Below are 48232 nucleotides of genomic sequence, written 5' to 3' on the forward strand. Positions count from 1 at the left end.
TCATTAAAGTGGCTAGTAAATTAGTGAAATCAGGACGATCCCTTCATTTTAAATTGTCCTCTAGTTTTGTATACCAAGATTTTTTCTGGAAAGTACTTCAGCGGATTCAACAGCTAAAGCTAGGATAAAATCAAAAAATCCTGTTTTTTAAAACACGATTTAAGACCAAGGGAGAAGTATGCCCACAAACAGGCATTTTTCCGCTCCTCATTCTAGAAAGATGCTTTTCAGAAGAAAAATAACCATGATTCTTTCAAAGGGATCGGGAATCTAATCGTTTTTGGCCTAAAACCCTGATTTATGTTCGAGGTATGAATAATTCAGGATCAATTATCCTTTTTTTCATTTATCTTTCGCCTTTTTACCTTTTTTCGTTTTCCACGTATCCATTTCACCATATCCTTTGCGGTACGATCCTTCTCAAGGACCGAAGGATAGTGACCAAACTCCGGGGCTACCTCTTCTTGAAACCATCTACTCTCTCTTGCTTGGAGACGATACCGTTTTTTCACGTAGTTCCCTCCTTTCAGTTAGGTCGATCACTTAGAAAACCTCGCCTGTCGACCAGTTTTTATTGACTAGAGACGATCGTTTCCTTTCGTGTAAAATATAAAAAAGCTAGCCATCGTTAGTATGCACACGAACAATGGCTAGCATGTTTAAGACTTATCAGAATGCTGATCGATTTGATAAATGAACGCAAACAGCTCCGCTACTACCTCATATAGCTCCTCAGGTATCGTTTCGTTAATTTCTAGCTGGCCTAGTAGCTCCACAAGAGAAGGATCTTTTTGGATCGGGACTTTCGCTTCTTCTGCTCGTTTAATCAGTTCATCTGCTACAAGTCCTTTCCCCTTTCCAATGATGCGGGGGGCTTTTTCCTTTTCTCGGTTATAGCGAACAGCCATTGCTTGCCTTCGTTCCTCATGTTGCCTCATATGCGTACGTCCACCCCTTGATAGCCTATTTTCTCCGGAGATTGCCACGAAATGGCGTTCTTTTTTTCAGTCTCAATCTCTTTCCAGACGAGGGAGGACAAGCTATAGTCTTGCCGTTCTAATCCGCTTTTTAAGACAGGTAATAACCCGCTCATTAACAAGGTAGGCTTCGGGTGTTCATTAAAAATCGTAACAGCTAAAATCCGATGCTGGATTTGTACATCGACGATTGTTTCCTTCAAATGCGCTAACGATAAATAAAACAATATTCGACAATGGTCGGGACTTAGCTGACCGTCCGCCTGCCGTTTTCCTTCCCATTGAATCGTCAAATCGGTCTGGAAACTGCCAAGCATAAGCGGAAGCTGAATCGCCGTTTGCGTGATCGGCCCCGACGTTTCACTCGCTACAAGCTGATGCCCCGTTACTCGGTTTAATACCGCTTCGAGCCGTTCTTTCATTTTTGGCGAAAGTTCTTGCTGCATGAGCTGGAGCAGCAAGCCTTTCATCCGATCGTTGGCGAGTGGATCTGTTCCTTGTTGAAAGCTTTGTCCTACTTCTCGCTCATATTGCAAACCGAGCGCTTGTAAAAGACGAATGAGTTGGGCTGCGATTGGCGAGCTCGTCCCTGTCCCTCCTATCTGCTGCTGAGGGGAGGAAAGCTGAAAGGAAGTGGTCCACGCAAGCTGCTCCTCTCGAGATAGATTCACTCCGTTTCCCGATAAGAAGGAGGTGATCATAGCTGGAGTCACCTTTGAGCCCAAAAGCTGAACTAACGCGATCAGTTGTTGGCTACCTTTTTCTCCAGGTGGGATGCTCCCTTCTGCCATTAGTCGCTGAAATAACTCCCTCGGTGCCAACTCCCGAACCATTTCATTCGTTAATGTCGGCCATAGTTGCTGCACGATTTCACGGTTTTCCGGTCGCATGAGCGCTTGCTGGAACCGTGAGAAGAACGACTCTCTCGTTTCTCCTTGATTCATGATACCGAGACGGTTAAGAAGTTGAACAGCTCCTTCACGAACGGACGGCTCAAGTCGATCATTTGCTACCATAGACAAAAGCTCAATGACCGGTGAACGTCCTTGAGGAATCTTCCCGTCTTGCATTAACGCCTCCATTCGTGCACCGTATGATTCAAGCTGGGGGTGAGCGCGAAGTTGCTGGATGAGCTCTGTTAGCTGAGATGATAACGGAGGGCCTTCTTGAAGGGCACGGTAGGCAGAAAATGTTTCAGAGGTTATCGGCAGCTGTCGCAAGAGCATTCCTTGTAATAACCGAACACCTTCCTCATTTAACATTCCAGCAGTCGTTAAGATTGGAGCTCCTGCTTCAATCGTCCCTTTCGTAAACGGCATTCGCATCCCCGTTAGCTGACTAGCCAACCATTCATTCGTTTTCGTCTGGGCTAGGCCTAGCTGTTGAAGCAGTTCCTTGATCATTCCCGCCTGATCTCCCTGTACGGGGAATGGTTGCTGTGACAATACTTTTAGCCGCGGAACACCACTGCTTTCTTCTTGCACTTGAAAAAAATAGTCCTTTCCAGCAGATAGGGCTGCTTCTAATCTTGCCGTTAACGTCATTCGTCCGAGCTGCAAAGCGACGAGGTTATTCGGAAACAGCTTAACGATCTTTCCTTTGACAACTTGCCCCTGTGAGAGCTGAATCGTTCTTGGTGCTTGTGTTCGTTCGGTTTGAGAAAACGCCGATCCTTGAACGAGCATTCCCCGACCCCCCTATAAAAAAATTACGATGTTTGTCTAGTAGCCGCTGTTTCCTGGACAGGCCTGAAAGAACGGCGGTGCTCCGGTGTAATTCCGTGTGCGTTCAAGGCCGCAAGATGTTCTTCTGTCCCGTAGCCGACGTGGCGCTCGAATCCGTATTCAGGATAACGGTTGGCCAAATCGGCCATGTAACGATCGCGCGTCACTTTCGCTAGTACCGAGCTTGCAGCGATGGACAAGCTTTTTTGGTCCCCTTTTATTAACGATTGTTGCGGGAGGGAGAGGGGCAAGTTCATCGCATCAAGCAGGAGCGCGTCTGGATTGACAGATAGCTGGTCGATGGCGCTCATCATCCCTTGTTTCGTCGCCTGATAAATACTCACCTCATCTATTACAGTAACAGGTACAATCGCCACACTCCACGCGAGCGCCACTTCCTTTATCCGATCATAAAAAGACTCCCTTGTCTCTTTTGCTAGCTTTTTAGAATCGGTCAAACCTGGAAGCTGGACGTCTTTTGGCAAAATAACAGCTGCGGTCACAACCGGCCCAGCCAACGGCCCCCTCCCAACTTCGTCCAAGCCTGCTACATGCTCATATCCTTTGGCCCAAAGATCTTTCTCGTACGCGAGCATCTCTTCATGCTCCATCCAAAGGGCCTTCTCCTTTTCTAATTGACGTTCATAGCGTTTCAGGGCACTTTGCACCCCTTTTCGTTCATCAGCCTTTAGCATCGCTAAAAAGGTTTCATCGATTGACGCATCCCCTTGACGTAACAGTGCGTCAATTTCTTTTATCGATAACCGTTTGCTCACGGGTAGCCACTCTCCTTATGTATGGTATCGGCGTATTTTATGTCTGTTTTTACCCACCGACGTAAGGTTTTAATTGATCGAGAAAAAACCGTCTAGTGACTTGCCACTAAACGGTCTTTCCCGGCACTTCAAGTGTGATTCTTCCGAGCGTCCCTGCCCGTAATTCCCGTAAAATCATTTCTGCTGTTTTATCGTAGTCGATGTAACCACCAGACAATAAATGGCCTCGTTTTTTCCCGATCGCATCAAACAATGTGACACCGTCTTTCGGAAGCTCATTTAGTTTGTAACGATCCATTAGGCGATCTGGATACATCTCCCGCATGTAACGAAGGACAAATAATGCCACATCCTGAAAGTCTAACAGCTCGTCCTTGATCGCACCAGTCGCAGCTAACCGAAAGCCTGTTGCTTGATCATCGAACTTCGGCCATAAAATTCCCGGAGTATCTAGAAGTTCAAGCTCTTTTCCGACCTTGATCCATTGCTGCTGTTTCGTAATACCTGGACGATCGCCGACTTTGGCGATTCGTTTCGATGCGAGCCGATTAATAAGCGTTGATTTCCCTACATTCGGAATTCCTAAAATCATCGCACGAATGGCGCGTGGCTTCATTCCTTTTGCTCGCTGCTTTTCGATCAAGGCTTGGGCCAATGTTTGACATGCTGAAGAGATTCGGGAAACCCCTTGTCCGGTCTGGGCATTGATTGGAAGGACGGTCGCTCCGCCTTCTTCAAAAAAGCGGGTCCATTCCTTTGTTTTGCTCGGATCGGCTAAATCGTCTTTATTTAACAAGACGAGGCGCGGCTTATGAGCAACAATTTCGTCCATCATCGGGTTGCGTGACGATAACGGTACCCTTGCATCCAATAGCTCAATCACGACGTCGATGAGCTTTAGCTTTTCCGTTACTTCCCGGCGCGCCTTTGCCATATGTCCTGGAAACCATTGAATGGTCATAGATTACGCTCCCTCAATAAAGTTTAATTTTCTCGCTAATACTCGTGTATTCTCCAAATTTCACTAACACCAAATAGTAATCTCACCAGTACTACTGGATAGAAGTAGAACGAATTAAAATTTCTTACAGGGGATAATCCATCCTAACGTCCAAACTGGTATAGTTTGGTAATTGAGTAGTATGACCGTGCCTATAAATCTCCACGCTACTCACGGTCGCTAACCCTCCCATGTCTCTCCGGATTGGTATCCATACCTTCCTTCGTCCTGCGTATCCATGAGGTGGAGGTCGGATAAGCTCCTTTGCTGGGTCATAAGCCCGTATGGTGAAAATAAACTCCGACTCTGCACTATTGGTGTTTGTTATTTGTAAGTATACAGATGATGCACGGCTTTACATGGAGTGGCGGGCATGGTAGGCTTCCTTAGCCATGGGCGAATCATTGGATGACTCGCCGCTTCGCCAAGGAGCCATGCCCGCAGAGGCTCCGTGTCAAGCCACTTTGGGTGATCTGCTTTCTAAGGTTACACTGCCTGTAATCCATCCATTTGAGGAATATCTTTTATTAATCTTGAACCATCAAATTCACACTGTTTTTGACCAATGACAAACAACACACGTAGTAACTTACAACACAAGGCAATCAAAGATTGTTGCTTTTTCAAAGGGCGTTCAGGGCGTTTGGTGTAATAGTGATGCAGGGCTTTAAATGTTGAATTATGGGCGACAAGGGGACGAATCGCTAAATATAAGGCTCGGCGTAATCGTTTCCTTCCTCGCTTTGTAATCCTTGTTTGCCCTTTAAATTTACCTGAACTGTGCTCACGTAATGATAGCCCTGCTAAGTTCACTAATTGTTGAGGATGAGAGTACTTTGAAATGTCCCCAACTTCCGCAAAGAATAATCCAACAGTCACCGCCCCTAAGCCTGGAATTTTCATCATTTGTTGGGCACCAGGTAATGTTTCAACGATGGCTTCTAATTCCTGATCCAACTCTTCTAATTGCCGCTTAAAAAGCTCATACTGCTCAATAAGATTCTTCAGTTCACACTTGGCAAATTTCAAGCCTACTTCAATTCCAATGCTCTTTTTGGCTGTTTCTACAAGCTTCGTTGCGCGCTTAATGCCAACTCCTCGTTGGACATACGGTTTCCATTCTTGAAGAACCCTCTCTGGTGTCTTTTTATGAATATCAGAGGGGAACGGAAACAGCTTTAGGGTACAGAGAGCGGCTTTGCCTTCCCAATCTCCAAACACATCGAAAAACTCTGGAAAGTAGCGTTGAATCACATTTTGAATGCGACCTTCTGTGATCATTAATTGTTCAGTAAGCTGATCTCGAATTTTTACGCATTCTCTTAGTTCCGCATATATGCCATCTAAGAGGTTTGGTACAGAGTATCGCCCATCTTTGATTAACTGGGCGATCACTTTTGCGTCTTTCGTATCGTTTTTCGTTGGAGAATTGTCATCAAGTTCTTTACTTTTCTTAACGTGCATTGGGTTCACGACGACAAAGTCGTAACCTTTTGCCGTTAGATAGTAAGCAAGACTCTTCCAATAATGTCCTGTTGGTTCTACGCCAAAAATGACGTGATTCTTCTTGTGTTTTTCTTGGTGTTGCTTTACCCACTCAACGAGGGCTTCAAAGCCAAAGATTCGATTTTCAAAGATCAAACGCTTTCCAAAGTCTAATCCACGATCATCTTGAGCACGTGCGACATGTTTGTCTTTGGCAATATCAATGCCAATAATGAGTGTTGATGGTGTGATTTGCGAGATTTTGTGATTTTGAGTATAATTCATTACGAGTCCTCCTTGGTTACTAATTTAAGGGTCCATTTTTGCTTCGAAGCTTTGGACACCTCGTATAATACCAAGAGGGCTCTTTTTTGTTCAATCCTCAAATTTCTTCATTACAGGAATGCTCCTTTCTATAGAACAATGTCGTATGTATTCATTATGAGAAAAAGGAGCTTTTTTACACTTTAAAAAGGTTCACTTTTGCATGGACTAAAGTATAAGAAAAAATCGCTTTCGCTAAAGAACTTGGCGATAAGCCAAGCTTTTCTCATAAGCTCCTGCTTTCAGATCTATGTACATGGGATGCTTTATAAAAAGTCCGTGCACCTTAAAAAGGATACCACTGGCGAAAAATGGTGTCAACGGGCGGCAGATCCGATCGTTTCGAAGCTCTGTTTAGTTCAATCATAGGTAAGTACCAACGGTTGCGGAATGAAAGGACCTCTGTATGAGGCTCTAATATCAATGTGGAAGAATAACGCCAAAATAATAGATCATAAAGGCTGCTGAGAAAAGGTCTTCCCCGAGTAAAACATAGAAATCAATTACTGAACCCTTTAATTCTGAATGGCTATGAAAAATAACATAGATTGTAGCTATTCTTTTGGATTGGTAGCTTTAGTATACTATACTTTATCCCTATTATCCGAAAAGCAACAAGTCCCACGGCAGCTTAACGGAATATTTTTTATTAAGTTGGCTCATAAAGTCCAAGATGATGAAAGCCCACCTAATTAAAAAGACGGCTCTCACGTTTGAGAACCGCCCTTTTTGATCGTTGATTTACCGCTGGTTTGCGCGATTATCGAATTTCTTTAATACGAGCCGCTTTTCCGCGTAGGTTACGCAAGTAGTAAAGTTTTGCACGACGTACTTTACCGCGACGCTTCACTTCAATCTTATCGATTTTCGGTGAATGTAATGGGAATGTACGTTCAACACCTACACCGTAAGAAATTTTACGAACAGTAAACGTCTCACTTACGCCAGTCCCACGGCGTTTGATCACAACACCTTCGAACACCTGAATACGCTCACGAGAGCCCTCGATAACCTTCACGTGCACACGCAATGTGTCTCCAGGACGGAATGAAGGAAGATCTGTGCGAAGTTGTTCGTTTGTTATTTCACGGATAATGTTGTTCATCGTAGAATTCCCCTCCTTCCCTACAGATGCTCATGACAGCTTCTACCCCTGCAGCGGAACATCGTAATACTGGCAATTGCCACAAAGAAGATAATACCATATTCTCTCGAACAAAACAAGAGATTTCGGAGCAACGTTATTTTTCCTGTTGCTTACGGATGGAGTCAAGGAGTTCCTGCTCTTCCTCCGTTAGCTTTCGTCCCTCTAGTAAATCGGGTCTCCGCTCAAGCGTTCGTTTTAACGACTGTTCCTTTCGCCATCTCTCAATGTTTTGATGGTGTCCTGATAGCAGAACGTCTGGAACCTTCCAGCCGCGGAAATCAGCAGGCCGGGTGTACTGAGGATGCTCCAGAAGTCCTGTGGAAAACGAATCGGTTTGCGCCGATGTCTCATTGCCCAGGACAGCTGGAAGAAGCCGAGTTACACTGTCGGCAATCACCATCGCCCCAAGCTCTCCCCCTGTTAAAACGTAATCACCGATCGAAAGCTCGTCGGTGACGAGGTAAGAGCGAATCCGCTCGTCATAGCCTTCGTAGTGTCCACAAAGCAAAATAAGGTGCTCTGCCTGTGCTAGCTCCTCTGCTTTCCGCTGGGTAAATGTCTCCCCTTGAGGGCACATTAAAATGACGCGCGGCGTCGACTCGCTTTTCTTTGTCAGGTCCTCAACTGCATGGAATAACGGCTGGGGGCTCAACACCATGCCAGCCCCACCACCATATGGATAGTCATCTACTTTCTTATGTTTGTTTTCCGAATACTCACGAAAATTAACGACGCGAAAGGACACCGCGCCTCTCTCTTGCGCCTGTTTCAAAATTGAAGAGTGAAGCACGCCCTGAAACATTTCGGGAAACAATGTGAGAAAATCGATCTTCATTCCAACAGCCCTTCCATTGGTTCAATCGTAATCTGCTGTTTCTCGAGATCAACTTGCTTCACCACCTGTTCAATATAGGGGATGAGCAAGTCCTTACCTCCTCTGCGGCATTGAACGACCCAAACGTCATTCGCGCCAGGGGATAAAATTTCCTTTACCTTTCCTAGCTCTTCCCCAGCTATCGTGACAACGGAGCAACCGATGATCTCATGGTAAAAAAATTCTCCTTCCCCTAGCTCAGGCCGGTCCTCGATCGGCACTTGCAACCGGCCGCCCTTAAAAGCTTCCACATCGTTAATGGAAGGATAGCCTTCAAAGCAGAGTAAATCAAAATTTTTATGCTTGCGATGGGATGCGACCGTCACCGCCACTCGTTCATTCTGATTTGGGCGCATCACATATAGTGTCTTACCGCTGGAAAAACGGTCGTCTTCAAAGTCGGTTGTCGAGAGAACGCGCACCTCTCCGCGCACACCGTGGGTATTAACGATTTTACCTACATTCAGCCATTTACTCATCTCTTTTCCTTCCTTCTCGTACTTCATGAATTACGCCATCTTTTACGATGATCTCCGGTTCTGTCATTAATTGTTCCCAGCGATCGCCTTCCTGAACCTCACAAATCGATTCTACGGTCCCGGCCTTCAGCTCCGATCCGAGCGGAAGCTTCTCCATTTGATGCCGTTTGAAGGCAACCGTTTTCAGACGTTCTTCTCGTTGATTCATCTCTTGACGGTACGTTTCTTTTAACTGCCTTTCCCGCTCGAGATTTCCTTGATATTGCCGGAGCGCTTTGCGCAGCTGGAACGAGAGTTGCTTCAACTCGTTCTCGATCTGTACCTCTTCTGCACGAAACCCTTCCAATAGCTCCTGCTTCTTTTTTTCCGTTAACACTTCTTTTACTTGAACTGTTCGCAAAATTTTCATCGCTCACCTCAAGAGCTTCTCTAGATCGAGAGAATAGACAAAAAGGGAGAGGTTTCCCCTCACCCTTTCTGCCGTCATGTTTAGGATTAATCGATGATGTCTAACCGAACTCGCCTCTTTTGCTTTGTCGCTGCTGCATAGACGACAGAACGTAACGCCTTCGCTGTGCGACCTTGCTTCCCTATCACTTTTCCCATATCATCCGGATGAACCGACAGCTCGATGTGCAAAGAATGGCCATCATCGTGCTCAGAAACACGAACATCATCAGGATGATCCACAAGCGCCATTGCGATATGTTCTACTAACGTTTTCATCATCGGCCCCTTTACATTTTATCGATTACTTTTCGTTTTTTGCGTTGTGTAACTTTTCCATTAAACCAGCTTTTGAGAAAAGGTTACGAACCGTGTCAGAAGGCTTAGCACCTTTTAACATCCAGTCAAGCGCACGGTCTTCTTTCAACTCAACCTTCGCTGGTTGCGTGAGTGGATTGTATGTTCCAATTTCCTCAATGAAACGTCCATCACGCGGAGAACGAGAGTCTGCTACAACAACACGATAGAATGGGGCTTTTTTAGAACCCATACGTTTTAAACGAATTTTTACTGCCATTCGTTTGACACCTCCAAAATCATTTCACACAATTTTTTATAATAACATCTTTTTCGCTAGCATTCAAGAAAAACTAGAGAAAAGGATATGTTACCTACATTAAAACGGCATTTTAAAGCCTCCAAAGCCTTTCCCTTTCTTCTTGGCTTTGCCTGCCATGTTCGTCATTTGCTTCATCATCTTTTTCATCTCTTCAAACTGCTTTAACAGCCGGTTGACATCTTGAATCGCCGTCCCGCTTCCTTTCGCGATCCGTCGACGACGACTCGCATTAATGATGCTAGGATCTTGTTTCTCTTGCTTCGTCATGGAACGGACAATCGCCTCAACGCGGCTAATTTGCTTCTCGTCCACTTGCAAGTTTTTCAAGCCTTTCGCTTTGTTCATCCCTGGCATCATTCCGAGCAGTTCATCGAGCGGTCCCATGCTCCGCACTTGGTCGAGTTGCTCCAAGAAATCATCGAACGTAAAGTCCATTGTGCGCATTTTTTTCTCAAGTTCACGCGCTTTTTCTTCATCGACAGTGGATTGCGCTTTTTCAATGAGTGTCAGCACATCCCCCATCCCAAGAATCCGCGAAGCCATTCGCTCTGGGTGGAACGGTTCGAGCTGGTCAATCTTTTCACCCATCCCGGCAAATTTGATCGGCGTGTTCGTAACCGCCTTAACCGAGAGGGCAGCTCCGCCTCGAGTATCCCCATCCAGCTTCGTCAAAACGACGCCGGAAACATCGAGCTGCTCATGGAAGCTTTCCGCCACATTAACCGCATCTTGCCCTGTCATCGCATCAACGACGAGCAAGATTTCATCTGGCTTGGCCACTTCCTTTACTTGTTGCAGTTCATCCATCAGCTCTTCATCGATGTGAAGACGTCCAGCTGTATCGATGAGCACATAGTCGTGATGCGCTTCTTTCGCCCGCTCGATCGCCTGTTTCGCAATTTCAACAGGGCTTACTTGATCACCGAGGCTAAACACAGGCATGTTTAATTGTTTACCTAATGTCTCAAGCTGTTTAATCGCAGCCGGACGATAAATATCGGCAGCGACGAGAATCGGGTTCCGGTTGTGCTTTTTCCGCAAATGGTTGGCAAGTTTCGCCGTCGTCGTCGTTTTCCCAGCCCCTTGAAGACCGACCATCATCACGACCGTTGGCGGCTTGCTCGCAACTGCAATTTTGCTTTGCTCACCTCCCATCAACGCCGTCAGCTCTTCATTGACGACTTTGATGACCTGTTGTCCAGGTGTCAAGCTTTTCATGACTTCTTGACCGAGGGCTTTTTCCTTCACATTGGCGATGAATTGCTTCACCACTTTAAAGTTTACATCCGCTTCTAGGAGAGCCAGACGAACTTCACGCATCATTTCTTTTACGTCTTGTTCACTTACTTTCCCTTTTCCGCGAATTTTCTTCAACGTATCTTGCAGCCGCTCGGCTAAACTTTCAAACGCCATACATGTCGCCTCCTACTCTAACGTATCAAGAGATTCAAGCAACGCCATCAACTCTTCAGAAGTCGCTTGCTTGTCAACAGCTTCTTTCAATTGCTGCAATATCTCGGAACGTTTCTCGAATTTGGCAAGTAGCGAAAGCTTTTCTTCATATTCTTCTAGCATTGCTTCCGTCCGCTTGATGTTATCGTAAACAGCTTGGCGGCTCACATCAAACTCTTCGGCAATTTCACCGAGAGAAAAATCATCGAGATAATAGAGTGACATGTACTTTCGTTGCTTTTCCGTTAACAGCGACTGATAAAAATCAAATAGATAATTCATTCGCAACGTTTTATCAAGCACACCCTCACCCCTTCACGAAGCTTCGACGAACACGCTCGAAATTCACATTGTTAAGTGAAATTCCTTTACGAGTTCTCATCTTACCGTAATCAGATTTACGTGTCAAGTTTTTTTCTTAACAATTGAATAAAGGCCTCACTCTCTGCCCTCTTCTTCATCCACCATGTCTTTAAAGAGGCCATAGACGAATTGCTCGCTATCAAATGGCTGGAGGTCGTCTATTTTTTCGCCAAGGCCGACAAACTTAACCGGAATGTCAAGCTCGTGACGGATTGCTAAGACGATCCCCCCCTTCGCTGTTCCATCTAATTTTGTTAAGATGATTCCTGTCACGTCGGTCGTTTCTTTGAACGTTTTGGCTTGCGACATGGCGTTCTGTCCTGTCGTTGCATCAAGGGCGATCAACACCTCGTGCGGTGCACCAGGGATTTCACGGGAGATGACCCGTTTCACCTTTTCCAATTCTTTCATTAAATTCACTTTGTTTTGCAATCGTCCGGCTGTATCGCATATGAGGATGTCCGCTTCCCGCGATTTTGCTGCTTGAATCGCGTCAAACATTACAGCTGCAGGGTCAGAGCCTTCAGATTGTTTTATGACATCAACGCCTGCCCGTTCTCCCCACACTTCGAGCTGTTCAATCGCACCCGCTCGGAACGTATCGCCAGCGGCTAAGATTACTTTTTTTCCTTGTTGCTTATACATATGGGCCAGCTTACCGATTGAGGTCGTTTTTCCGACACCGTTCACCCCGACCACAAGGATAACCGATAATCCAGCTGGTTGAAGATTTACCTCGGTCTCGCCTCCCTCTTTTTCAAGAAGCTCGGCTAATTTTTCGGAAATGATCGGCTGGATGTCTTTCGAGTCTTTAATGTTCTGTCTGCGCACCTCATCCTTCAATTCTTCCACTAAATCCATAACCGTTGTCACACCTACATCGGCACCGATTAATATTTCCTCTAGTTCTTCAAAAAAGTCTTCATCCACACTGCGATATTTATAGACGAGGTCATTCATTTTCCCCGCAAAGGAATCCCGTGTTTTTTCTAACCCTGCCTTAAATTTCTCCGTTACTTCTGTTGTTTGTGTTGAGATTTTTTCTTTTAGCTTTTTAAAGAAGCTCATGTCGTTCCCTCCTAGCTTAGCTTTCGATTAACTCTTTCGTTTCTTCTAATTTGACCGAGATCACCCTAGAAACCCCGGACTCTTGCATCGTCACGCCATAAAGGACATCTGCCTCTTCCATCGTTCCTTTGCGGTGGGTGATAACGATAAACTGCGTTTGATCACTGAAGTCCTTTAAAAATTTCGCAAACCGGCTAACATTCGCCTCATCCAAGGCAGCCTCCACTTCGTCAAGCACACAAAACGGAACGGGGCGAAAGCGTAAAATCGAAAATAGGAGAGCGATCGCCGTCAACGCCCGCTCACCACCCGAAAGCAGTCCGAGGTGCTGTCGTTTCTTCCCAGGTGGCCGTGCCATAATGTCAACACCCGTTGTCAGAAGCTGGTCCGGCTCTGTTAACACAAGATCAGCCTCTCCACCGCCGAACAATTCCTTAAAGACGACGCGAAAATGGGCTTGAATTTCTGTAAAACTATCATGGAACCGCTTCGTCATTTCCTCATCCATTTCTTCAATTACATTGTGTAGCGTTTCCTTTGCTTCGACAAGGTCTGCTTGCTGTTCCTTTAAAAATTCATAGCGTTCGCTTACCCGTTCGTATTCTTCAATCGCCCCTAGATTCACCGTCCCTAGCTCTTCGATTGCTCGTTTTATGAGCTTTACTTTTGTTCGCGCCTCTCCGATCTCCATCATTAATGGATATTCCACTTTCGCTAGATCGTAGCTTAGCTCATACTCATCCCGTAGCTGGTTTAAACGGTTGTCAAGCTCGACGTCTAGGCGGTTCACCTTCACTTCGGCATCGCGACTGGATTCTGACATGTAAGCACGTTTTCGTCCTAGATCGGCCAACAGCTGTTCTTCTGCTTCAAGCTGTCCTCCGAGCTCCTTCCGCTTCGTTTGCAAGTGGGCAACATGTTCGCTTAACTCGCTTTTTTCTTGACGACTCTTTTCAATTTGCTCGTCCAAGGAAAGCTCACCACTCGTACTTTGTGACAGCTCTGTCTCCAACAGCTGAAACGTTTCTTTTCGCTCCCGAAGTTTTTCCTTTTCCTCAGCTAGCTGCTCAGAGACCCTTGCTCGTTGCTCTTCAATGTTGCCATACCGCTCTTTCGCCGTTGCAAGCTGGATTTTCAATTCGGTTAATTGTGACTGCCGCTCTTCCTTGGATGATTGGCTCTGCTTCAGCCTTCCTTCGATCTCCGCAACCGTTTGCTGCATCTTGCTCGCTTCCTGTTCGGCACTCGTAAGCAATTGCTTTAATTCAGCAAGCCGAGCGCGAATTCGCGTTTCTTCATCAGTAAACGACTCATGCTCGCGGTCGACCAATGATAAACGCTCGCGCATCGCCTTCACTTCATAGGTAACCGCCTGCCACGTTTCTTTCGCTTCATCAACTTCAGCCCGGGCAGCTTCCCCTTGTAAGCGTAAGTCCTCGATCAATTGCTGCAATTCTGTTCGTTCGTTTTTTTGTTGTTTAACTTCCTGCTCTAATTTCGCCGCCGCCTTCTCTAGTTGCTTTAGTTTGTCCGTTAATTCTTCTAGCTCGCGCTGACGGCCAAGAAGCGGGGGTTGCTTTTGTTTGACACTCCCTCCTGTCATAGAACCCCCAGGATTGACCACATCTCCTTCAAGGGTGACGATGCGGTAACGATGTTGGAGTAACCTAGCTATAGCATTCGCTCCTTCTAAGCTTTTCGCTACGATGACGTGACCGAGCAAGTTCCTAATGACTGGCGTGAAGCGTTGATCAAACGATACAAGCTCACTAGCAATCCCAACAAATGCATCATGTTCTTGAATCAATTGCATAGAGGCCGCTGGAAGCTCGCGCCCTTTCATGACCGGAAGAGGTAAAAAGGTCGCTCGGCCAAAGCGTTGCTGCTTTAAGTACTGAATCGCTTGTCTCGCCGCCTGCTCTGATTCGACAACGATATGCTGTGCTCCTCCACCTAAGGCGATTTCGATCGCTGTTTCATATGGCTTTGGCACCGTAACGAGTTCGGCGACCGCACCCACAATTCCTTTTAAAGTGGAGTGGCGCGCTTTTAACACCTCTTTAACCCCTTGGAAAAAACCTGAGAAGTCAGCTTGCATTTCTTCAAGAACGTCTTTCCGCGACGTTAATCGCTGGATGAGCTGATACGCTTCGTACAGTTGCTTTTCTTTTTGCTCGTAGACGCGAGTTACTTGCTCTACCTTCCGCTGCTGGTTCCGGTACTCGTCCACAAGAAGGTGAAGCTGTTTTTCCTTTGCTTCAAACTGCATGCGCTCTTGCTCTTCCTGTGCTTCCAGTTCCTTTCGCTTTTGAAAATACGCTTCATTTTCTCGGATGAGCCGTTCCTGCTTTTGCTGTAGCTGCTGCAACTGCTCTTCTAAATAGCGCGTCTCATTTCGCAGCGATGCTTGTTCGTTTAATAGTTCAATGTAATCAGATTTTAACCGATCGACCGTTTCTTCCAGTTCTTTTTCATTTCCGTGAAGAGCTTTTTCTTGATTGCGTATTTCTGCTTCAAGCGCAGTCATTTGCTCGTAAGCTTCTTGTTTCGCTTCTTCTTCTTTTGCTAAATGAACTTTGAGGGAGGCGACCTTCTCCTCACCTTCACGGATCGTCTGCAAAAGTTGCTCCCGATTTTCCGCAGCATTTTTGAGCCGCTCCTTCAACACATCTCTCCGGCCTTCGCGTTTTTCTAATGTTTCACTTGCCGATAAAAGCTGTTGCTGGGCTATTTGGGCTTCCTCATCCAATTGGGCGATCTGTTGCTTCAATCCTTGCACGGATTGTTCTTTTTCGCTGATTTGCTGCTCTAAAGCTCGATGTTGTTCTTTTAATAGATCAAGAGCTTCCTTTGCTTTGTTCCACTCTGTATGTATCCGGTCAATATCATAGACAAGGACGGCAATCTCAACTTGCTCTAATTCTTTTTTCTTTTCTAAATAGTCCTTTGCCACTGATGCTTGAATTTTTAAAGGCTCGACTTGGCCTTCAAGCTCATGAAGAATATCCTCGACGCGATTCAGATTCTCCTGTGTGTCATCGAGGCGTTTTTCCGCTTGCTGCTTCCGCGTTTTATATTTAAGCACACCGGCCGCCTCTTCAAAAATGACGCGGCGATCCTCTGCCTTACTGCTCAAAATTTCTTCCACTTTCCCCTGGCCGATAATCGAATACGCTTCTCGTCCTAGGCCAGAGTCCATAAAAAGATCGACAATGTCTTTTAACCGGCATGGCTGACGGTTCAATAAGTACTCGCTCTCTCCAGAACGATAAACACGCCGTGTGACACTTACTTCACTATAGTCGATCGGAATATGCTGGTCCTCGTTATCGAGCACCAAACTGATTTCAGCAAAATTCAATGGCTTTCGTGTATCGCTTCCTGCAAAAATAATATCTTGCATTTTTGACCCTCGGAGCGACTTTGCCGACTGTTCACCGAGCACCCAGCGAATGCCATCTGAAATATTGCTTTTTCCACTTCCATTTGGGCCAACAACCGCTGTTACACCTTTTACGAACTCAACGGTCATTTGTTCGGCGAATGATTTAAATCCGACAATTTCTAAACGTTTGAGGAACATCGTTCAAACCTCACTTTCTACAGCCTATTTATTTTATCATAGAGCGAAGACCAATGGAATCGAATCAAACAAGCTGTTTTTACGTATAAAATCAATAAGACAAAACGTCTTAGGTATGATACGATGTTGCATAATTAGTTCATTACTTAAAGAAAGGACTGTGACCATGAATTTAAACGAGGAAAGCCGAGAAAATGTCGTGTTTATGATCGAGGAAATTAAAAAGAAGCTCCAAGTTGTAAATGGGTCTGTTCTCAACCCAGATAGTGTGGATATGAGCCGCTACGAGGACTTACGAGACATTTATGACATGATTAAAAAGAAAAACAACTTCAGCGTCAGCGAAATGGATGCGATCGCCGTCGAGCTAGGAAGGCTTCGCAAATAACAGACGTCTATAATTAAAAAGACTTAGCTTACCACCAGTTTTCCTAGCCTTTTATATCGTGTTTCCATGCCTTTTTGGCTCACTCACTGTTAATGGTGCGAAAAAGGGCTAGGACAAAATACAGTAGGAGTGGCACTCACCGCGACGATGAGTGCCACTCTTTTTTTAGGTGTTATTTTAGATGGGGTGATTGTTTTAAAAGCCACTCGCTTGATGCGACTAACAACAGACGATCCATGAATCAACAACAAAAAGGTTCGGATCATCAAAATAAAAAAGCCCGAACTTTTTTAATACGTTTGGCCAGTTTTGCCTGAGCCTCTTGTTATTGCTCCTTCTTTTGACTCAATGTAATTAATGCTTGCTGGGCAGCATGTTGCTCGGCCTCTTTCTTTGAGCGACCTGTACCGATTCCGAGCGTCTCATTGTTCAAAACGACTTCTGAAACAAACTCCCTGTTATGGGCAGGACCCCGCTCTTGGACAATTTCATAGTGGATGTGACCCAAATTATCTCGCTGTATGAACTCCTGCAGCTGACTTTTAAAATCCATCATATGAGAAAAAGCACCTTCACTAATTTTCGGGTAAATCGTTCGCTCTAAAAACAAATACACTGCGTCCATTCCTTGGTCTAAATAAAGAGCTCCGACAAACGATTCAAATACGTCAGCCAATAGCGCGGGACGCTTACGCCCTCCCGTCATTTCTTCCCCTTTCCCAAGTAACACAAGCTCCCCAAAATGGAGCTCCTCTGCCAATTGGGCAAGGGATGGCTCACAGACGATCGAAGCACGTAATTTGGTCATATCCCCTTCACTCATCTGTTCAAACGCCTTATAGAGATATTGCGATACCGCCAATTCCAAAACGGCATCTCCGAGAAATTCCAGACGTTCGTTATCTTTACATGATTGAATTCGATGCTCATTCACATAGGATGAATGGGTAAATGCTTGAACCAAAAGTTTTTTATTGGCAAACGTTAGATTCAGCGTGCGGAGGAGCTCATCGAACATTTGCTGCTGTTTTGCTGTGAGCGTTAAACGTTTCGGTTGTCGTCTCCGCTCTGAATGCGAATGATGTCTATGCTTGCGTTGGTTTTTCGAATGTGGCATGTCGACCTCCAAAAACGATAGGACAGTTTTCACGATAAAGTGAAACTCCATTCAGTGAGTTTTTTCAATCACCACTGAATGTTAGTTAAATCAATCGGTTGTTTCTGTGGCCAGCACGACGCTGTTCACACAGATATTGTCACTCGCTGTGACATTTTAATCCAGTTCTATCCACGTTTACTTCGTTTTTTTACTGCTTGAAGCCTTAAAATGAAAGTCCTAACGCTAGTTAACGGGATAAAACGAGAAAAGCATGTTGTAGAAAAGGAGGTCCCATATAAACACATGGGACCTGTTAAACTTACTGACGGCCTTCTATGTATTCAACCACATCAGCAACCGTCGCAATTTTTTCTGCTTCTTCATCTGAAATTTCAAGATCGAATTCATCTTCTAGCTCCATTACGAGCTCAACAACATCAAGAGAATCCGCTCCTAAATCATCTTTAAATGAAGCTTCTGGCTTCACTTCCGCCTCATCAACCCCAAGACGATCAACGACAATTTTAGTGATACGAGATAATGTATCTGCCATTATGTTCACCTCCTCTCAAAATGCGCTTCTATAAGCTAGAAGCATTTTAGCTAAAGTTGAAACATCCTGTCAAGATCCTTTCGTTACATGACCATTCCGCCATTTACATGGATCGTCTGTCCTGTTAAGTAAGAAGCATCGTCGGACGCTAAGAAACGAACCGCTTTTGCCACTTCCTCAGGCTGTCCTAGACGAGCAAGGGGAATTTGCCCTAGCATTTGTGCTTTGACATCTTCCGGCAATTCACCGGTCATATCTGTTTCGATAAACCCTGGAGCGACCGCATTTACCGTAATATTACGGTTAGCAAGCTCACGGGCAAGTGTTTTCGTTAAGCCAATGACACCTGCTTTGGCCGCAACATAGTTCGCTTGTCCAGCATTCCCAATGGCACCAACAACAGACGATACGTTAATGATTCGCCCAAACCGCTGCTTCATCATCGGTCGTGTAACAGCTTTCGAACAGTGGAAAACTCCTTTTAAATTCGTATCGATCACCGCATCCCAATCTTCTTCTTTCATGCGCATAAATAGGTTGTCTCTTGTAATCCCTGCGTTGTTGACGAGAATATCGACTGCACCGAAAGTATCGATCGTCTCTTTGACCATTGCTTGGACCGACTCACTGTCAGCTACATCGGCTTGGATCGCAATTGCCTCCACTCCGAGTTCTTTAATCTCAGCAACGACTTTTTCCGCTTTCTCCTTATTCCCTGCATAATTGACCACGACATTCGCTCCATGACGTGCCAGTTCCATCGCTGTTGCTCGGCCAATTCCGCGAGATGCCCCTGTAACAATCGCTGTTTTTCCTTGTAGCATCGCTTATGCCTCCTGTTCCAATTTTTTTACCATCGCTTCAATGCTTGCCCGATCACTCACAGAAAAAACATTAACCCGGCGCTGTACTTTGCGGACGAGGCCTGAGAGCACATTTCCTGATCCGATTTCCACGAACGTATCCACTCCGAGCTCAAGCATGCGACGAACAGTGTCCTCCCAACGAACTGGAGAGTACACTTGCTCAATGAGAGATGAGCGAATGTCAGCGGCTTTTTGAACGAGATCTGCTGTCACATTGGCAATAACAGGTGGAGCGGCATCAGCGATTGCCAAATCGGCTAACACGGCTTCAAGCTTTTCGGCAGCCGGTTTCATAAGCGATGAATGAAACGGTCCGCTCACTTGCAATGGGATCACTCGCTTCGCCCCTGCTTCCTTTGATTCCTCTGATGCTTGTTCGACACCCTCAGCAGAACCTGAGATGACAATTTGTCCAGGACAGTTTAAGTTTGCAAGTTCAACGACAGCCCCTGCTTCTGTTACGCGCTTCGTTACTTGTTCTAATTCGTCCCGCTCCATGCCAAGGATGGCAGCCATTGCTCCTTCGCCGAATGGTACCGCTTCTTCCATAAACAATCCACGGTGATGAACAGCGTACACAGCATCGGCAAACGTTAAAGAGCCTGAAGCCACAAGGGCACTGTACTCCCCTAGACTATGACCGGCTGTATAATCAGGTTTGATTCCATATTCACGCACGAGCGATAAAACGGCCGTGCTCATCGTCAACAAGGCCGGTTGCGTATTTTCCGTCCGGCGCAATTTTTCTTCTGGCCCTTCAAACATAATGCTTGAAAGGGAATAGCCGAGTCTTTCATCCGCCTCGTCAAAAATCTCTTTTGCTTTTTCCTCTGAAAGTAATTCGCTCCCCATGCCGACAGACTGTGAGCCTTGACCTGGGAATAGAAATGCTACTTTTGCCATCGTCTCACTCTCCCTTTTCTTCGCTACCTTTTGTCGCCTTGGCAACTTCTGTTTTTATGATCGTCGTCACTTGCTGATTGACCATTTCGTACGCCTGGGCAATCGTATGATAAACGGAGGATGCCACAGATGAACCATGCGCTTTTATGACTGGCGCCTTCAAACCGAACAACGAAGCCCCACCATATTCGGAGTAGCTCATGACTTGTTTGATCTCTTTAAATCGGCCTTTTAATAGAGCGACAGCCAATTTGCTTATAAACGTTTTCGTTAGTTCTCTCTTCAACAAAGAAAACATTGATCCTGCTATGCCTTCCACACTTTTTAACACCAAATTCCCTGAAAAACCGTCGCAAACGACAACATCGCAAGCCCCGTTCAACAATTCTCGCGCTTCCACGTTACCGATAAAATGAAAAGGTCCCGCCTCGAGTAGAGGAAATGCTGCCTTCGTTAATTCATTCCCTTTTCCAGCTTCCGTGCCGACATTTAACAGACCAACTCTCGGCTGCTTGATGCCCCGCACCATTTCCATATATGTATTACCCATGATCGCATATTGTAACAAATGCTCCGGCTTTCCATCCATATTCGCTCCTACATCGAGAAGAAGGAACCCTTTCTCATCGAGGGTAGGTAACATAGGGGCTAAGGCTGGCCGGTCAATCCCTTGGATTCTGCCTACATACAAGAGGCCTGCTGTCATAAGCGCTCCTGTATTCCCAGAGGAAATGACAGCATCTGCCCGCCCCTCTTTTACTTCTCGAACGGCTAACACCATAGACGAATCCTTTTTACGACGCACTGCTGTTGTCGGTTGATCAGTGTCTTCAATTTTCTCCGTCGTATGTAAGATCGGTAACCTCGGATCATTAGCAGGAAGCAAAGGACGGATCTCCTCTTCATTCCCGACAAGTGTTATCGTTAAGTCAGGGAATGCTTTCACCGCTTTTATCGCCGCCTCCACATGTGCTTCTGGGGCGTGATCTCCACCCATAACGTCTAAGGCTATTTTCATCTGAACCTCTCCATTCTATTGAGCAGAACGGTACATCAGGAAATCTCCTGAAAATACGAGCTCCTGCCCCACAAAGCTGTTAACAACCACTAAGGTTCGATCCCGCTCTACTTTTTGCACTTCTGCTTTTGCAACCACACGCTCACCAGCTTTTACTTGCCGAGTGAAGCGAATTGTCGCTTTTGCCGTTAACGCTAGATCATCATCAATGATGGCGACCGCAAGAGAGTTTGCCTGGGCAAACAAATAATGACCTCTCGCAATTCCAGTACGTGAAAAAACATGCTCCTTTTTCACATCCAGGATGGAAATCGCTCGCTCGTCTAACTGCAAATCCACGATTTCACCAAATACTTCTTCCATCGGAAGGGCTTTGACTTCATCCAGCTGTTTTTGCGCAACATCTTTAATGCGCTCTCTTAACTCTGGGATCGAGAGTTCCATGCGATCAAGGCGAATCGTCTGGATGCTGACACCAAACCGATCCGCCAGCGCCTCATCCGTAATAAACGGATTAGCATCGATCGTTTCTTTCAAATGACGTTGCCTATCTTGTTTTTTTCGTTTCATGTGCTACCGACCACCGTATCACACTTGAATTATTTTCATCATTATGATCAGTCCTTATACGAACGTCAACCAGTTTCTCCCAATCTAAACATATGACTAGGTACTAAGAGTAGTATATAATTAAGCCTTGTTTTTTTCAACAAGTTTTAGTCAAGCTTCTCTCCATCCAAAACACCCTCGGCCTGCAAATAGGTGACAAGCTCACGGTATTTCGGATCTGACCAAAAAGTTTTACTGTTCACAAGTGTAGCTGCATCTTGTCTAGCCGTTTCGAGTGCTCGGTAATCATGAACCACATCCGCCACTTTAAAATCAGGTAGCCCGCTCTGCTTTGCGCCAAAAAAGTCTCCAGGTCCCCTAAGCTCTAAATCTCTTTCCGAAAGGGTGAAGCCATCATTCGTTTCTGTCATGATGCGCATTCGTTCTTTCCCAACCTCCGATTTAGGATCAGCAAGCAAAATGCAATACGACTGATGCTCCCCTCGTCCGACTCTGCCTCTTAATTGGTGTAGCTGGGCTAATCCGAATCGTTCCGCATCATAAATGACCATGATCGTTGCATTTGGAACGTTCACCCCAACTTCTACGACCGTAGTGGATACGAGAATGTGAATCTTGTTTTCACTAAATGCGGTCATCACCGTATCCTTTTCCGATGGATGAAGTCGCCCGTGCATTAAGCCTACTTGGAACCTCGGTTCAAAATGCTGTTGCAAAATAGAGTGAACGTCAATCGCATTTTGTACGTCAAGCTTTTCTGACTCTTCAATTAGTGGGCAAATGACATACGCTTGTCGACCCTTCGCCAGCTCTTTTTCCATAAAGTCAAGAACCCTTGTCAGCATATCGTGCTTCGCCCAATACGTTTCGATCTCCTTACGTCCAGCCGGCATTTGATTGATGATCGACACATCCATATCACCAAACGCCGAAATGGCCAACGTTCGAGGAATAGGCGTTGCCGTCATGAATAAGACGTCAGGGTAGGCTCCTTTATCGCGCAACGCCCGCCGTTGCTCGACACCAAATCGGTGCTGTTCATCTGTGATAACAAGGCCGAGATCATGAAAGGCCACATCGTCTTGAATTAAGGCGTGGGTGCCGATGACGACGTCCACATCACCTGCCTTAACCGCCGTTACCGCTGCTTGTCTGCGTTTTCCTTTCACAGAACCGGTCAAAAGGGCCAAACGAACACCGCTCGGCGCAAACAATCGTTCTAGCGATTGAGCATGCTGTTCCGCTAAAATTTCAGTCGGAACCATCAGTGCCGCTTGCTTTCCGGCCGTGACTGCAGCGAACATGCAAATGGCAGCGACGACCGTTTTCCCTGAGCCTACATCACCTTGTAGCAAACGATTCATCCGATAAGGGGAGCTCATATCCGTGAGAATTTCACCTGCGACTTTTTCTTGCGCTTCTGTAAGCGAAAAAGGAAGAGCTGCAATAAATTGATCCACCTTTTGCTCGTTCACCTTCACAGCTCGACCATTCGATTGCTCTCGGTTCACTTTGCGAAACGCCTGCATCTTGAGCTGGAAGAAAAGAAATTCTTCATATACCATCCGTCTCCGTGCTTGTTTTAGTGCTTCCCGATCGGACGGCATGTGCAAATGGACAACGGCTTCTCGCTTTGACACAAGTTTGTACCGTTCCCTTATCTCAGGTGGGAGCGGGTCGGTGATTTGCTCTCCAAACTGACGTAACGCTACGTGTATATACTTTTTCAATGTTTTACTTGTCAGCTTTCCAGATACTGAGTAAATGGGCTCAACGGTTGCTCTTTCCGTATGGTTTCCTTGTTTAACTTCATTGACCGTTAATGTGAGTCGATGTTGATCCCATTTCCCGGTCAACGTCACTTCCTGGCCGACCTTAAGCTGCTGCTTTAAAAATGCTCGGTTAAAAAACACGGCCGTTAAAAGCACATGACCGACAAGTACGCGAACCGACATCCGATTTTTCTTTTTTCCGTAATAGCGGACAGTTGGCTCACTTTGCACGGTGCCGACAACTGTTGCCCGTTCGTCATGCTTAATCTCTTCAATCGGACGGACTTGATAGTCTTCATAACGAAAAGGAAAGTGCTCAAGCAAATCAAAAACAGAGTATAGCTGTAAGGAGGCCAACTGTTTGGCTGTTTCATCCCCGATCCCCCTTACTTCCATAACCGGTAAACTCCTCAACTGATTCATTTTTTATCGAGGGCCACTCCGAAAATTTTCGCCTCTAGCTCGCGACCCTTCGGAGTTGCCGCCAACCCTCCCTGTGCCGTTTCTTTATATGCTACAGGCATCGCCTGACCGATTTTATACATCGCATCAATCACTTCGTCGGTTGGAATCCTGCTCTGAATTCCAGCAAGCGCCATGTCCGCAGCCGTAATCGCAATGGAGGCGCCAATTGCATTACGTTTCACACATGGGACTTCCACAAGTCCGGCCACAGGATCACAGACAAGGCCTAACATATTTTTCAACGCAATCGCCATCGCTTCCGCCGATTGACTTGGCGTTCCCCCTGCAAGCTCTACAAGGGCGGCCGCAGCCATACCTGTCGCAGATCCAACCTCAGCTTGACAGCCACCAGCAGCACCTGAAATCGACGCATTGTTGGCAACGACAAAGCCAAAGGCGCCTGACGTAAATAAAAAGCGAACTTTTTGTTCTTTCGTAGGAGATAACCGTTTTTCCATGCCAAACAGGACACCTGGTACAACGCCGGACGCCCCAGCTGTTGGCGTCGCACAGATCGTACCCATCGCTGCATTTACTTCATTTGTCGCCACCGCTTTGCTGACAGCATCAAGAACCGTTTCACTCGATAAATAGTTCCCCTTCTCTAGATAATCTTGCAGCAGTACCGCATCGCCCCCTGTCAAACCAGAAACCGAGCGCACTTGCTCCGTAATCCCTCGTCTTACGGCCTTTTCCATCACGTCTAAGTGATTTTCCATCTGTTCGATAATCGCTTCACGCGATCGCTCGGTCACTTCGATTTCCTGTCGAATCATAACCTCGGAAATGGGAATCGCTTGTGATTCTGCTAGCTCCACAAGTTCAGCTACATTGCGAAACATTCACGTACCTCCTTCGTATCGTTGTTTGATCCATATGCGTACTCTTCCATATTACAGGATAGCTAAGGTTAATCGTGGATTTTCGTGACCGTCACGATGTTAGGTAATCGTTCTAGCTCTTGTAGCAAAAGATCGTCCACATTTTGATCCACTTCGATGACCATTAGCGCTTCTTTTCCTTTCTCTTTACGGGAGACTTCCATATGACCAATGTTAATTTCATGCTTTGCTAACATATTTGAAACGCTTGCAATTACGCCAAAACGGTCGGTATGGACAACGAGAATCGCTGGATGGTTTCCCGATAGCTTCAAGTGAAAACCGTTTAACTCAACGATCTCAATCTTCCCACCGCCGATGGAAACACCGACCACTTCTAATTGATCCTCTCCCTTTTGTAGCACAACTTTCGCCGTATTCGGATGGTCTGTGATCGCTTCTTCTTCGTGAAAGTACACGCGGACTCCCTTTTCTTTCGCTAACTGTAGTGAGCGGGGAATCCGTGGATCAAACGTATCAAAATCGAGAATTCCCCCTACGATTGCCACGTCTGTTCCGTGTCCCTTATATGTTTCTGCAAACGAACCGTAAAAATATATGTCACAACGCTCCGGCTGTTGTCTAAACAGTGTTCGTGCCACTCGTCCAATCCTGGCAGCGCCAGCTGTATGAGAACTGGATGGCCCAATCATAACGGGCCCGATAATATCAAAAACGGTACGGTACTTCATGGGCTGTGCCTCCCTTTCAACCTTTTTCGTTCACTACATGGATTAACCCCCTACAAAGATTTTGCTTTCGTAGGGGGCCCTCCTGCTCATTGATAGTTTATTCAACAGCAAACAAGTAAGCATACAGCGGTTGATCACCAATTTGTTCATCTACTTCAACTTCTGGATAAGATTGTTCAATAAATTGAATAAGTTCTTCCGTCTGTTCATTCGTCGCATCTGCACCTTGAATGACCGTGACAATTTCGCTGTCCTCATCTATCATTTGCTCAAGCAAACGTTTCGTTACATCAAGCATGTCTTCACCTGAGGTCACAATTTCTTTTTCAAGAATGCCCATAAAGTGACCTTTTTTAATTTCGAGCCCCTCGATGGACGTATCGCGAACAGCGTACGTCACTTGGCCAGATTTGACATGGGCCATCGTCTCCGCCATCACATTAGCATTTTTCTCTAAGCTTGACGACGGGTTAAACGAAAGAAGTGCTGCAAGACCTTGAGGAACGGTTTTTGATGGCACGACTTTAACGTTCACATCTGCCACATCTGCCGCTTGCTGTGCTGCTAAAATAATATTTCCGTTATTCGGAAGGACGAGCACGTTTTTCGCATGAACTTCCTCAATCGCTTTGACGATGTCTTCAGTACTTGGGTTCATCGTCTGTCCTCCTGGAATGACAACGCCTGCTCCTAAGCTTTGGAACAGCTTAGCAATTCCATCCCCCATTGACACGGTCACGATTCCTAGCTCGCTAAGAGGCTTTTTTTCTTGGTCTGGGAATGCCTGCTTTGATTCCTCAAGTAGATGCGTGTGCTGCTCTCTCATATTCTCGATTTTCGTATGAATCAGGCTACCGTATCGCTGAGCACGAGTTAATACTTCACCAGGGAACTCGGCATGAATATGTACTTTTAACAAATCCTCGTCACTAACGACAAGCAATGAATCTCCCCACTCACTTAACTCGTCGCGAAACGCTGGCTCATCAAACGGGTAGGTGGACAACTTATCCGATTCAAAACGAACCATAACTTCCGTACAGTAACCGAATTCAATATCTTCTGTTGCCAAATGGCTCTGCGCGTTTTGATGGTGCTCCACTTTAATAAGGTTGTCCATTGATGGAACCACATGAATTCCTTCTTTCAATGGTTCCCCTTTTACAGCCGCTAAAAATCCTTCATAAATGTAGACAAGACCTTGTCCACCTGAATCAACGACGCCTACTTCTTTTAAAACAGGGAGCAGATCAGGGGTTCGCTGCAACGATTGCTTTGCTTCTGTCACGATGATTTCTATCAAGGACACTAAATCATCGGTATGTTTAACCGCTTTTTTCGCCGCATTTGCACTATCCTTTGCAACAGTGAGAATCGTTCCTTCAACGGGCTTCATCACCGCTTTATACGCCGTTTCCACTCCTTGTGTTAACGCTTCAGCAAAATCAAGAGCGGTGAATGCTCTTCTTCCTTCTACGCTCTTTGAAAAACCACGGAAAAGCTGAGATAAAATAACACCAGAATTTCCGCGTGCTCCCATGAGTAAACCTTTCGCAAAGGCAGCCGCTAATTCACCGGCATGATCTCCGTGAAACTTTTTCACTTCTTGTGCGCCTGAAGTGATGGTTAAATTCATATTCGTCCCTGTGTCGCCATCTGGCACAGGGAAAACATTTAATGCGTCAACAACCTTTGCATGTTGTGATAAATTATTGGCGCCTGCAATGAAAAGGTGTGCTAATGTTTTTCCATCCATCTCTTTTACTGCCACAAACGTTTCCTCCTAACACACTTACGGGTTAGTCACGCGAACCCCTTGAACAAAAATGTTCACCGAATCCACATCTATCCCTAACATGGTTTCAAGTTGATACTTGACTTTCGTCTGTACATTGTAGGCCACCTCAGAAATTTTTGTTCCGTAGCTGACAATGATGTACATATCGATATGTATTTCGTCCTCTTCTTCGCGAATGACGACCCCACGACGAAAATTTTCCCGCCCAAGTAATTCAGATAAGCCGTCTTTTATTTGCTTCTGTGATGCCATTCCAACGATTCCGTAACAATCGACGGCAGCGCCCCCAGCAATGGTAGCAACGACGTCTTTTGACACATCAACGGTTCCCAATTGGGTTTTCATTTCAATGGACATACGTGCATCCTCCTTCTTTCCCTTAAGATCATGAACAGCTTAGCAACGCGAAAGCAAATGCGTTTTAACGTCATTTTACTATACTCTTATCGTTTTTGAAAGCGGGCAAACGAACGGTTCGCTTAAATCCATCCATTTCAGCACTACTGTCAAGGAAGAAACCTTGATAAAGTTACGTGGAAACTATTGCTTTTCTGAAATGCCTGTGCTACTATAGTCGAGTATGATTTTGGATGATAATGATCATCGTTTCGGTATAAGGAGGTGCACATCATGGCACGTAAATGCTACATTACAGGACGTCAAGCAAAAAGTGGTAACAAACGTTCTCACGCAATGAACAAAACGAAGCGCCGCTGGGGAGCGAACGTGCAAAAGGTTCGTATTCTTGTGGACGGGAAACCTAAGCGTGTCTACGTTTCTGCACGCGCGTTAAAATCCGGTAAAGTTGAGCGCGTATAATAAGTATGGCTAAAAACACCTCTTTCCCATGAGGTGTTTTTTGTTTTTTAAATCTGTTGAAGGCGTGGAGACGGAGGCGTAACAATGCCCCCGTCCTTCGTTCCTTAAGGCTCACCCGCATGAGAAAAAGCACCGTACCGTGACGATGCTTCCTCACCCCTTTTTAAACGAATTTAACACAGCCCGTACGACCCCGCCAAGGAATTTCGGCAACTTAATCGTATAAAATTTCATAGTTCCTCCTCCTCACATGAATGCGCGTAGGCAAGGGGTTGTGCCCCCTCTTTTTTAAGATCGAAAGGTTATGGTTACTTGAAAACAACAGAAAATAAATCCTTCTCTTTTACTACTATATCCAAACCCCTCGATCTATTCCTTTTTTTTTCACCGTCCTTGCTCTTGTCTTCCTGTCTCTATCATATGCACCAATGCTTTGTTTATGTTCCTTTACTGAAAGAAATCCAATCTAGTGAACGAAAGAGGATGAACATTTCGCTTCGAACGGTTGTGTTGACCCTAAGTGATTGCGAGCTTTTAAAACGCAACAGTGCCGTTTGTCCTTAGAGCTAACTCTCGTACGAACTTTACTAACAAAATTTTATAATATCTTAATATGCAAAAACGACAGCTTGTTTAGCTGCCGTTCTCCTCAAATACTACCTCTAATTCGCTTAATCGCTGCTGCCCGATCTTCCTCATTAAAAACAGCCGAACCTGCCACTAACACATTCGCCCCCGCCTCCACGCACTGTTTCGCCGTTTCTTCGTTTACACCACCGTCTACTTCAATCTCAAAGGTTAGCCCCTGCTCTTTTTTTAGAGAAGCTAATTCTTTTAATTTTGGTAGGACAGAAGGGATGAACCGTTGCCCGCCAAATCCAGGATTGACCGTCATGAACAACACCATATCCACATCTGATAGCACATGCTGAATCGAGGAGACAGGTGTCGCTGGATTTAAGACAACACCCGCTTTTACGCCGCTTTCCTTAATGAGATGAAGCGTTCGATGCAAATGGGGACAAGCCTCCACGTGAACCGTGATGATATCTGCCCCTGCTTTCGCGAAGGCAGGAATGTATCCGTCAGGCTGCTCAATCATTAGATGGACATCCAGAGGTAGGGTCGTTACTGGTCGAATCGCATCGACTATTAATGGACCGATCGTAATATTCGGAACGAAATGACCGTCCATTACGTCTACATGAATGTAATCCGCCCCTCCTCGCTCCACATCTTGAATCTCATTTCCTAAGTTGGCGAAGTCTGCTGATAAAATCGATGGAGCTATTTTAATCATCGTGGTTAGAACCTCCGTTTATGTTCGGTTTTTACTTCTTCTAAAAATGTCACATAATGCTCGTAGCGAAATTCGCGTATTTCACCTTGAGCTAACGCTTCTTTTACCGCACATTTCGGTTCTTGCGTATGGGTGCAGCCGCGAAATTTACATGACGGGAGGCGGTCTCTCATTTCAGGAAAATAGTGGGACAGCTCTTCCGGTTCCATATCAATAAAATCAAGGGAGCTAAACCCTGGTGTATCTGCTACGAGACCCGACCCGAATGGAATAAGCTCCACATGGCGCGTCGTATGCTTTCCTCTTCCTAGGTGGGAAGAGATTTGATTCGTTTCAATATCCAAAGCTGGGTTTATGGCGTTTAGAAGCGAGGACTTCCCTACACCTGATTGTCCTGCAATGACGGACACATGATCGTCAAACGCTTTTCGGATAGCGTCTAGCCCGAGTTGTTCAATCGTGGACGTCAAATACACTTTATACCCAAGCTGTTCATAATCATTTCGATACTGCTTGATCGTCTCTAATTCTTCTTCGGTCAACAGATCGATCTTGCTTATCACGATCAACGGTTCAATTCCGTTCGCTTCCACATGGACAAGAAAACGGTCTAACAGCAAGGGCGAGAATGTCGGTTCTGCTGCAGAAAAGACGAGTATGGCTCGGTCGACATTGGCAATGGGGGGTCTGATCAATTCATTTTTTCGTTCCATTATCTCTAGAACGTAGCCATCCGTTTTGTTTTCTGCTTCGAATACTACCTCATCCCCCACTAACGGCTTAATGTTTCGATTACGAAAGTTTCCACGCCCTCGACATTGAAACAGACCATCTTCATTTTGGACGTAATAAAACCCGCTTAATGCTTTAACAATCGTTCCTTTAGGCATGCAAGCCTCCTTGTCTCTCGTTTTTACCATTCTTATTGTAGCGAAAAAAGAGCTGAATGTGAATGTCTAATCCCTGCATGCACTTAGACGGTTTTCACAGTAGCAAGAAAAAAGAGCTTAACCGATCGGCTAAGCTCTAGTATCAATCAATAGGTATACTCTCTCGATGATTTGACGAATTCACCGTTAATGTAAAGGTCAAACGACCCAGGTTGATCCGCGCTCGCTTCTAATGGAATTTGATATGTTTTCGTTTCACTGATTGTCTCATCTATAAACACTCGATCTTGCCCACCTGTCGTTGCGTCACGGTAGACGATACGAACTTGCACTTCTTGTGATGCCTCAATCGGTTGGTTTACCAGATGAGAGCGGGTTTGCGGCTGCTGCGGTTGCTGCGGCTGTTCTTGCTGACCGCCTCCCTGATCCGTTTGTGGTTCAGGTCCCCGTGAAACCACAATGGTAACGTCATCCCCCTTACTTACCGTCGCCCCGCTCGCTGGCGAATGAGAGATGACCCGCCCCTCGGCGACAGAACTGGAATAGTCATAGGAAAAACGTGTGCGAAGACCGTTTTCCTGTAAATACCCATGAGCCTCATTCTCGGTCATTCCTTGCATATTTTCCAAGACAATGTCGCTCGTTGCACTATAGATCAGGGTAACGGTTGTTTCTTCAGGGACAACCGACTCACCAGCTTCTGGCGTTTGCTCAATGACGATGCCTGGTGAAACATCATTCGTTTCCCGCTCTTCTAACCGGACATCGGCAAAATCATTTAATAAACGCTGAGCTTCTTCAATCGTTCTGCCTGTGACATCAATCATCTGCCCTTCCTCAGGGCCCGTGCTTACGAATAATCGAACGGTCGATCCTTGTTTGACGACAGAGCCTGGTCGTGGATGTTGACTGACGACTTCTTCTGCAGGAGCATCGTCCTCCACATCTTCTCGCTCCACTTCCAAACCTAGGCTTCTCAGTTCTGCTTCAGCCTCTTCAAACGAACTCTCTCGAACATCCGGAACGTCCACATCATCTACTTGGAACCAGCTCGGCATTAAGGCAAGTGCTGTAACACCCGTCCCAATTAGCAGGAAGAGAACGATCAAGACCGCCCACAACCATTTCCGTCTTTTCTTTTTCGGCTTCTTTACTTCCTCTTCTGCTGCAGGTGCCTTCGGTTCCTCGACCTTTTTGATCGGAGGAGCTTCCATTGTCTTTTCGAAATCCTCTTGCTCTAACTGCTCGTCTTTTATAATGGGGATCGCCTTTGTTGCTTCCTCGTCATCCTCTTTCTGATCATAAGGACGCTCATTCACTCTAGCAGGATCGAGGGCAGTTGATAAATCCTCGTCCATCTCCGAGACAGTTCCGTACCGGTAAAACGGATCTTTCGCTGTCGCTTTTACAATCACGTTTTCAATGCTTTGCGGCAAAGATGGCTGAATTTCTTTCGGCGACGGAATGTCATTTTGCAAATGCTTTAAGGCAATCGAGACGGCTGTGTCACCTGAAAACGGCAGTTGACCCGTTACCATTTCAAACAGCACAATTCCGAGTGAGTAAATATCGGACTTAAATGTAACAAGGCCGCCTCGTGCTTGTTCTGGTGATAAGTAATGGACGGAACCCATCACCGAGTTTGTATGGGTAATCGTCGCAGATGACATGGCGCGGGCAATGCCAAAGTCAGTCACCTTTACGACACCATCCTCACCAATTAAAATGTTATGAGGTTTAATGTCACGGTGGACAATTTGATTCATGTGGGCGTGAGAGATTGCCGCCATCATTTGACTCATAATATCAATCGTTTCGTCAACAGGTAACGGCCCTCGCTGTTGGATCAGCTCCTTAAGAGTAGGGCCCTCCACGTACTCCATGACGATGTAGTATAGGTTCTCTTCTTCCCCTACATCATAAATACTGACGACATTTTGATGGGCTAAGCTGGTTGCTGCTTGGGCTTCGCGGCGAAACCGCTTAATGAACTGTTCATCTTTCGAAAATTGAGCCTGCAAGACTTTCACAGCGACTTGGCGGTCCAAAATGACGTCCATTGCTTTGTATACATCGGCCATCCCGCCGCCACCAATTGTTTCTAGAATTTCATAGCGACCACTAATTCGCTTCCCTATCATATCGATCACCTGTCTTCAGACGAGGAACCTGTATTTTTAATTAACGCCACTGTGATATTGTCTTCGCCCCCGCGATCGTTCGCTAATTGTACCATCTCTCTCGCCGTTTCATTAACTTCTTTCGTACCAGACATGTACCGAGCAAAATCTTCATTTGATAGCTTATTTGATAGACCATCTGAACATAATAGGAGAACATCATCTGGCTCCCATGAGAAGGTAGTCAGATCGAGCTTGATATCCAATTCGGTCCCAAGCGCTCTGAGCAATACATTTTTGCGCGGATGATGCTCAGCTTCTTCGTCTGAAATTTGCCCCGTACGAACGAGCTCATTGACAAGGGAGTGGTCCCTTGTCTTTTGGGAAAATCCGTGCTCATTCAATAAATACGCACGACTGTCCCCAATATGCGCAATTGTCACTCGTTCCTTATCGACAATTGCCGCAACTAATGTAGTGCCCATTCCTTGACATTCTTCATGCTTTTGCGCGTAATGATAAAGGCTCTCATTCACATGAAGCACTTGATTCCGGAGCCACCCTTCGCTTTCTTGACTAGAAGGGGAAAGGCTCGCTTCCTCCCACGCTTCTTTCAGCAGCTCAGTTGCCATCTTGCTCGCTACATCGCCCGCTTGATGACCTCCCATCCCGTCAGCAACCACGACGAGCAGTTGCCCGTTCTTTTCCATAATTGTCCCGTTATCCTCATTATGAGGACGAACCTTCCCAACATCGGTTAAAAATGAAAAGTTCATGTTCCCGGTCACCTCGTTTCTTCTTTCCTCTCCTTCGCCCTCAGCTGCCCACAAGCCGCATCAATATCATGACCTTGCTCGCGGCGAATTGTCACATTGACACCCCGCTCTTTTAACGTACGTTCAAACGCAAAAATTTGATCACGGGGCGTGCGAACATAATCTCGCTCCGGAACATAATTTACCGGGATTAAGTTCACATGGCATTTAATGTCTTTAATTAGATCGGCAAGTTCTTCAGCATGCTCAACCTGATCGTTTTCCCCTCCGAAAAGACCATACTCAAACGTAACACGTCGACCAGTCTTGTCAATGTAATAACGGATCGCGTCCATCAGCTTCGGAAGAGGCCAGGCCCGGTTTACCGGCATCAGCTTACTTCGTAACACCGTGTTTGGTGCATGTAAAGAAATAGCGAAATTGATTTGCAGCCCTTCATCGGCGAATTGATATATTTTTGGCACAACACCACTAGTCGAAACGGTAATATGGCGTGCACCAATGTTGAGCCCTTTATCATGATTGACGGTTTTTAAAAATGGCATCAACGCTTGATAATTGTCAAACGGCTCGCCAATCCCCATGACGACAATCGAGCCAACTCGCTCGCCCTGTTCGTCCATGGCACACTGTGCTTCTACGACTTGAGCGACGATTTCTCCTGCTTCCAAGTTTCGCTTCAAGCCTCCTAAAGTAGAAGCGCAAAACGTACAGCCGAGACGGCAGCCGACTTGGGTTGTGACACAAACACTGTTCCCATAGTTATGGCGCATGACGACTGTTTCAATGGAATAGCCGTCGTGTAACTCAAATAAAAATTTGATCGTGCCGTCGGAGGATTGTTGCTTTGTCACCGTTTTTAATGTCGTTAAGTTAAAATGTTTCTCTAGCTTCGCGCGCAAATCCTTCGATAGGTTCGTCATTTCTTGAAACTGCTTCACTCTTTTTTCATAGAGCCATTCAAAGATTTGGGTTGCGCGAAATTTCGGTTCACCTTGCTCTTTTAGCCACATCTCTAATTCTTCAAACTGTAGCGTGTAGATGGATGGAAGGTCTCCCCCTTGTTTTGGATCGACTTCCACTTTTAGTTGTTCCACCGTTTCACGTCCTTTCTTTATAGTACCATGCCCATTGTGATGTCACGTTCCTTTTTTCAAGCAAGTGATAAAGAAGCCATCGGTTCCAAAATGATGGGGAAGAATGGTCACCATCCCTCCACGAATGTTGCACGTCGCTTGTACAGCAGCTGGCAAACGGTCAAGAACCGTATCATCGATGGAAAACTCACCGTGCGCCTCCATAAATTCAGCGATAACCTGCTCGTTTTCTAGTTGGTCGATCGTGCATGTACTGTAGATGAGTAACCCGCCTGGTTTAACAAGGTTGGCGACAGATGAAAGGATATCCAGTTGCACATTGCGGATCGCTTTCATGTCTGCTTCCCTTTTCGTCCATTTAATATCAGGCTTCCGCCGGATGACGCCGAGCCCGCTGCATGGGGCATCGACGAGAATTCGGTCAAACGGCTCGTCCGCAAACACCTCACGCGCCTTTCGTGCATCTAACGTCTGGGCTTTTATATTGTCAAGGCCAAGGCGCTTCGCCTGCTCTTCGATCAACTTCACTTTATGACGGTGCATGTCTAAGGAAACAATCGTCCCTTCACCGTCCATACGCTCTGCCATATGAGTCGATTTCCCGCCAGGCGCTGCACAAGCGTCCAAAATTCGCTCTCCTGGACGAGGGGCTACAGCTCTTGCAACAAGCATAGAGCTTTCATCTTGAATCGTGAGCTCCCCATCTTGAAACAGGCGAGTCGACGTAATCGTTCCTTTGTCAACGACAATGGCGTCGTCGGAAAGAACCCCGTTCTTCGCTTGTACTCCTTCATGTTCTAACCGTTCCAACGCTTCCTCGACCGTCCGTTTTCTAACATTAACCCGAGCGGTGACTTTCGGGGGCAGTAGCATTTCTTCACAAATAGAGACCGTCTCTTCCTCCCCGTATTGATCGATCCATCGTTTTACAAGCCACTCAGGATAGCTATATTCAACAGCTAAACGCTTCACCTTATCCTCGATTGCCGCAAACGGCGGCATCCCTTGGCGCTGCATGGAACGAAGCACCCCGTTTACTAGACCGCTTATTCCTTTATGGCCCCGCTTTTTCGCGATGTTCACCGCTTCGTGAATAATCGCATGGGGAGGGACCTTGTCCAAATAAACGAGCTGATAGACAGAAAGTCGGAGGAGGATCCGCACCCAATCCTCCAGCTTCCTTTTTCCTTTTGCGACGAACGAGGCGATATAGTAATCGAGTGTTTTTTGCCGTTGAACCGTCCCGTAGACGAGCTCGGTTAATAACCCGATATCACGAGGCTCCAAGTTCGCTTGTTTTATTTTTTGGTTAAGCAATAGATTGCTGTACGCTTGACTTTTTTCAATTTGCACTAAGGTTTCAAGCGCCACTTCCCGTACTGACTTAGCTGCCATCCTGTCCTCCTAACACACTTCCAACCGATAGCTGACTTCCTGCCCCGCGCAAAAAGTCCCTTGCCAGCATACGTTTTTTCCCAGCTGGCTGGAGATCTGTCACTTTCAGCGCAGTTTCGTCACCTGTGGCAACGAGAAAACCGTTTTCCTCCAAGGCTATAACGGTACCTGGGGCTTCTTTTTTCGGGCTGCTCACTTTTTCAGCCCACCATATTTTCATTGGCTTCCCATTCCAAAGCGTATAAGCCACTGGCCATGGATGGAGTCCGCGAATTTGATTGTAAATTCGTTCTCCCTCCTTACGCCAATCGATCTCTTCTTTCTCACGGGTAATGTTTGGAGCAAACGTGGCGAGCTGATCGTCTTGCGGAATCGACTGGAGTTCGCCTTTAATCAGCGGCGGAATTGTTTTTGCTAATAAGGCTGCCCCGGCCTCACTTAGTTTATTATGCAAAGACCCGACATGATCGTCATCCACAATTGGGACAGTCACTTGTGTTAAAATGTCACCTGCGTCTAGCTTCTCAGCCATGTACATAATCGTAATCCCTGTTTCTTTTTCACCATCAATGATCGCTTGATGAATCGGCGCCCCGCCGCGATACTTCGGCAATAACGATGCGTGAACGTTAATGCAGCCATGCTTCGGATACTCAAGCAAAGCGTTAGGAAGAATTTGTCCGAACGCGGCTGTTACAATAAGATCAGGTTCAAAGGAAAACAGACGCTCTAGCTCGGCCTCGTCCCGAATTTTTTCTGGTTGCAAAACCGGAATTTGATGCTTCTCCGCCTCCACCTTCACCGGCGGCGGGGTTAACACCCGTTTTCGTCCAACTGGGCGATCTGGCTGGGTGACAACAGCTGCGATCGTATATCCATCTTCAATTAAACGACGAAGCACCGGAACAGAGAAGTCCGGTGTCCCCATAAAGACAATCTTCATTCGTTCCATCTACCTTTCCATTAGTCGCATTTTACATAAACAGATAAGGCTGTCTATCAATGTTTACCTGCAATTCGCCACGGCTCGTTTCCTGCAAAAAGTGCTGACGAATTTCACGTAGAATTCGGCTTAATTCTGGTTCATTTTTGTATTTTATCAGACATTGGTAACGATATCTATCGTTGATCCTCGCAATCGGTGAGACGACTGGCCCTAAGACGATCGCTCGGTCATCTAACTGCTCTCTTAAGAAGCGGACAATCTTCTCCGATACATCAATGACCTTCGTAATTTGTGAGTGACTAATATGAATGAGTGTTAAATAATAGTACGGCGGGTAGCCTCCTTGCCTGCGATACATCATTTCTGTCTCAAAGTAAGACAAATAATCGTGTTGCTTCACGAGTTCGATGCTGTAATGGTCTGGCGAGTACGTCTGCACAACGACCTCTCCAGGCAGCGTGTGACGCCCGGCCCGGCCGCTCACTTGTGATAACAGTTGAAACGTCCGTTCGGTCGCACGAAAGTCTGGTAAGTGCAACATCGCGTCCGCTGCCAGGATTCCCACGAGGGTTATGTTCGGAAAATCCAATCCTTTGGCGATCATCTGCGTCCCAAGCAAAATGTCAGCTTCCCCTTGACCGAACTGTTTCAGCAGCTGTTCATGGGCTCCCTTTTTTCGCGTCGTGTCTACATCCATACGGATGACTCTAGCCTCAGGCAACACTTTTGTCAATTCTTCTTCCACCTTTTGTGTACCTGAGCCGAAAAAACGGATATGTTCACTCCCACACGACTTACACACCTTCGGCATCGGCTCTTCATGGCCGCAGTAGTGACATTTTAACGAATGGTTGCTCCGATGGTACGTAAGGGAAATGTCACAGTGCTCACATGTAGCTACATACCCACAGTCTCGACACATGACGAACGTTGAATACCCTCGTCTATTTAAAAATAAAACGCTTTGTTCCCCTCGTTCAAGCCGTTGCTTTAACTTAGAAAACAATGCTTCTGAAAACATGGAGCGATTACCGCCTCTCAGCTCTTCCCGCATGTCAACTACCTCAACGGTCGGCATCGGGCGGTCGTTCACACGCTCTGTCAAAGAGAGGAGCGTATACACCCCTTTTTTCGCCCGTGCATAGGACTCTAACGCAGGCGTTGCACTTCCTAAAATAACCGGGCACCGATGATACCGTCCGCGGAACATCGCCACATCCCTTGCATGATAACGGGGCGCTTCTTCTTGCTTGTACGTACTTTCATGTTCTTCATCAATAATAATAATCCCTAAATTTTCAAATGGCGCAAAAATAGCGGAACGGGCACCGACGACAACCTGTACTTCACGGCGATGAATCTTCCGCCATTCATCATACTTTTCACCAACGGACAGCCCAGAATGCATAACAGCCACTTTTGAACCGAACCGGCTGCGAAACCGATGAACCATTTGGGGAGTAAGGGAGATTTCCGGAACGAGAACGATCGCTTGCTTCCCTTTCGCGAGGACACGGTTGATCGCTTGCAAATAAATCTCTGTCTTCCCACTCCCAGTTACGCCATGAAGAAGAAACGGCTCATGTCGGTTCTCTTCGATGCTTCTCGCAATTGGCGTAGCAACGTTCTGTTGGGCAATGGTTAACGGAAGGGGTTCCGTTCGCTCGACATCTTTCTCAAGAAACGGGTCGCGATAAACTTCTTCCTCAATTTCCTTCACTAGCCCTTTATCCATAAGTCCCTTTAAGGTTGCTCGCGTTGTCTCTAGCGCTTCAATTAACGAGAGGGACGGATAACGACCGCCTTGCTCGGCTAAGAACAACCACATGTCCCGCTGCTTTTTCGCTCGTTTCGGAATCTGTTCAAGTCCTTCGTCTTTGTTTACGTGACTTAATTGGACGGTGATTCGCTCTGTTTTTTTTCGACCCTTGTCTTCAACTACATACGTCCATTCAAGCAACTGCTCGTTCAATGCCGATTTCACATGCTGTAGCACTTCTTTTCTTTCGTTGGCAAGCGTTTCCCACGTTATGGCGTCTTGCGTTTGAAAATAAGGTCGGATAGCGCTCGGAAGCTTGTCCACTTCGGTCAGCAAACGTAGCTGTTTGATCACCTTTGTCCGCATCGCAGCTGGCAGCATCGCCTGGTAAGCAGATACTTGAAAGCAGAGCGTCTCATCCGTTAGCCATTCCCCTAACTCCAGTAGTTCCTGTGTCAGGACGGGCTTACCGTCAAGGACATCCGCCAACTCTTTTAATTTACCTTTATTCACGCTAGATTCGTGCTTCACCGCCAGAACAAACCCTTGAACCTTCCTTGGTCCAAAAGGCACAACGACACGCAATCCGGACTCAATGATCGACTCCAGTCGTTCTGGTACAAGGTAATCGTACCGACGGTCGGTTTGCATCGTTGGCACATCGACGACGACTTCAACGATCATTGGTTCTCTCTTCCTTTTTCCAATTGTTCGCTAATCATCATGATCAGACAGTGTGCCACTTCGTCTTTTGTCATCAATGGCAAAGGCTTCACGTCTCCTTGCTTAAAATAAACCGTCACTCGGTTCGTATCGATTTGAAACCCTGCTCCTTCCTCGGTTACATTGTTCGCCACAATCATATCTGCGTTTTTTTCTTTTAGTTTTTTTTGTGCGTATGTTTCTACTTCTTGCGATTCTGCTGCAAAACCAACGAGGAATTGGCTTTCTTTCTTTTCGCCTAACGTCTTTAAAATGTCAACCGTTCGTTCAAGTTCAATCACCCAGTCGCCGTCCTTCTTTTTCACTTTCTGCTCATGGACTACCCTCGGGCGATAATCAGCCACGGCTGCTGTTTTGATTACGACATCGGCATCGGAGAATTCAGCCAAGACCGCTTCATACATGTCTTGTGCAGATTTGACATTCACGACGCTAACCCCATCGGGCTTTTCTAGTGAAGTTGGTCCAGAAATGAGCGTTACGTTTCCACCAAAGTCTCGCGCTGCTTTCGCTAACGCATACCCCATTTTTCCTGACGAGCGATTCGTAAAAAAACGGATAGGATCAATTGTTTCCTGCGTCGGCCCAGCAGTGATCACGATCTTTTTCCCCGCTAAGCTTGACGATGGTGGGGTAAAGTGGACTTCGATTGTTTTCAACAAATCTTCCGGTTCAGGCATACGCCCTTTTCCGATCCAGCCACAAGCTAAATAACCAGCACCCGGCTCCAGCAGCCGATAGCCATCCTTCGCGAGCTGCTGCATATTTCGTTGCACGGCAGGGTGTTCATACATGTTGACATTCATCGCTGGTGCGAGATAAATGGGTGCTTTCGTTGCCAATAACATCGTTGAGAGCATGTCATCTGCAACCCCGTTGGCTAATTTACCGATCAAGTTGGCCGTCGCTGGCGCAATGATGATCACGTCTGCCCAATCGGCAAGCTGAATATGAGCAATTTCGCTCGGATCTGGTTCTGAAAATGTGTCATCGTAGACCGGATGCCGGGTCAATGCTTGGAACGTGAGCGGAGTGACAAATTTTTTCGCCCCCTCTGTCATGACAACCTTCACTTCAGCACCTGCTTGGACGAGCTTACTCGCGAAAGCGGCTGATTTAAACGCGGCAATCCCTCCTGATACACCTAAAACGACGCGTTTCCCTTGTAGCATGTCCTATCCCCCATTTTGTTCTGATCTCAGACTTTCACATGAGAAGAGCTTAGCTTACCGCCAAGCTTTACTAGCCAGAGCGGCGTTTTTCGTATTCTTTAATCCTTCCATAATTAAAGTGATAGAAACGCTTGGCTCATCACCAAATCGCGAAAGCCTTTGGTTTTAATACGGCCCTTTTTTGCCCTCTTTTGTGCAAAAACCCCAACATTTATTGTAGAGCCTAAAAATAAGTGTTTGACAGTATAAGAAAACAACCTAAGCCATAATGGATAGGTTGCCTGTCCTACTTGCTTTTACTGTTCTTTCCGTTCGTACTGAAGGTGATCTTCCGCGATTTCTTCAAGAGCGACACCAACTGGCTTGAACGATTTTGGCTTTCCTACAAGCGGTCCGCGTTGGTCGTCTTCCTTCAGTTCTCGTGCACGTTTTGCAGATACTATCACAAGGGTATATTTAGAATCTAATTTGTCCATAAGTGAATCAATTGACGGATAAAGCATGTTATTCTACCTCCACTAGTTGATGGTACTTTTCAATCAAACGTTCTCGTTTGCAATGCTCAGCGGTGACGATTGCTTTGATGCGGTCAACCGCTAGCTCCACTTCGTCATTTTCGACGACATAATCGTATTTTTTCATCATTTCTATTTCTTCTTTAGCGACGTTCATTCGCTTATTGATGACTTCTTCTGTCTCCGTGCCGCGGCCTACAATACGACTGCGCAACTCCGCCAAGCTTGGTGGCATTAAGAAAATAAACACACCCTCTGGAAATCGTTCGCGTACTTTGAGAGCACCCTGTACCTCGATTTCAAGAATAATGTCCTTTCCGCTATCAATCGTTTCGCGGACATATTGGATCGGCGTGCCGTAATAGTTCCCTACATACTCGGCCCACTCCAGAAGCTCTTCTTTTTCAATCATCGCTTCAAACTGTTCCCGCGACTTGAAAAAGTAGTTCACGCCGTCCACCTCTCCTTTACGAGGAGCTCTCGTCGTCGCAGAAACGGAGTATTGAATGTTTGTGTCATGCTTTCGAAGTGCACTGCACACCGTTCCCTTTCCCACACCAGCGGGGCCGGAAAGGACGATAAGCAAACCTTTCTCTTTTTCCATGATGAACCTCCCTAAAAAGAAAACAGAAGGCGCATTCGTCATCGTTCGTTTTCGGAACGGGCATTGCGTCTGCGCCTAAGTCCTACCTTATAATCATTATGTACAGACGGGCGTTATGCTTCGCCTTCTAAATCATCTTTGCTCGTTAAACGCTGGGCCACGGTTTCAGGTTGTACTGCGCTAAGAATGACGTGATCGCTATCGGCAATTATGACCGCACGCGTTCTTCGCCCGTACGTGGCATCGATCAGCATGTTTCGGTCTCGCGCCTCTTGAATGATCCGTTTAATTGGAGCGGATTCTGGGCTGACGATTGAAATGATTCTGTTCGCTGATACAATGTTACCAAAACCGATATTGATTAATTTAATGTTCATTCGTTTCCCCTGCCTTTGGAGAGCGCCTCGCTACTCTCATCAATTTTGCCAATCATGACCGTTCCTATACTTGTCACAATCTTATTATTCTAGCATGTTATTCAATATTTTGCACTTGTTCTTTCATTTTCTCTATTTCACTCTTCATCTCAACCACATGTCTGCGAATCGCCAAATGGTTGGCCTTTGAACCGATCGTGTTCGCTTCTCGGTTCATTTCTTGTACAAGGAAATCAAGCTTTCTTCCTACAACGCCCCCGCCTGAGAGAATGTTCGCGAATTGCTCAATATGAGAACGAAGTCGCGTAAGTTCTTCCGAAATATCACTTTTTTCTGCAAAAAGGGCCACCTCAGCCAGAAGCCTACTTTCATCCAACTGGCTCTCAAAGCCCGATAAAAATTCATTGACCCGCTTTCGCAACTTGTCCCGGTAATGATCAACCACCTCTGGACTGTACGTATCAATTTGTTCGACAAGCTCACTCATGATGTTAAGGCGAACGTCAAGATCTTGTTTTAAGTGGCTTCCTTCCTCCATCCGCATGTGTCGCAAATCGTGAACCGCTTTCTCCATTGCTTGTTTGATCACCTGGATAAGCTCTTCATCCACTTCCCCTGCCTCATTGACTTGGACAAGCTGGTCAGAAAAGAGCAGAGAGGGAATATCGAGCACATGCTCCTGATTAATGGTCTGAGCGATTTTTCGTGAAGCTGCCTCATATTGTTTGAGCAGATCCCAATCGACTTCAAGTTCTCTTTTTGTCAACGCTTCTCCTTCTATTTTAATAAAAACATCAAGCTTTCCGCGTTGCACAGCATTTTTCGCGATTTTTTTCAGCTCTTCTTCTAAGAAAGATAATGGTCTCGGCAGGCGGCAATTCCATTCAAAAAAGCGATGGTTGACTGATCGAAGCTCAACCGTTGCTTTAAATGCATCGCCTTCAATCGAAGCGAACCCATACCCTGTCATGCTTGCTATCATGTCTATCACATCCACAACGTTATTTTAACAAAATCATATGGGCTCAAACAAGTAAAGATAACGTCGCTTGCTTGAGAAAAATCGAGATGACAGTAGAAAACAGCTGAAAACGGCACTTTTCCCCCTCTCTTGCACGAAGAGAAATGAGCGTTTGTGAAAAACATTCGAAACTCCGCCTTCTATCATCCTTTGATGAACCTGATGGCATAAGGAAAGCCTGGCTCCACCTATTTTCGTTTTCTCTGGAACGCAGGCTAGCCCTCTATTTATTTTGCCTTTAGTAAGCGAAATCCTCCTAAAACGACGGTTGGAATTGCAGCCATTCCGATAATGAGTAACCATTCACGCCCGGTTAACGGAACGGTATGGAACACTTGCTGTAATGGAGGGTAATAGATCACGATCAGCATTAATAAAACGGACGAAAGTACCGCTAGGACTAAATATTTGTTCTCAAATGGGTTACGGTGAAAAACCGAATATTCACTTCGGCAATCAAACACGTGAATGAGCTGAGCCATCACAAGGGTAACAAAGGCCACGGACTGAGCTCTAGTCAAATCGTCTGGATTCGCTTGTAACGTCAGCCAGAAAGCGGCCAATGTGACAACGCCAATCATAAATCCCCGGCTCACGATTTTCCATGCAAGCCCCCTAGCAAATATCCCTTCTCGCGGATGGCGGGGCGGCCGCTTCATAACGTTTCCTTCGGGCTGATCCATCCCGAGCGCCATTGCAGGCAAACCATCAGTCACGAGATTAATCCAGAGAATTTGCGTCGCAACGAGCGGCAAAGGCATGCCGAGCAACATGGCAAACAGCATAACAAGTATTTCCCCTACGTTTGACGCAAGCATGTAGCGAATGAACTTGCGAATGTTATCGTAAATGTTCCGCCCTTCGCGAATGGCGGCGCGAATCGTCGCAAAGTTATCATCGCTCAAAATAAGGGAAGAGGCCTCTTTTGCTACATCCGTTCCCGTAATCCCCATGGCAATCCCGATATTCGCTGCTTTGATCGCTGGAGCGTCGTTGACTCCATCGCCTGTCATGGCTACAATGTGGCCCCGCTCCTGCATGGCCTTGACAATCTTCAATTTATGTTCGGGAGAAACTCTTGCGTATACGTAGATTTGATCGACCATCTCGGTTAGCCTACGATCTGTTAAGTGGTTAAGCTCCGTCCCATCTATGACTTTCCCTCCAGCGGGTAAAATGCCAAGCTTTTTCGCTATCGCAGCCGCCGTAAGCCGGTGATCACCTGTAATCATAACGGTTTTAATTCCTGCTTGACGGCATTCTTCAATCGAATCAAACACTTCTTCACGTGGAGGATCGATCATCCCTTGTAAACCGATAAACGTAAGGTCACACTCTGCTTCATAAGCTTCGTCTACCGACTCATTTGGCCTGAGCGGTCTGTAGGCAACGGCAATCGTTCGTAGCGCCTGTGATGCCATCGTTTGAATCGTCCGCTCTACCTCTTCCCGGCGTTTGGGGGTTAACGCTTCCTGCTCTCCGCGATAACGGATTTTTTTACTCACCTGTAAGATGACATCGGGTGCACCCTTCGCCACGACAAAACGCTGCCCTTTCTCATTTTCAACAACGACGCTCATCATTTTGCGGGTCGATTCGAACGGAAATTCTTTCAGCCTTTTAAACTGTCTATCTAATTGTTCCCGGGAGAAGCCTGCCTTCATGGCGGCAACTAACAGGGCCCCTTCCGTCGGATCGCCTTCGATGTGGTAGGCTGTGCTTTCCTTTGTTTTCAGCATCCCTTTTTTTACCGTCCGCTGCTTCAACTGTGAATTATTGCATAAGAGCCCGTAAGAGAGCAAGAGATGTAAACTCCGGTGCCTTTTCGGGTCCGTTTCTTTTTTCCCTTTCGTAAAAAGACCATGGGGCTCATAGCCCGTCCCTGACACATGCCATGTTTCACCACTTGCCCATACTTGCGTCACCGTCATTTTATTTTGCGTGAGCGTGCCTGTTTTATCAGAGCAAATGACGGAGGCACAGCCGAGCGTTTCCACAGCGGGCAGCTTTCGGACAATTGCTCTTCTCTTGATCATCCGCTGCACCCCTAGGGCAAGGGCAACGGTCACGATAGCCGGTAATCCTTCTGGGATTGCAGCCACGGCAAGGGAAACTCCGGCAAGAAACATTGTGTACGCATCATGACCCTGTATGACCCCAATGACGACAACCATTGCCGTAAGTAAAAGCGCAACAGCGATCAACACTTTCCCTAGTTGCTCAAGCTTTCGTTGTAACGGCGTAATGACCGTTTCCGTCGTTTGCAACAGGTGAGCGATTTTGCCCATCTCAGTTTTCATTCCTGTTGCTACCACAATCCCTATTCCTTGCCCCTCGGTGACAAGGGTACCCATAAACGCCATGTTCGCTTGGTCGCCTAGCTGTAAGTCGGTCTGCTCCATTCTGTCCCCATGCTTATGAACGGGAAGCGACTCACCTGTTAAAGAGGACTCCTCAATGCGAAGGCTTGCCGTTTCAAGTAAGCGGATATCCGCCCCAACTCGGTCACCGCTTGTTAGTTTCACTACATCGCCAGGGACAACAGTAGCGGCTGGAACCTTTAACCATTTGCCATCACGTAAAACGACCATTTGCGGTGCTGATAATTCTTTTAACGCCGAAAGGGATTTTTCTGCCTTTCGTTCCTGAATAAATCCGAGGACGCCATTTAGTAGAATAATTAAAATGATGGTAATAGCGTCAATATATTCTCCAAGCAAGCCCGAAATAAGCGTAGCTGCAAGAAGGACGAGAACCATGAAATCTTTAAATTGCATAAAGAAGAGAATCAAGGCTGACACCGATTCCCCTTCGTCCAGTTTATTGAAGCCAACCCTTTTTAATCGTTTATCGACTTCCCTTTGCGGCAATCCGTCTGCCCCAAGGACCCCTGTTGCTTTTTTTACCTCTTCCTCTCCCATTTGATACCACTTCATGGTCACACCTCACATCAGTTTGTCCCGTTATACAAGCCATCTTATTCAGACAAGCACCATTTCATGCTATACTCTTGTCATTGGAGACAAACGTTTCTGTAGAAAAGCTTGGCTTGTTGCCAAGTCCTCTTCTTTTCTTAAGCGATCATGATGCGTATCCATGTATTTTTGTTTTTGAGGTGAACAGCCATGTCTTTTGACGGTCTTATGACACGAGCCATCGTCCACGAATTACAGGAGACGATCGGCACAGGAAGAATATTAAAGATCTATCAGCCGTTTAAAACGGAGCTTTTACTAACGATTCGGGCTCAAGGAGCGAACCATCAACTGCTACTCTCTGCCAATGCCAACTTCGCCCGAGTTCACTTTACGAAGGAGAAATATGCGAATCCTGCAACACCACCGATGTTTTGCATGCTTTTACGCAAGCATTTAGAAGGAGCCGTCATTGAGGAGATTAAACAAATCGACCTTGATCGGATCATTGAAATCACGGTCAAAACGCGAGACGAAATTGGCGATACGAGCTACAAGACGCTCGTCATTGAAATCATGGGGCGCCACAGCAACATGATCCTCGTCGATCCGAAAACGAATGTGATTCTTGACAGCATTAAACATGTAAGCCTCGCGCAAAGCAGCGTCCGTCCTGTTCTCCCAGGTCAACACTATACGAGACCGCCGGCCCAAGGGAAAGCAAACCCGCTGACAGCGACAAAAGAAGACATTTTGAAGAAGCTAGACTGGAATGAAGGTAAGCTCGATCGCCAGCTTGTCCGCGCGTTTTCTGGCCTTTCCCCTATCGTAGCTAAAGAGATCGTCTTTCGTGCGGGTATGGCGAACCGCGACTCGCTCCCTGCTGCATTTACGACCTTCATGCAAGATGTGGCGGCGCACCGCTATGAACCAACGTTTATACAAGGGGAAGAAAAGGAACAGTTTTCGTTTCTCCCGCTCACCCATATGAAAGGCGAACGAAAAACCTTTGCTTCATGTAGCGCCCTTTTAGATCGATTTTATTTTCAGAAGGCAGATCGAGACAGGGTGAAGCAGCAAGCCCACGACCTTGAGCGGTTTTTACGGAACGAGCGGGACAAAAACGTAAATAAGATTAAAAAGCTCGAGAAAACGTTGGATGATGCAGAAAAAGCGAAGCAGTATCAAAAGTTTGGTGAGCTAGTCACGGCCAACTTACACCTCGTCAAACGTGGGGATGCGTCGGTTGACGTATTGGATTATTATGAGGAGGACGCCCCGACCATCACCATCCCTCTCGATCCACAAAAGCAGCCGTCTGAAAACGCCCAAGCGTATTTTCGCAAATATACGAAGGCAAAAAATTCAGTCGAGGTGACGAAGGAGCAAATTGAAAAAGCCAAAATCGAAATCGACTATTTTGAGCGCTTGATTCAACAGGTCGAAACGGCTTCTGCAAGAGATGTAGAAGACATACGGGAAGAGTTAATCGAAGAAGGCTATCTTCGCCGCAAACAAAAGGTGAGCAAAAAACGTAAGGAAACTACGCCGCAACCAGAGCAGTACGTTTCCTCAACCGGCATCCCGATCATTGTCGGAAAAAACAACAAACAAAACGAATACGTAACGAATCGACTCGGACGGCAAGATGAAATTTGGCTCCATACGAAAGACATCCCTGGGTCCCACGTCCTCATCCGTAGCACAGATCCGGATGAAGTAACGCTTCAGGAGGCAGCGAACTTAGCCGCTTACTTCAGCAAAGCACGGCAATCGAGCTCCGTCCCTGTTGACTATACGAAAATCCGTCACGTGAAAAAACCGAACGGGGCCAAACCAGGCTACGTCATTTATGAGAATCAAACGACCTTGTTCGTCACCCCCGATGAAGAGAACGTCATTCAACTAAAGAAGCAATCATAAAAAAGTCTTCTTGTTCACTATAACGGGACAACATCTACCCGGATAACGGCCACTCAAAACAAGCCTTATTCGGGTATTTTTTGGCGATTGAAGAGCAGGCAAAAAAACGCAGACCCCTTGACCCTTCCATTGACTGTGAACAACGAAAGGACAGGGCTGCGTGGATGAAAATTATGGTGATATGCGTGCCCTTGAGGATACGGACAAGCGACATAATCATATAACGTCATCTTGCCCGTAAATCATCACTGCTTGATTCACGAAATCGACTTTAACCACGGTACCAATCGGTAATCATTGTTCTCCCTTAGATGACGAGAGACTATACATTAACTTTTTCCCTCTAGTTTCTTTAACAAATTTTCCTTTGTTTTCGGGTAGACTTTTCTTAAAATGAAAAGCATCCACAGTTCAAAGAGAAACAAAAATAAACCTGAATTATTCATACCTCGAACATAAATCAGGGTTTTAGGCCAAAAACGATTAGATTCCCGATCCCTTTGAAAGAATCATGGTTATTTTCTTCTGAAAAGCATCTTTCTAGAATGAGGAGCGGA

At 46.3% G+C, this 48232-nt stretch carries 45 protein-coding genes; 3 read left to right on the plus strand and 42 right to left on the minus strand.

Going from position 1 to position 48232, the window contains the following annotated elements; genetic code table 11:
- Positions 1-326 precede the first annotated feature (326 nt).
- The 16 genes from E2L07_RS09820 to smc all read right to left on the minus strand — a co-directional run bounded on the left by E2L07_RS09820 (position 327) and on the right by smc (position 16318).
- Entirely contained in the window at positions 327-512 is a 186-nt protein-coding gene (locus E2L07_RS09820) for a hypothetical protein (protein ID WP_134229481.1), read from the minus strand.
- A gap of 147 nt (positions 513-659) precedes the next feature.
- Positions 660-938 carry an EscU/YscU/HrcU family type III secretion system export apparatus switch protein gene (locus tag E2L07_RS09825; RefSeq protein WP_134229482.1) on the minus strand — a complete coding sequence of 93 codons (279 nt, stop codon included), beginning with the start codon at positions 936-938 and terminating at the stop codon, positions 660-662.
- A complete protein-coding gene (locus E2L07_RS09830; protein WP_134229483.1) occupies positions 935-2662 on the minus strand; it encodes a hypothetical protein in 1728 nt (575 codons plus the stop codon). Before E2L07_RS09830 ends, E2L07_RS09825 begins: the two co-directional genes overlap by 4 nt.
- A 23-nt stretch (positions 2663-2685) precedes the next feature.
- The gene (locus tag E2L07_RS09835; RefSeq protein WP_134229484.1) at positions 2686-3477 is read right to left on the minus strand and encodes a ribonuclease HII; all 792 of its coding nucleotides are present in this window, start codon (positions 3475-3477) and stop codon (positions 2686-2688) included.
- 106 nt (positions 3478-3583) lie between these two features.
- A complete protein-coding gene (ylqF, locus tag E2L07_RS09840; protein ID WP_134229485.1) occupies positions 3584-4438 on the minus strand; it encodes a ribosome biogenesis GTPase YlqF in 855 nt (284 codons plus the stop codon).
- Positions 4439-4963: 525 nt separating this feature from the next.
- Positions 4964-6247, minus strand: a complete 1284-nt coding sequence (locus E2L07_RS09845) for an IS110 family RNA-guided transposase (RefSeq protein WP_003320755.1) — start codon at positions 6245-6247, stop codon at positions 4964-4966.
- A gap of 799 nt (positions 6248-7046) precedes the next feature.
- Positions 7047-7391: a 50S ribosomal protein L19 gene (rplS, locus tag E2L07_RS09850; protein WP_010898629.1), complete on the minus strand. Its 345-nt coding sequence runs from the start codon at positions 7389-7391 to the stop codon at positions 7047-7049.
- 136 nt (positions 7392-7527) lie between these two features.
- Positions 7528-8268, minus strand: a complete 741-nt coding sequence (gene trmD, locus E2L07_RS09855; protein ID WP_134229486.1) for a tRNA (guanosine(37)-N1)-methyltransferase TrmD — start codon at positions 8266-8268, stop codon at positions 7528-7530.
- Positions 8265-8786 carry a ribosome maturation factor RimM gene (rimM, locus tag E2L07_RS09860; protein WP_010898631.1) on the minus strand — a complete coding sequence of 174 codons (522 nt, stop codon included), beginning with the start codon at positions 8784-8786 and terminating at the stop codon, positions 8265-8267. The genes trmD and rimM overlap by 4 nt, the downstream gene beginning before the upstream one ends.
- Complete coding sequence (locus E2L07_RS09865; RefSeq protein WP_010898632.1) at positions 8779-9195, minus strand: YlqD family protein; 417 nt, start codon at positions 9193-9195, stop codon at positions 8779-8781. The genes rimM and E2L07_RS09865 overlap by 8 nt, the downstream gene beginning before the upstream one ends.
- Before the next feature lie 86 nt (positions 9196-9281).
- Positions 9282-9512, minus strand: a complete 231-nt coding sequence (locus E2L07_RS09870) for a KH domain-containing protein (RefSeq protein ID WP_010898633.1) — start codon at positions 9510-9512, stop codon at positions 9282-9284.
- 25 nt (positions 9513-9537) lie between these two features.
- The gene (rpsP, locus tag E2L07_RS09875) at positions 9538-9810 is read right to left on the minus strand and encodes a 30S ribosomal protein S16 (RefSeq protein ID WP_010898634.1); all 273 of its coding nucleotides are present in this window, start codon (positions 9808-9810) and stop codon (positions 9538-9540) included.
- Between the two features lie 99 nt (positions 9811-9909).
- Positions 9910-11265: a signal recognition particle protein gene (ffh, locus tag E2L07_RS09880; protein WP_053430939.1), complete on the minus strand. Its 1356-nt coding sequence runs from the start codon at positions 11263-11265 to the stop codon at positions 9910-9912.
- A gap of 12 nt (positions 11266-11277) precedes the next feature.
- Positions 11278-11607, minus strand: coding sequence for a putative DNA-binding protein (locus E2L07_RS09885; RefSeq protein WP_010898636.1), 330 nt, complete (start codon positions 11605-11607; stop codon positions 11278-11280).
- Positions 11608-11742: 135 nt separating this feature from the next.
- A complete protein-coding gene (ftsY, locus tag E2L07_RS09890) occupies positions 11743-12735 on the minus strand; it encodes a signal recognition particle-docking protein FtsY (protein ID WP_010898637.1) in 993 nt (330 codons plus the stop codon).
- Between the two features lie 16 nt (positions 12736-12751).
- Positions 12752-16318, minus strand: coding sequence for a chromosome segregation protein SMC (smc, locus tag E2L07_RS09895; protein WP_134229487.1), 3567 nt, complete (start codon positions 16316-16318; stop codon positions 12752-12754).
- A gap of 166 nt (positions 16319-16484) precedes the next feature.
- Here smc and E2L07_RS09900 point away from each other — a divergent pair, with 166 nt between their 5' ends.
- Entirely contained in the window at positions 16485-16706 is a 222-nt protein-coding gene (locus E2L07_RS09900) for a DUF1128 domain-containing protein (RefSeq protein ID WP_010898639.1), read from the plus strand.
- Between the two features lie 325 nt (positions 16707-17031).
- On the opposite strand, the gene rnc is transcribed toward E2L07_RS09900, so the two are convergent.
- The 11 genes from rnc to E2L07_RS09955 form a co-directional block, all read right to left on the minus strand.
- A complete protein-coding gene (gene rnc / locus E2L07_RS09905; RefSeq protein WP_134229488.1) occupies positions 17032-17823 on the minus strand; it encodes a ribonuclease III in 792 nt (263 codons plus the stop codon).
- 301 nt (positions 17824-18124) lie between these two features.
- Entirely contained in the window at positions 18125-18358 is a 234-nt protein-coding gene (gene acpP / locus E2L07_RS09910) for an acyl carrier protein (RefSeq protein ID WP_010898641.1), read from the minus strand.
- Positions 18359-18441: 83 nt separating this feature from the next.
- The gene (fabG, locus tag E2L07_RS09915; RefSeq protein WP_010898642.1) at positions 18442-19182 is read right to left on the minus strand and encodes a 3-oxoacyl-[acyl-carrier-protein] reductase; all 741 of its coding nucleotides are present in this window, start codon (positions 19180-19182) and stop codon (positions 18442-18444) included.
- Positions 19183-19185: 3 nt separating this feature from the next.
- The gene (gene fabD / locus E2L07_RS09920) at positions 19186-20127 is read right to left on the minus strand and encodes an ACP S-malonyltransferase (RefSeq protein WP_134229489.1); all 942 of its coding nucleotides are present in this window, start codon (positions 20125-20127) and stop codon (positions 19186-19188) included.
- A 4-nt stretch (positions 20128-20131) separates the two neighbouring features.
- Positions 20132-21145 (minus strand): phosphate acyltransferase PlsX, encoded by a 1014-nt coding sequence (gene plsX, locus E2L07_RS09925; protein ID WP_134229490.1) that lies wholly within the window; start codon positions 21143-21145, stop codon positions 20132-20134.
- Positions 21146-21160: 15 nt separating this feature from the next.
- Positions 21161-21715 carry a transcription factor FapR gene (gene fapR, locus E2L07_RS09930; protein ID WP_134229491.1) on the minus strand — a complete coding sequence of 185 codons (555 nt, stop codon included), beginning with the start codon at positions 21713-21715 and terminating at the stop codon, positions 21161-21163.
- Positions 21716-21861: 146 nt separating this feature from the next.
- A complete protein-coding gene (gene recG, locus E2L07_RS09935) occupies positions 21862-23910 on the minus strand; it encodes an ATP-dependent DNA helicase RecG (RefSeq protein WP_134229492.1) in 2049 nt (682 codons plus the stop codon).
- The gene (sdaAA, locus tag E2L07_RS09940; protein WP_134229493.1) at positions 23907-24794 is read right to left on the minus strand and encodes an L-serine ammonia-lyase, iron-sulfur-dependent, subunit alpha; all 888 of its coding nucleotides are present in this window, start codon (positions 24792-24794) and stop codon (positions 23907-23909) included. The genes recG and sdaAA overlap by 4 nt, the downstream gene beginning before the upstream one ends.
- Before the next feature lie 68 nt (positions 24795-24862).
- Positions 24863-25525, minus strand: coding sequence for an L-serine ammonia-lyase, iron-sulfur-dependent subunit beta (gene sdaAB / locus E2L07_RS09945; RefSeq protein WP_134229494.1), 663 nt, complete (start codon positions 25523-25525; stop codon positions 24863-24865).
- A gap of 97 nt (positions 25526-25622) precedes the next feature.
- Positions 25623-27296 carry a DAK2 domain-containing protein gene (locus E2L07_RS09950; protein WP_134229495.1) on the minus strand — a complete coding sequence of 558 codons (1674 nt, stop codon included), beginning with the start codon at positions 27294-27296 and terminating at the stop codon, positions 25623-25625.
- Between the two features lie 21 nt (positions 27297-27317).
- Positions 27318-27680: an Asp23/Gls24 family envelope stress response protein gene (locus E2L07_RS09955; RefSeq protein ID WP_010898650.1), complete on the minus strand. Its 363-nt coding sequence runs from the start codon at positions 27678-27680 to the stop codon at positions 27318-27320.
- A 273-nt stretch (positions 27681-27953) separates the two neighbouring features.
- Here E2L07_RS09955 and rpmB point away from each other — a divergent pair, with 273 nt between their 5' ends.
- Positions 27954-28142 (plus strand): 50S ribosomal protein L28, encoded by a 189-nt coding sequence (gene rpmB / locus E2L07_RS09960; protein ID WP_010898651.1) that lies wholly within the window; start codon positions 27954-27956, stop codon positions 28140-28142.
- 153 nt (positions 28143-28295) lie between these two features.
- Here the strand turns inward: rpmB and spoVM are convergent, their stop codons facing one another.
- The 15 genes from spoVM to E2L07_RS10035 all read right to left on the minus strand — a co-directional run bounded on the left by spoVM (position 28296) and on the right by E2L07_RS10035 (position 45773).
- The gene (spoVM, locus tag E2L07_RS09965) at positions 28296-28376 is read right to left on the minus strand and encodes a stage V sporulation protein SpoVM (RefSeq protein ID WP_010898652.1); all 81 of its coding nucleotides are present in this window, start codon (positions 28374-28376) and stop codon (positions 28296-28298) included.
- Between the two features lie 415 nt (positions 28377-28791).
- Positions 28792-29442 (minus strand): ribulose-phosphate 3-epimerase, encoded by a 651-nt coding sequence (gene rpe / locus E2L07_RS09970; protein WP_134229496.1) that lies wholly within the window; start codon positions 29440-29442, stop codon positions 28792-28794.
- A gap of 5 nt (positions 29443-29447) precedes the next feature.
- Positions 29448-30332: a ribosome small subunit-dependent GTPase A gene (gene rsgA, locus E2L07_RS09975; RefSeq protein WP_134229497.1), complete on the minus strand. Its 885-nt coding sequence runs from the start codon at positions 30330-30332 to the stop codon at positions 29448-29450.
- Positions 30333-30478: 146 nt separating this feature from the next.
- Complete coding sequence (pknB, locus tag E2L07_RS09980; protein WP_134229498.1) at positions 30479-32473, minus strand: Stk1 family PASTA domain-containing Ser/Thr kinase; 1995 nt, start codon at positions 32471-32473, stop codon at positions 30479-30481.
- Positions 32474-32478: 5 nt separating this feature from the next.
- The gene (locus E2L07_RS09985) at positions 32479-33228 is read right to left on the minus strand and encodes a Stp1/IreP family PP2C-type Ser/Thr phosphatase (protein ID WP_010898656.1); all 750 of its coding nucleotides are present in this window, start codon (positions 33226-33228) and stop codon (positions 32479-32481) included.
- An 8-nt stretch (positions 33229-33236) separates the two neighbouring features.
- Positions 33237-34325, minus strand: a complete 1089-nt coding sequence (gene rlmN, locus E2L07_RS09990) for a dual-specificity RNA methyltransferase RlmN (protein WP_134229499.1) — start codon at positions 34323-34325, stop codon at positions 33237-33239.
- A 42-nt stretch (positions 34326-34367) separates the two neighbouring features.
- On the minus strand, positions 34368-35720 hold the full coding sequence (gene rsmB, locus E2L07_RS09995; protein ID WP_134229500.1) for a 16S rRNA (cytosine(967)-C(5))-methyltransferase RsmB: 1353 nt from the start codon (positions 35718-35720) through the stop codon (positions 34368-34370).
- Positions 35710-36663 (minus strand): methionyl-tRNA formyltransferase, encoded by a 954-nt coding sequence (fmt, locus tag E2L07_RS10000; protein WP_134229501.1) that lies wholly within the window; start codon positions 36661-36663, stop codon positions 35710-35712. Before fmt ends, rsmB begins: the two co-directional genes overlap by 11 nt.
- Before the next feature lie 31 nt (positions 36664-36694).
- Complete coding sequence (gene priA, locus E2L07_RS10005; protein WP_010898660.1) at positions 36695-39109, minus strand: primosomal protein N'; 2415 nt, start codon at positions 39107-39109, stop codon at positions 36695-36697.
- Positions 39106-40320 (minus strand): bifunctional phosphopantothenoylcysteine decarboxylase/phosphopantothenate--cysteine ligase CoaBC, encoded by a 1215-nt coding sequence (gene coaBC / locus E2L07_RS10010; RefSeq protein ID WP_053430929.1) that lies wholly within the window; start codon positions 40318-40320, stop codon positions 39106-39108. The genes priA and coaBC overlap by 4 nt, the downstream gene beginning before the upstream one ends.
- Positions 40321-40616: 296 nt before the next feature.
- Positions 40617-40823 carry a DNA-directed RNA polymerase subunit omega gene (rpoZ, locus tag E2L07_RS10015; protein ID WP_134229502.1) on the minus strand — a complete coding sequence of 69 codons (207 nt, stop codon included), beginning with the start codon at positions 40821-40823 and terminating at the stop codon, positions 40617-40619.
- Between the two features lies 1 nt (position 40824).
- On the minus strand, positions 40825-41439 hold the full coding sequence (gmk, locus tag E2L07_RS10020) for a guanylate kinase (protein WP_010898663.1): 615 nt from the start codon (positions 41437-41439) through the stop codon (positions 40825-40827).
- A gap of 113 nt (positions 41440-41552) precedes the next feature.
- Entirely contained in the window at positions 41553-41816 is a 264-nt protein-coding gene (gene remA, locus E2L07_RS10025; RefSeq protein WP_010898664.1) for an extracellular matrix/biofilm regulator RemA, read from the minus strand.
- 97 nt (positions 41817-41913) lie between these two features.
- The gene (locus tag E2L07_RS10030) at positions 41914-42798 is read right to left on the minus strand and encodes a YicC/YloC family endoribonuclease (protein ID WP_010898665.1); all 885 of its coding nucleotides are present in this window, start codon (positions 42796-42798) and stop codon (positions 41914-41916) included.
- 266 nt (positions 42799-43064) lie between these two features.
- Positions 43065-45773, minus strand: coding sequence for a calcium-translocating P-type ATPase, SERCA-type (locus tag E2L07_RS10035; RefSeq protein ID WP_010898666.1), 2709 nt, complete (start codon positions 45771-45773; stop codon positions 43065-43067).
- A gap of 189 nt (positions 45774-45962) precedes the next feature.
- On the opposite strand from E2L07_RS10035, the gene E2L07_RS10040 reads away from it, so the two are divergent.
- Positions 45963-47675, plus strand: a complete 1713-nt coding sequence (locus E2L07_RS10040) for an Rqc2 family fibronectin-binding protein (protein WP_134229503.1) — start codon at positions 45963-45965, stop codon at positions 47673-47675.
- The last annotated feature ends 557 nt before the right edge of the window (positions 47676-48232 follow it).

It is taken from the genome of Halalkalibacterium halodurans, from assembly GCF_004376175.1.
GTDB classification, from domain to species: Bacteria; Bacillota; Bacilli; order Bacillales; family Bacillaceae_D; genus Halalkalibacterium; species Halalkalibacterium halodurans.

What these genes read in the sequence shown, in the direction of transcription:
- fmt (WP_134229501.1), bottom strand. Translation starts at nt 36,663, where the DNA reads ATGAAGATTGTCTTTATGGGGACACCGGACTTCTCTGTTCCGGTGCTT.
- E2L07_RS09955 (WP_010898650.1), bottom strand. Translation starts at nt 27,680, where the DNA reads ATGTCCATTGAAATGAAAACCCAATTGGGAACCGTTGATGTGTCAAAA.
- E2L07_RS10030 (WP_010898665.1), bottom strand. Translation starts at nt 42,798, where the DNA reads ATGATAGCAAGCATGACAGGGTATGGGTTCGCTTCGATTGAAGGCGAT.
- rnc (WP_134229488.1), bottom strand. Translation starts at nt 17,823, where the DNA reads ATGCCACATTCGAAAAACCAACGCAAGCATAGACATCATTCGCATTCA.
- E2L07_RS09900 (WP_010898639.1), top strand. Translation starts at nt 16,485, where the DNA reads ATGAATTTAAACGAGGAAAGCCGAGAAAATGTCGTGTTTATGATCGAG.
- recG (WP_134229492.1), bottom strand. Translation starts at nt 23,910, where the DNA reads ATGAATCAGTTGAGGAGTTTACCGGTTATGGAAGTAAGGGGGATCGGG.
- rpoZ (WP_134229502.1), bottom strand. Translation starts at nt 40,823, where the DNA reads ATGCTTTATCCGTCAATTGATTCACTTATGGACAAATTAGATTCTAAA.
- rplS (WP_010898629.1), bottom strand. Translation starts at nt 7,391, where the DNA reads ATGAACAACATTATCCGTGAAATAACAAACGAACAACTTCGCACAGAT.
- rpsP (WP_010898634.1), bottom strand. Translation starts at nt 9,810, where the DNA reads ATGGCAGTAAAAATTCGTTTAAAACGTATGGGTTCTAAAAAAGCCCCA.
- trmD (WP_134229486.1), bottom strand. Translation starts at nt 8,268, where the DNA reads ATGAAGATCGATTTTCTCACATTGTTTCCCGAAATGTTTCAGGGCGTG.
- smc (WP_134229487.1), bottom strand. Translation starts at nt 16,318, where the DNA reads ATGTTCCTCAAACGTTTAGAAATTGTCGGATTTAAATCATTCGCCGAA.
- ffh (WP_053430939.1), bottom strand. Translation starts at nt 11,265, where the DNA reads ATGGCGTTTGAAAGTTTAGCCGAGCGGCTGCAAGATACGTTGAAGAAA.
- E2L07_RS10040 (WP_134229503.1), top strand. Translation starts at nt 45,963, where the DNA reads ATGTCTTTTGACGGTCTTATGACACGAGCCATCGTCCACGAATTACAG.
- E2L07_RS10035 (WP_010898666.1), bottom strand. Translation starts at nt 45,773, where the DNA reads ATGAAGTGGTATCAAATGGGAGAGGAAGAGGTAAAAAAAGCAACAGGG.
- fabG (WP_010898642.1), bottom strand. Translation starts at nt 19,182, where the DNA reads ATGCTACAAGGAAAAACAGCGATTGTTACAGGGGCATCTCGCGGAATT.
- fabD (WP_134229489.1), bottom strand. Translation starts at nt 20,127, where the DNA reads ATGGCAAAAGTAGCATTTCTATTCCCAGGTCAAGGCTCACAGTCTGTC.
- fapR (WP_134229491.1), bottom strand. Translation starts at nt 21,715, where the DNA reads ATGAAACGAAAAAAACAAGATAGGCAACGTCATTTGAAAGAAACGATC.
- sdaAB (WP_134229494.1), bottom strand. Translation starts at nt 25,525, where the DNA reads ATGAAGTACCGTACCGTTTTTGATATTATCGGGCCCGTTATGATTGGG.
- rpmB (WP_010898651.1), top strand. Translation starts at nt 27,954, where the DNA reads ATGGCACGTAAATGCTACATTACAGGACGTCAAGCAAAAAGTGGTAAC.
- E2L07_RS09865 (WP_010898632.1), bottom strand. Translation starts at nt 9,195, where the DNA reads ATGAAAATTTTGCGAACAGTTCAAGTAAAAGAAGTGTTAACGGAAAAA.
- sdaAA (WP_134229493.1), bottom strand. Translation starts at nt 24,794, where the DNA reads ATGTTTCGCAATGTAGCTGAACTTGTGGAGCTAGCAGAATCACAAGCG.
- priA (WP_010898660.1), bottom strand. Translation starts at nt 39,109, where the DNA reads ATGATCGTTGAAGTCGTCGTCGATGTGCCAACGATGCAAACCGACCGT.
- ftsY (WP_010898637.1), bottom strand. Translation starts at nt 12,735, where the DNA reads ATGAGCTTCTTTAAAAAGCTAAAAGAAAAAATCTCAACACAAACAACA.
- rsgA (WP_134229497.1), bottom strand. Translation starts at nt 30,332, where the DNA reads ATGCCTAAAGGAACGATTGTTAAAGCATTAAGCGGGTTTTATTACGTC.
- coaBC (WP_053430929.1), bottom strand. Translation starts at nt 40,320, where the DNA reads ATGCTACAAGGGAAACGCGTCGTTTTAGGTGTATCAGGAGGGATTGCC.
- E2L07_RS09845 (WP_003320755.1), bottom strand. Translation starts at nt 6,247, where the DNA reads ATGAATTATACTCAAAATCACAAAATCTCGCAAATCACACCATCAACA.
- acpP (WP_010898641.1), bottom strand. Translation starts at nt 18,358, where the DNA reads ATGGCAGATACATTATCTCGTATCACTAAAATTGTCGTTGATCGTCTT.
- E2L07_RS09985 (WP_010898656.1), bottom strand. Translation starts at nt 33,228, where the DNA reads ATGAACTTTTCATTTTTAACCGATGTTGGGAAGGTTCGTCCTCATAAT.
- gmk (WP_010898663.1), bottom strand. Translation starts at nt 41,439, where the DNA reads ATGGAAAAAGAGAAAGGTTTGCTTATCGTCCTTTCCGGCCCCGCTGGT.
- plsX (WP_134229490.1), bottom strand. Translation starts at nt 21,145, where the DNA reads ATGAAAATAGCCTTAGACGTTATGGGTGGAGATCACGCCCCAGAAGCA.
- rpe (WP_134229496.1), bottom strand. Translation starts at nt 29,442, where the DNA reads ATGATTAAAATAGCTCCATCGATTTTATCAGCAGACTTCGCCAACTTA.
- rsmB (WP_134229500.1), bottom strand. Translation starts at nt 35,720, where the DNA reads ATGGCAGCTAAGTCAGTACGGGAAGTGGCGCTTGAAACCTTAGTGCAA.
- ylqF (WP_134229485.1), bottom strand. Translation starts at nt 4,438, where the DNA reads ATGACCATTCAATGGTTTCCAGGACATATGGCAAAGGCGCGCCGGGAA.
- E2L07_RS09830 (WP_134229483.1), bottom strand. Translation starts at nt 2,662, where the DNA reads ATGCTCGTTCAAGGATCGGCGTTTTCTCAAACCGAACGAACACAAGCA.
- E2L07_RS09825 (WP_134229482.1), bottom strand. Translation starts at nt 938, where the DNA reads ATGAGGCAACATGAGGAACGAAGGCAAGCAATGGCTGTTCGCTATAAC.
- pknB (WP_134229498.1), bottom strand. Translation starts at nt 32,473, where the DNA reads ATGATAGGGAAGCGAATTAGTGGTCGCTATGAAATTCTAGAAACAATT.
- remA (WP_010898664.1), bottom strand. Translation starts at nt 41,816, where the DNA reads ATGAACATTAAATTAATCAATATCGGTTTTGGTAACATTGTATCAGCG.
- E2L07_RS09870 (WP_010898633.1), bottom strand. Translation starts at nt 9,512, where the DNA reads ATGAAAACGTTAGTAGAACATATCGCAATGGCGCTTGTGGATCATCCT.
- rimM (WP_010898631.1), bottom strand. Translation starts at nt 8,786, where the DNA reads ATGAGTAAATGGCTGAATGTAGGTAAAATCGTTAATACCCACGGTGTG.
- spoVM (WP_010898652.1), bottom strand. Translation starts at nt 28,376, where the DNA reads ATGAAATTTTATACGATTAAGTTGCCGAAATTCCTTGGCGGGGTCGTA.